Genomic DNA, 56,240 nt, shown 5'->3' with positions numbered 1-56,240 from the left:
GTAAGCAGGTTGGTGACCATGGCGATCCTCGCGACCTCGGACAGCTTGCACTGCTCGGGATCCCAGTCTTGGCCACCGAGGGCCTTGTAGTTCTTGCCCTCGGTCCACGGGATGTAGTCATGCGGGTTCCACTCTTTGAACACGCCGAGGTGGCGATGAGTGTTCTCCTCGACCACGGGTTCGAGCTCATGCAAGAGCTCAAGGTCGGTGAATTCCTTCTGGGGCATGGATGCGTTCCTCGGTTCCCGGAGTATCTGTGTCTAAAAGTGACACTTACATTTGACCGAGCGTGCCGTCCGCACCTCTAGTGACGAAAGTCCCTCAACGGGGGTGGAAAGTCCCGAACCTGACTCGATTCCGGTCGGCATCGATTAGCTATGGCCTGTACGTTCAACGGCTATGACTGCGCTGTTGGACCGGTTCTTCCGGATAACTGAACGACAGTCGACCGTCGCGCGCGAAGTGCGTGGCGGGATCGTCACGTTCTTCGCGATGGGTTATATCGTGGTGCTCAACCCGCTGATCATCGGCGGCGAGCCGGGACGTGCACACAACGCCGATGTGCTGGGCCATGTGCTGCCGGTGGGGCAGGTAGCGGCGGTCACGGCCCTGGCCGCCGGTGTCATGTCGATCCTGTTCGGATTCATTGCCAACTACCCGTTCGCGCTTGCCGCGGGGCTGGGCATCAACAGTCTGCTGGCGGTGTCGTTCGCGCCCCAGATGACCTGGCCCGAGGCCATGGGGTTGGTGATTGTCGACGGCCTTGTCATTGTGGCGCTGGGTATTTCGGGTTTTCGTACCGCCGTCTTCCATGCCATTCCTCATGAGCTGAAGGCGGCGCTCGCCGCGGGAATCGGATGCTTCATCGCGTTCATCGGATTCGTCGACGCGGGTTTTGTGCGGCGCATTCCTGATGCCGCGAACACCACCGTGCCTGTCGGCCTGGGCATCGACAACTCGGTGGCCACCATCCCGACGCTGATCTTCGCCGTGGGCGTGCTGCTGATGGCGATTCTGCTGGTGCGCAAGGTCCGTGGCGGACTGCTCATCGGGATCGTGGCGATGACCGTCGTCTCGATCATCGCGCAGGCGCTGGCCGGCCGGGGCGCGCAACCCGCCGACCCCAAGGGGTGGAATCTCACCGTGCCCGATTGGCCGTCCTCGGCGGGCGGGTTGCCGGATCTCGGTCTACTCGGCCAGGTGGACATGTTCGGTGCCTTCACACGGGTGGGGGTGCTGTCGGCGACGGTGCTGGTGTTCGCGTTGGTGCTCTCCAACTTCTTCGACGCGATGGGCACGATGACGGGCTTGGGTAAGGAGGCCGGTCTGGCCGACGGGCACGGCACCCTGCCGGGGATCGGGCGCGCGCTGAGCGTCGAAGGCGTCGGGGCGGTGATCGGCGGTGTCTCCTCGTCGTCCTCCAACACCGTGTTCGTCGAGTCCGCTTCCGGAATCGCCGAGGGGGCACGGACCGGACTGGCCAATGTGGTTACCGGACTGCTGTTCCTGGCTGCCATGTTCTTCACGCCGCTGTATTCGATCGTGCCGATGGAGGCTGCGGCACCGGCACTGGTGGTGGTCGGCGCGATGATGATCGGTCAGCTGCGCAGTATCGACTTCACCCGATTCGACTACGCGTTGCCGTGCTTTCTGACCGTGGTGACCATGCCGTTCACCTACTCGATCGCCAACGGGATCGGGGTCGGATTCATCAGCTGGGTGGTGCTCGCGGTAGCCGGCGGTAAGGCCCGTTCGGTACATCCGCTGCTGTACGTGGTGGCGGGTCTGTTCGTGGTCTACTTCGCCAAGGGACCCATCGAATCACTCATCACCTAACGTTCTGCATGTGAATTCCCGGATGAGCCGCGCGCGTGAAGACCGACAGCCCTGGGCGAAGGGGACGGGTATGGGCTCGTGGCCGGGCCAGCAGGTGCGCCCCGCCACCGAAATCGTGGTGGCCGAGCTGCCGCTGCCACATATCGTGGAGCTGCCCGCGCGGGGGGTGGGTGCCGATCTGATCGGTAGGGCCGGCGCGCTGCTGGTGGACATCGCCATCGACGTGTCACCCACCGGGTATCGGACCACCGCGCGCCCCGGTGCCGTGGTGCGGCGGGCGCGCGGCTTCCTGGACGAGGATGTGGACGCGTTCGAGGAAGAGTGGGAGCGTGGCGGACACCGCGGAAGTGGCCGCGCGGTCAAGGTGCAGGCGCCCGGGCCGGTAACGCTGGCAGCACAACTGGAGCTGCCCAACGGTCACCGCGCGATCACCGACCCGGGGGCGGTACGGGACCTGTCGGCGTCGCTTGCGGAGGGGCTGTCGCAGCACCGAGCCGCCCTATCCCGCAGGCTCGACGTGCCGGTGCTGGTGCAGATCGATGAGCCGTCCCTGCCCGCGGCGCTGGACGGCAGGCTGGCGGGAACCAGCATGTTCTCGCCCGTGCATCCGGTCGACGCGCAGACGGCGACCGCGCTGTTGGATCAGTGCGCCGATGCGGTGGGCGGCGAGCTGCTGGTGCACTGCTGTGCCGCCGATCCACCGTGGGAGCTGTTGCGTGGAGCCGATATTCGAGGGATCGCGGTAGATGCGGGGTATCTCACCGACGCGCAGGCCCTTGACGGGCTGGCCTCGGTGTTGGATACCGGCAAGGCCGTGGTGCTCGGCGTGATTCCCGCCGAAGCGCCCACTACGCCGATATCGTCCGACGTGCTGGCAACCCGCACGGCAGCGCTTGCCGACAAGCTGGGGTTTGGGCGGGCCGTGCTGCGCGACCGCGTCGGGATCAGTGCCGGCTGCGGGCTAGCCGGTGCCGGCCTTGAATGGGCCCGTAAGGCAACAGAATTGACGCGCAAGGTTAGTGACCTCGTCGACGCCGACCCGGACGCGCTGTGATGGACGTCTATCAGGCGATAGCGACGCGCCGGGATGTGCGAGCCGAGTTCACCGGAGAGGTCGTCGACGACGCGACCCTGATGAAGCTGTTGCAGGCCGCGCATCGCGCGCCGAGCGTCGGGAACAGCCAGCCGTGGGACTTCGTGGTGGTGCGCGAACCGCGTGTGCTGGATGACTTCGCCGCGCACGTCGCCCTGCAGCGCGGCAGATTCGCCGAGAGTCTTCCCGAGGAACGGCGAAACACCTTTGACCCCATCAAGATCGAAGGTATCCGCGAGAGCGGAACCGCAGTGGTGGTCACCTACGATCACGGACGCGGTGGTCCGCATATCCTCGGACGGCACACCATCTCGGACGCGGGACTGTTCTCCGCGGTGCTCGCCATCCAGAACCTGTGGCTCGCCGCGGTGACCGAGGGGATCGGTGTGGGCTGGGTGTCCTTCTACGAGGAGCAATTCCTCGCCGAATTGATCGGTGCCCCAGCCCATATCCGGCCGATCGCCTGGTTGTGTGTGGGCCCGGTGCATGAGTTCGCGGAGCGGCCCGATCTCGAGCGGTTCGGCTGGCGCAACGGGCGTCCGCTGGAGGACGCCGTGCACTGGGGCCGCTACCGAGAGGCCTAGCGGCCCTTGAAGTCCGGCTCCCGCTTCTCGAAGACCGCGCCGATGGCTTCCTGTAGGTCCTCCGACGGCAGGAAGGCGGCGTTCCAGGTCGAGACGTACTTGAGGCCGTCGGCGACGACGTTCTCGCGCTCGCGGCCCAAGACGTCCTTGACACCCTGCACCACCAGCGGGGGGTTCGCCGCGATCTCGGCGGCGGTGGCGTGCGCGGCGGCCAGTGTCGCCTCGGGGGTGTCGAAGACGTCGTTGACGAGTCCGATCTTCTCGGCCCGGGCGGCATCGATGTCCTTGCCGGTGAACGCCAGTTCACGCAGGTGACCGTCGCCGATGATCGGTGGAAGTCGGTGCAGTGAGCCGATATCGGCGACGATTGCCACCTTGGCCTCGCGCACGCTGAACTTGGCGTCTGAGCTGGCGTACCGGATGTCGGCGGCTGCGATGAGATCGACACCGCCGCCGATGCACCAGCCCTGGATCGCGGCGATCACCGGTTTGCGGCAGTCGGCGACGGCGGTCACCGAGGCCTGTAGGCGGCGAATCTCGTCGAGGAAGTCGGTGCGCGGCTTGGCCAGCGCCTTATCGGCCATCAGCGGCATGAAGGTGCCTGCCATGGCGGGCAAGTCCAATCCGTAGCTGAAGTGCGGGCCGGTGGCGGCCAGCACGACCGCACGCACCTGCGGGTCGGCGTCGAGCTCGGCGAAGATCAGCGGTAGCTCGCGCCAGAAGTCGGGGCCCATCGCGTTGCCCTTGCCGGGCCCGATGAGGGTGACCTGTGCGATGTGCCCGGTGGTCTCGACAGTAAAGGCCTTCCAGGCGGATGCCGATGAGCCGCTTGCGTGAAGAGAATCAGCCATGGGCTGAGCCTACGGGTTCATCCGGGCAGCAGACCCTTGCGGTCCTCGCGCAGCTGTTTGATCACGGACGGCCAGGACATCGCCCAGGATTGCACATCATCACCGGACTGACTCGTCATGAATCCACGGATGATGCCGACCAGTACGGTGCGGTCGCCCACGCGGGTGTACACCGGGCCACCGGAATCGCCCTTGGCGATCACCGGGCCGTTGAACCTGAACCAGCCGTTGCCAAGTCGCGTCACCGAGCCACAGGCGTCACCCGTGGTGTGTCCGGTACGGCAAACGGGCATACCAACCTCGGGGGCCACCGTGTCATCGCGTTCGAGTCGCTGACCATTGGCCAGCAGATCGTTCAGCGGCAATCCGTCGTCTATCGCGATGGCTTCGTAGTCGATCGTGTACTCGTTCTCGTACACCGGGCCCTCGGGGGGACGATTGTCATGCGCCAGCACCTTGTGCCCCACGGCAGCGCCGTCACCGTTGCGGATGATGCCGTCGCCGTTGAAGCAGTGTCCGGCGGTGATACCCACGCGAAGTCCGGGGTCGACGTAGCCGAGTGTGCAGCTCAGCGAGCCCTGGTAGATCAGCATGCCAGGGAACACGAGCGGCGGGTCCGCGTGCGTGCGCGCCGGATTCACGGCCGGAAGCACGCACAGCACCGCAACGATGGTGGTTATCCACAAGAACGGGCGCATGACGGTTAGGGGACGACCATTCTTGCGGGACCGGTGGGCCGGTCATCAGAAGGTGCCGGAGGCAGCACCATGGCTGGCGCCTGCGGGTTTATCGCCACCGGCGGCGGCGGTGCTTGTGGATTGCTCGCCACCGGGCCGGCGGCGCTGCTCTCGCCGGGTCGGCGCGCTGCCGCGATATCGTCTCGGATCTGCTGCTGCACCGTCGGCCAGGACAGCGCCACGGTGGATTCCCTGCGGGTCTGGTTGGCGGTGAAACGCGCACTCACGATTCCCACGATGGCCGCGTTGCCGGGTGAGGTGACGGTGTACACGGCGCTTCCGGAGTCGCCGTGATCGGCCGGCAGGCCATCGACGAGAAACCAGCCGTTGCCGAATCCCGCGATCGCCCCGCACGCCTCTCCGGTGGTGATTCCCACCCGGCACACCGGGAGGCCATCCCGGGGCACGACGGCGGGATCGACTCCGAGGCGTAGCCCGTTGGGCAGCACGTTGTTGATCGGCACGCCGTCGTCGAAGGCGATGCCCTCATAGTCGATCCGGTAGTCGTCCCGTGCCAGCGGACCCTCGGCCTTGATGTTGGACTGCGCGACGGCGAGCTGTCCGATACGGACACCGTCGTTGGTGAACACCGGGCCGTTGCCGCCGCAGTGGCCCGCGGTGACTCCAACGCGGGCAGCGGGATCCACGAAACCGAGCGTGCAGCTCAGCGATTCCTTGCCGGGCGGGCGCTGGATGATTTCCATACCCGGGTAGATCAGTGGGTCGGCATGTGCGGCAATCGGGTTGGCAAGGCCGAGAACGGCCAGTGCGGTGACGGCAGCGGCATGCGCCGTCAACCGTCCCCAGGGGCCGGTTCGTCGACCCTCTTCGCCGACACTGGTCAACGCCGTAGCTCTCTGTCTGCCACGTTCACCGTCAACAAAGCCCGACCAGCATGAGGAGAGCACGCGGCACGACTCTCCGTGTGGCTATGAGCCTATGCGAACCGGGTGTCCTCTGGTGCAGGAAGTGGTGTTGGAGCTGGTGAATCCCCAGGTGACGGGCCAATGTCGGGCGATTTTTCGAGGTCTTCCCGCAGTTGATTGAGGATGGTCGACCAGGAAACCGCGGTGGTTTGCACCACGCCGGTGTCCACGCTGCGGGTGGTTCCGCGGGCGATTCCGACGATGGCTCCGTGCCCGGGTGAGGTGATCGAGTACACGGCGCTGCCCGAGTCACCGTGGTCGGCGGGTAGGCCGTCGATCTCGAACCAGCCATTGTTCACATTGGTGACGGTGCCGCACGCCTCACCGGTGGTGACACCGTTGCGGCAGACGGGCAAGCCGGTATACGGCTCGATCCCGCTGCCGCGCTCAAGCCGAATCCCATTGGGCAGTATGTCGTTGATCGCCACGTCATTCCGGAACTTGATGGCCTCATAGTCGATCACATATTTACTGCCGTCGATCCGGTCCCCGTCGCGCAGGTTGGAGCCGGCGATGACCAGAGCCCCGATCAGTTCGCCGGCGGAGTCGTATACCGGGCCATCGGTATCCATGGCGCAATGGCCCGCGGTGAGGCCCACCCGTGCACCGGGATCGACGAAGCCGAGTGTGCACAGCTGTGTCCCCTGAACAATCTCCATACCGGGAAAGACGAGGGGACCGTCGGCATGGGCGGCAGACGCCCCGGCGACGGCAGTGAGGGCCGAGGCGGCCAGGGCAGCGCAGAATCGGCTAGTAACAGACAACATGTGCCCAACCCCTCTCTGGGGAGTGATTAGGGATCATCCGGGCTGGTCCAGCAGTGTGATCAGCCGTTTCGTGGCGATCGAGCGATAGGACGCGTCGAGAAGCTCGGCAACCTCGTTCCAGTCCACCTCGGCGGTGGCGAAGTCCAGTCCCAGCCAGCCGTACGGGCCCATGTAGGCCGGGTAGTAGAAACGTTCGTCCTGCAAGAGTGCGGGGCGTTCGGATTCGTCCACCTTGACCAGCACCGAGTACGGGTAGGCCACCATCGCGCCCTTGGCGTCACCTTTGGCGTTACCGCCGAACATCGCGAAGATCTTGCCCGCCTTGGTGGTGCCTGCCTTAAAAACAGGTCGTCCCCACGAGATCTGCTCGACGGCCTCTGGCAGGGCGAGCGCCAGCTCGCGTAGCTCGGCCAGGCCCGGATCGTCATCCGTGAACATGATGGGGTGTGTGCCCATGGGCACATCGTAGGGTTCGGGAGCTGTCGGGCGGGTGGGTTAGCCTGCCGATGTGGATCCTGACGTGCAGCGCCAGTGGCGCGAGCTTGCCGACGAGGTGCGTGGGCACCAGTTCCGCTACTACGTCAAGGACGCCCCGGTCGTTTCCGATGGCGAGTTCGATCGCCTCTTGAAGGAGCTTGAGGCGCTGGAAGCGCAGTATCCCGAGTTGCAGACCCCGGACTCACCCACGCAGCTGGTGGGTGGAGCGGGGTTTGTCACCGAATTCGGATCGGTTGACCACCTGGAGCGAATGCTGAGTCTGGACAACGCATTCAGCTCCGAGGAGTTGACAGCCTGGGATGCCCGGGTGCGTGGCGATATCGGTGAAGAGCCGGAGTACTTGTGTGAGCTGAAGATCGACGGTGTGGCGCTGTCGCTGGTCTACGAGAACGGTGTGCTGGTGCGGGGAGCCACCCGCGGAGACGGTCGCAGCGGTGAGGACGTCACCCTGAATGCCCGGACCATCGAGGATGTGCCGGAAAGGCTCACGGAATCAACAAAATACCCCGTACCCGCGCTCTTGGAGGTGCGTGGTGAGGTGTTCTTCCGGCTGGAGGATTTCGAGGCGCTGAACGCGTCGCTGGTTGAGGAGAGCAAGCCGCCGTTCGCCAACCCGCGCAACAGTGCCGCGGGCAGCCTGCGGCAGAAGAACCCGGCAATTACGGCCAGGCGACGGCTGCGGATGATCTGTCATGGACTGGGCCGCACCGAGGGTTTTTCGCCGGAGAGCCTTCATGACGCGTATTTGGCGTTGGGGGAGTGGGGGTTACCCGTCTCGACGCACACCACCAAGGTGCGCGGTATCGCGAAGGTGTGGGAACGCGTCAACTACTGGGCCGAGCATCGGCACGACGTGGAACACGAGATCGACGGCCTGGTGGTCAAGGTCGATACGGTCGCGCTGCAGCGCCGTCTCGGCACTACCTCGCGTGCGCCGCGCTGGGCCATCGCCTACAAGTATCCGCCCGAGGAGGCGACCACCGAGCTGCTCGATATCCGGGTGAGCGTGGGCCGCACCGGCCGGGTCACCCCGTTCGCGTACATGACCCCGGTCAAGGTGGCTGGGTCCACGGTCTCCTTGGCCACCCTGCACAACGCCTCCGAGGTCAAGCGCAAAGGCGTACTGATCGGTGACACCGTGGTGATCCGCAAGGCGGGCGACGTCATTCCTGAGGTGCTGGGGCCGGTCGCCGATCTGCGAAACGGTTCCGAGCGCGAATTCGTCATGCCCACAACATGTCCCGAATGCGGTACCGCGCTGGCTCACGAGAAGGAGGGCGACGCCGACATTCGTTGCCCCAATTCGCGTAGCTGCCCTGCTCAGTTGCGTGAACGGGTCTTCCATGTGGCGGGGCGCGGCGCCTTCGATATCGAGGCCCTCGGCTATGAGGCGGCGATCGCGTTGCTCTCGGCCGGCGTCATCGACGACGAAGGCGATCTGTTCAGTCTCACCGCCGATGACCTGCTACGCACCGATTTGTTCACCACCAAGAACGGATCGTTGTCCGCCAACGGAAGTCGGCTGCTGGACAACCTCGACAAGGCGAAACAACAGCCGCTGTGGCGAGTGCTGGTGGCGTTGTCGATCCGGCATGTCGGGCCCACTGCAGCCCGTGCCTTGGCCACCGAGTTCGGCGACCTGGAGGCCATCGAGGGCGCGTCCGTCGAACAGCTGGCCGCCGTCGAGGGCGTGGGAGCCACGATCGCTGCCGCGGTGGTGGATTGGTTCACCGTCGATTGGCACCGCGCCATCGTCGACAAGTGGCGCGCCGCGGGCGTGCGCACTGCCGACGAACGCGACGACTCCATACCGCGCAATCTCGAAGGCCTCTCCATCGTTGTAACCGGCTCGCTCCCCGGCTTTTCGCGTGATGAGGCCAAGGAGGCCATCATCGCCCGGGGCGGCAAGTCCGCGAGTTCGGTGTCCAAGAAGACGGCGTTCGTGGTCGTCGGAGATTCGCCGGGATCCAAGTACGACAAGGCGGTCGAACTTGGGCTGACCATCCTCGATGAGGACGGCTTCCGGGCCCTGCTGGCCGACGGGCCGCCCGCGTAGTACCGGCCGATGTGGGGGACATGGGAGCGCTGGGGCTCGGTATGGATCATCGCGCTGGGTGCGTTGCCTGTCGCGGTGTTACTGGCCGTCGTATGCGCGTTGTGGCGCAAGCACACCGGATGGCCGCCGCGCTGGGCGTGGGTTTCCAGTTTCGCGGAGATCGGCGCTGTCGCCGGGACAGTGCCGTGGCTGTGGATGATTCTGACTCCCACCGGTGGGACGCGCAGGATCCAGTGGATGCCGCTGGGTGACCTGATCTCGCTGCGCGCGGCGGACGTGGCCACTGTCATTGAGCAGGTGGGCGGCAATCTCCTGGTATTCGCGGCGGCCGGCTACCTACTGCCCATCCGATTCCGGATCGGTCCCTGGGGCATCATCGGGCTCGCGGCGGCGGGCTCGGCAACGGTCGAGTTCTTGCAGTACGTGTTGGCCATCGGCCGGGTGTCCTCGATTGACGACGTGATTCTCAACGCCGCCGGTGCGGGTCTGGCCGCGTTGCTTTCCCGGCCGTGTTGGCGCAGGCGACCAGACTCCGCTCCCGGTCCCTAGGTTTTCGGCGGGACCGACAGGTCGAACACCCGTAGGTCGCCGTAATCCTTTGACGAAAAGTGGTTCTCGACCCATTTCTGGATTTCGTCGGCCACCCGTTTGGGTTCATCGTCCTTCTGCGGTTGTTCTTTGTCTTTGTCTTTGTCCTTGACGGATTCGGCATAGAACTGAACGGTGCCGTCCTGCGTGTAGTCGATGAACTGTTGCAGGGTGATGGGGTTGTCGCGCCCGGAGAATCCACCGATCGCCATCACCGGCGCATTGGTCTCCAACTGAATGGGCGCGGCCGTGCGGGTGTTGGTAGTCGCTACTGGCCACCTGGCGCCGGAATCCTTGATGAGTGCGGCCAATGCCGGGTCCAGAGGCTCGGGCGGCTGTCCGCCGAACTTGTCATCCTTGGCGATCGCCGGCCCCGATGTGGACAGTCCGCCGACCTTCGGCGTGGTCACGTTCGCGACGGTGAACGCGATCGATCCGCCCAGCGAAACCACAAGGGCCAGAGTGGCAATGGCGTAACGCAGGCGGGCGCCGCGTTCCAATGCACCGAGTGCCAGCGCCACCGCCATCACCAGGCCGCCGAGCAGCAGTACCCATCGCAGCCAGGGCAGCCAGGTGGGTATGCGCCGCAGCAGGACAAACGCCATGATGGTGGCACTGAGTGTCAGTGCGCTCAGTCCGAGCTTGCCGATCAGCTCGGACCGATGCCGCCACAGCAGCACCGTGCCGATCGCCAGTGAACCGGCGATGGCCGGAGCCATGGCCGAGGTGTAGTAGGGATGGAACTGCTTGGCCATGTAGCTCAGGATCACGTAGTTCGACACCATCCAGGTGCCCCACAAAACCAGGCCTGCCCCTGCGGGATTGGTGGTGATCGCACGCAGACGGCCCAGCCAGCCCGCGGCCTGCGGCGCCTTGCCGATGATGACGAGACCCAGGACCAGCGCGATGAACGCGGTGGGAAGGAGCCACGCGATGTGATCGGCCTGGGTGTCCTGGAACAGCCGGAAGATGCCCGGAGTGCCGGAGAATCCGGGGCCGCTGCCCCGGCCGCCGCCCATTCCGTTGGAGTCACCGCCGAGTAGACGATCCAGGCCGTTGTAGCCGACCGCCAGTGTCCACTCGCTGTTGTCGGTGGAGTTGTCGACGTACGGGCGGCTGCCCGCGGGAGTCAGTGCGACGGCGGCCATCCACCATCCCGATGAGGCCAGTAGGGCCACGCCCGCGCCCAGGATGTGCAGAAGCGTTGTCTTCCAAGGCCATTTGGCAGAGACCAGGTAGGCGAGCAGCAGCGCGGGAGCCACCAGCAGCCCTTCGAGGGTTTTGCACAGGAATGCGAATCCGATACCGGCGCCGGCCAGTGCCAGCCACCCGGCGGCACCGCGCGAGCGCTCGGAGTCGATGGCGCGGGTGGTGAAGTACGCGGCCACCACCATCCCGAAGACCATCGGAGCGTCGGGGTTGGAGTGCCGGAACATCACCGAGACCACCGGGATGAGGGCGAACAGCGCCGCCGCGAGCAGTCCCGCGCCGGGGCCGGCCTGTCGGCGCACCGCCGCGCGGATCAGGGCGGCGCTGGCGATCGCGAGGAGGGCCTGCGGAATCAGCATGCTGGCACTGGAGAAGCCAAAGAGCCTGGCCGACAACCCCATCAGCCACAGTCCACCTGCGGGCTTGTCGACGGTCACGTAGTTCTGCGGATCGAAGCTGCCGAAGAACCATGCCTTCCAGCTCTCACTGCCGGATTGGACGGCGGCCGCGTAGAAGGCATTGGACCATCCGTTCTGGCTGATGTCCCAGAGGTACACCACGGTGATTGTCAGCAGAATGGCGGCGAAGATGAGTCGTTCCCGAGTCCGGCTCATGGACGCGTCGATGTCAGTCACGTCAGAGAGTGTGCCGCGCGACTCAGGGAATTGGCTGTGCCGTTCCTGTGAACCGACCGCTACCGCACCAAGGTAGCGACGATGCCGGCCAGGTAGCCCAGACGAGCCACCTCCGAGGGCCGGAACTCCGGGCCGCCGGGGCGGCCCAGTACCACGGCGGTATCACCCGAGCCCAGCGGCGCGGCGGCCAGCGTGGTGTCCATGTCTTTCCACAGTTGGGGCACCCATTCGGCAGAGGTTTCCAAAACCTGTGCGCGACTCAGCGGTAGCCAGGGGGCCGAGGTGGCCTGGGTTTCCGGGGCGCCCGCGCTGCCGGCCACCCGAATGAATCCGGTGCCGTCTTGGCGCACCACGGTGCACCAGTTCGCCCGCAGCACATGGGGCGCTTCCTGCGCCAGAACCTCCAGGCGGGCGGAGGCCGCGGCGGCAGCCACTCTGTCTATCAGCTCGAGCTCGCGGTGCGCCTCCAGCAGTCCAGTGTGCGGACGGATCGAATGCACGTGCACCCCGTTCAGCGCCTCGGCGGCGGTGATCAGTGAGTCGGGCATGGAGCCGGGCGGCAAGTCGATGACCAGGTCATCGATGGCGTAGCCCGGACCGCGCTCGACAACGTCGAGGGACAAAATGTCCGCCCCCACCGTGCCGAGCGCGACGGCGACCGACCCAAGACTGCCGGGGCGGTCGGCGAGCTGTAGGCGCAGCAGATATGACGGCACGTCCAACACTGTGGCACAGGTCAGGCACGGCCGCCCTCTAGGCTATCTAGCCGTGAGCGCCATTTCCCGTGACGAGGTCGCGCACCTGGCCAGACTGGCCCGGCTCGCGTTGACCGACGCTGAGCTGGACGGATACGCCGGGCAACTCGATGCGATCCTCGGCCACGTCAGCCAGATCAGTGCCGTTTCCACCGATGAGCTTGACGAGGTCGATGCGACGAGTTCGCCGCTCGATGCGGTCAATGTCACACGGCCCGATGTGATCGCCGAGTGCCTCACTCCGGATGAGGCGCTGGCCGCCGCTCCGCGGGTGGCCGAGGGACGTTTTGCGGTGCCGCAGATTCTGGGGGAAGAACAGTGACCGACCTGATCAGGCAGGATGCCGCGTCGCTGGCAGCGCTGATCCACTCGGGCGAGGTGTCGTCCGTTGAGGTGACCCGTGCCCATCTGGACCAGATCGCCGGCACCGACGAGACCTACCGGGCCTTCCTGCACGTGGCAGGGGAGCAGGCGCTGGCCGCCGCGAAGAACGTCGACGACGCCATCGCGGCGGGCTCGGTGCCGTCTGGGCTCGCCGGCGTGCCGCTGGCGCTCAAGGATGTGTTCACCACCCGGGACATGCCCACCACGTGTGGATCCAAGATTCTGGAGAACTGGGTACCGCCCTACGACGCGACCGTGACGGCGCGGCTGCGCGAGGCGGGGATTCCGATCCTGGGCAAGACGAACATGGATGAGTTCGCGATGGGCTCGTCCACCGAGAACTCCGCCTATGGACCGACTCGCAACCCCTGGGACATCGAGCGGGTGCCGGGCGGCTCCGGCGGCGGTAGCGCCGCCGCACTGGCTGCCTTCCAGGCTCCGTTGGCCATCGGCACCGACACTGGTGGATCCATCCGTCAGCCCGCGGCGCTCACCGCGACGGTGGGAGTCAAGCCCACCTACGGCACCGTTTCCCGTTACGGGCTGGTGGCCTGTGCGTCGTCTCTGGATCAGGGCGGACCTTGTGCGCGTACGGTTTTGGATACCGCGCTGTTGCATCAGGTGATCGCCGGCCACGATCCGCGTGACTCCACGTCGGTCGATGAACCGGTGCCCGATGTGGTGGCAGCGGCCCGTGCCGGGGCATCCGGGGACCTCAAGGGTGTGCGTGTGGGCGTGGTCTCGCAGCTGCGCGGTGAGGGTTATCAGCCGGGCGTGATGGCGTCGTTCGACGCGGCCGTCGAGCAGCTGACCGCGCTGGGCGCCGATGTGGTTGAGGTGTCCTGTCCCCACTTCGAGTACGCACTCCCGGCCTACTACTTGATCCTGCCGTCGGAGGTGTCCTCGAACCTGGCCCGCTTCGATGCCATGCGCTACGGCATGCGGGTCGGGGATGACGGAACCCATAGCGCCGAGGAAGTCATGGCGCTTACCCGGGCGGCAGGCTTTGGTCCAGAGGTCAAGCGGCGCATCATGATCGGCACCTATGCGCTGTCCGCCGGGTACTACGACGCCTACTACGGCCGGGCCCAGAAGGTACGTACCTTGATCAAGCGCGATCTGGAGCGGGCCTACGAGCAGGTCGATGTGCTGGTCACCCCTGCGACTCCGACCACCGCATTCCGGTTGGGCGAGAAGGTCGATGATCCGCTGGCCATGTATCAGTTCGACCTGTGCACGCTGCCACTGAACCTGGCCGGGCACTGCGGAATGTCGGTGCCGTCCGGTCTTTCGGCCGACGACGGTCTCCCGGTGGGTCTGCAGATCATGGCTCCCGCCCTCGCCGACGACCGGCTGTACCGGGTGGGCGCGGCCTACGAGACCGCCCGTGGGGCATTGCCGACCGCGCTGTAGGAATACACAGCCAACTGGCAGTTGAAAATAGCGGTTTCTCGGCCGTCGGCTGCGTACCGTGGAGAACATGCCTCGCTTGACTGGGTGCGTAGCCGCCGCGGCGCTGCTGGGTGTGCTCGCGGCCGCTCCGGCGGTCCTGGAGGCTCCGGGCGGCGACTCGGCGCAGCTGCTGACCTGCTCGGTGCAGACCGACAAGGCGTGTATCCACTCGAATGATCCCCATATGAGCTCGGCACCCGACCCCGACAACAAGGCGCCGCTGGCAACGGTGCCGGCCACCAAGACGCGGCCCACGGTCATTCAACCGGGCCGCTAGCCGTCCCCGCCTTCGGGGTGATCAGCCGCGCGGGGCAGGCACACGGTGAATGTGGTGCCGGATCCGTGTCCCGCGCTGTGCGCTTCGATGTGCCCGCCGTGCGCTTCCACCAGTGCCCTGGCGATGGACAACCCGATACCCGCTCCGCCGTGTTGTCGATCACGGGCCGCGTCCGCGCGATAGAAGCGATCGAAGAGCTTGTCCAGATGTTCGGCGGGCACACCGTCGCCGGTGTCGGAGACGGTGAGGGTGATACCGGGGGCGCCGGCCGCCGCCGTCACGGTGACCTCGCCCCCTGGGCCGGTGTGGCGCAAGGCGTTATCGAGCAGGTTGCTCAATACCTGACCGATCCGCTCGGGGTCGGCCCACACCTCGGGCAGTCCGTCGCCGCCCTGGGCACGCAGCGTGACGCCCTTGGTCTGATAGCGCGGTGCGAACGCGGCGGCCGCGGTGGTGATCAAGTCGGCCGGGGACACCGGCCGTGCGTCGATCGATGTGGTGCGGCTCTCGGCGACCGACAGTGCGTTGACATCGACACTGAACCGGGTCAGCCGGCGGGTCTGATCCCGCAGTGTGGCAACTGTCTGCTGATCCAGTTGCTGCACACCGTCTTCCACTGCCTCCATGTACGCCTCAAGCACCGCGACCGGGGTTCTGATCTCGTGGGCGAGGTCGGCCAGCATCTGCCTGCGTGCCTCGTCCACGGCGCCGAGCCGCTGCGCCATCTTGTTGAAAGCCGCAGCGACGGCATCGAATTCCTTGCCCAGCCGTGGGGGCGGTACGCGAATGTCGTAGTGCCCGTCGGCGACAGCGGATGCCGCCTGCGACAGTGAGGTCGCGGAGCGGTGCACGCGGTGGCTCAGATACCAACTCAGGGTGAGTGCGGCCAGTGCCGACACCGCGACCGCGAACCCGATCGACATCGCCGTCGCGTCGCGGAACGCGCGTTCGTAGGGGTGATCGTTTCCGGCGCCGGGCGCTACTTGTTGATCCATCAGGCGGCGGAACATCGGAGGCCCGACGATGGCGGCGACGACACTGGTGGTGGCGATTCCGGCCAGCACCACCAGTGAGTTCACCACCAGTAGGCGCAGCCCGATGCCGTACCGAGGGCGTGTCACGATCCGGATCCCATGCGATAGCCGACACCGCGCACGGTGGTCACATAGCGCGGCTGCGCCGGATTGTCGCCCAGTTTCTGGCGCAGGTGCCCGACGTGGACATCGACGATGTTGTCGTTTCCTACCCAGGTGTCGCCCCATACCGCGTCGAGCAGTTGCTTTCTGCTCAGCACGATGCCCGGGCGGGACGACAGGGCGGCAAGTACATCAAACTCTGTGCGGGTCAAAGTAATTGGTGTTTCACCCAGATGCACCTCACGGCCGTCCACGTTGATGCGCAACGCGCCGAAAACGCGGGGCGGGATCAGATCCGGAGCCAATTCGTCCGACAGTGCGGGCACGCGGCGGGGTCGCCGGAGCATGGCGCGCACCCGCGCGACCACCTCCCGTGGACTGAAGGGTTTGGTGACGTAATCGTCGGCTCCGACCGACAGGCCGACGATGGTGTCCACCTCGGTATCTCGCGCGGTCAACATCACCACATAGGCGTCCGAGAAGACACGGAGCTGCCGGCAGACTTCGATGCCGTCCACACCGGGCAGCCCGATATCGAGAATCACCACATCGGGATCGACCTCGCGCGCCAGCTCGAGTGCGCGGCGGCCGTCATGAGCGAGGTGAACCTCGAAGGATTCTCGCTTGAGATAGCTTGCGACGACCTCCGCCAGCGGGACTTCATCGTCGACCACCAGTGCCCGGTAATCCGCGGCGGGCACCGTCGCGGCATTGTGGGAAGAACCGTCCATGTGCCCATGGTGCACTGACCGCACCGTCCACGTCGAAGGTCGCCGCGTCCGGGCAGGACTTCTTCATCGAAACTTCAGAATTTCCTTGGCGCACCGATAGCGCCTGGCGGTGGTTCGGGTACAGAAACCGCTGATCGTGGGCCTGATTGGGCGCCTAGTGGGCTTCCGATTTCTCCATCGAATCTTCAGTGCGCGCTCACGGAACACATGCCTTTCGCGCCGAGCCTTGTGTTGTCGCCGGAACGGTCCCGCGGCACAACCACAAGGAGCGCCATCATGAAGAAATTCGCCTTCGCCGCCATCACCGCTTCGGCATTCGCCGCTGCCGCCGTGGGATTGGCCGGTACGGCCGCGGCGTCCACCAGCACCGGTGGCGGTAATGCCGGCGACACAGTGGCAAATCTGCAGAAGCAGGGGTACTCGGTACAACTCAACGGCAGCGTGTCCGCGCCGTTGTCCCAGTGCACGGTGACGGACGTGCATGGGGTGTCCGCCGGACAGTCCAGCGCGATGTCCTCCACCACGGTGTACGTCGACGTCTCGTGCCCCGACCTGAACAACTGAGGCAAACTCGTTGCTGAGTAGGGAACTTCGTGTGCTACTAGCGCGGGGCCCGTCGGCCCGGCTAGGTTCGCTCACATGGCATCGGCGCCCCCACGTGTAGTGACGAAAAACGGTGAGATCGAAGGTTTCGTGAGGCGCGGCGTGCGGCGCTTTCGTGGCATTCCGTACGCCGAACCGCCAGTCGGGCCGCTGCGGCTGCGGTCGCCACGCCCCGCGCAGCCGTGGGAGGGGGTGCAGCGCTGCAAGAGATTTGGTGCTGCGCCCTACCAGCCCAAGGTCTTCACTCCGCAGAAACAGCGCAGTGAGGACTGTCTGACACTCAATGTGGTTGCGCCGGAACAGCTTCCGGATGGGCCACTGCCGGTGATGTTCTACATCTATGGCGGCGGCTATTTCCTTGGCAGCACCAGTAGCCCACCGTACGAGGGCTCGATCCTGGCACGGCGCGGGTGTGTCTATGTATCGGCGAACTATCGCGTGGGCGCGTGGGGCGCCTTCGACCTGTCGTCATTGTCCGATGCCGAGCACACCATCGAGGGCAACCTCTACCTGCGTGATCTGGTCCTCGCGCTGCAGTGGGTCCGCGACAACATCGCGGCCTTCGGGGGTGATCCCGGCAACGTCACCATCTTTGGTGAGAGCGCGGGCGGTAGCGCGGTCGAGACCCTGATGGCCACGCCCGCCGCGGCGGGGCTGTTCCACCGCGCCATCATCCAGAGCACGGCCAGTGGCCTGGCGGCGGACGCCGGCCGGGTTGCCCATGATGCCCGACGGTTCGCCGAAATTCTTGGTGCTGCTCGCGATAACGCCGCGGCGACGGTCATGAATGCCTCGCCCAGGCAGCTGCTGCGCGCACAGCACAGGTTGATCGCCGAGGGCGGGTTCCCGTTCGGACCGTCGGTGGACGGCAGCTATCTACCGAAGAAACCCGTCGAGGCCATTGAATGCGGTGAAGCGCAACGAGTTCCGTTGATCATCGGCAGCAACGCCAACGAGGCGCTGCTCTTCACCAAGGCGATCAAGGTGATGCCGCTGTCCGAGGCCGAACAGCTGGAGATACTCGGGCGCGGGGGTCCCGGTTACCGGGAACGGATCACCGCGGCCTATGCGGGTTACCCGTCGACGCAGGCGCGTCTGCGACTGGCCGGGGATATGTTCTTCACATCCTCGGTATGGCGCATCGCGCGGGCGCACCAACAATTCGCACCGGTGCACGTCTACCAGTTCGACTACGCGCCGTGGACGGTGCGGGTCGCCGGGCTGGCGGGGTCGCACGCTACCGAACTGCCGGCGGTGTTCGGTAACTATCGCGGACCGGCGGGTCCGATCTTGGCGGGCAGCCTCACCCACCGTGCGGCGTCGCGGGTCGTCGATGAGGTGCAACAACGTTGGGTGGCGTTCGCGCGCAATGGGGTTCCCGGCCAGGACTGGCCGCTCTATCTGGGCCCCGACTGGCCGGTAATGATCTTCGACAGCGCACCGCGAGTCGAGCAGAACCTGGGCGCCGACCGCCGCGCGGTATGGGACGGATTCACGCTGAGCATCCCGAGTCGCGTGCCGAGAGCTTCGTAGCGCTGCCGCCGGACGCAGTCACGGGCATGATGGGGCTATGCGTATCGGAGTTCTCACCGGTGGCGGCGATTGCCCGGGCCTGAACGCGGTGATCCGCGCCGTGGTGCGAACCTGCGCCAACCGCTACAACTCGCAGGTTGTGGGCTTTCAGGACGGCTGGCGCGGACTGTTGGAGAACCGCAGAATCCATCTGCACAACGACGACCGCAACGATCGGCTGCTCACCAAGGGCGGAACGGTGCTCGGTACCGCGCGCACCAATCCGGAGAAGTTGCGCGCCGGATTGGATCAGATCAAACAGACCCTCGACGACAACGGGATCGACGTGTTGATCCCGATCGGCGGGGAGGGCACGCTCACCGCGGCCAGCTGGCTGGCCGACGAGAATGTTCCCGTCGTCGGGGTCCCCAAGACCATCGATAACGACATCGATTGCACCGATGTCACTTTCGGGTTCGATACCGCGTTGACCATCGCCACCGAGGCGATCGACCGGTTGCACAGCACGGCCGAGTCGCATCAGCGCGTGATGCTGGTGGAGGTGATGGGCCGGCATGCGGGCTGGATCGCGCTGCACGCGGGGCTGGCCTCGGGTGCGCACATGACGCTGATTCCCGAGGTGCCGTATGACGTGGACGAGGTCTGCCGGCTGATCAAAGGCCGGTTCCAGCGCGGGGATTCGCATTTCATCTGTGTGGTGGCAGAGGGTGCCAAACCTGCCGAAGGCTCAATGGAGTTGCGCGACGGCGGAATTGACGAATTTGGGCATCAGCGTTTTACCGGCGTCGCGCAGCAGCTGGGGGCGGAGATCGAGAAGCGCATCAACAAAGAAGTGCGCACCACGGTGCTGGGCCACGTGCAGCGCGGCGGCACTCCGACCCCCTTCGACAGGGTGCTCGCGACCCGGTTCGGCGTCAATGCCGCAGACGCCGCACACGCGGGGGAGTACGGGGTAATGGTGTCGCTGCGTGGGCAAGACATCGGGCGCGTGCCGCTGGCGGAAGCGACGCGGCAGCTCAAGCTTGTCCCCAAGAATCGCTACGAGGACGCCGCGGCGTTTTTCGGCTGAGATTCCACCGCTCACCACCGTGGATGGTGATCTAATGCGCGCATGGAATCGTCAATTACGCGGGTAATCGGGAGGGTGGCGATGGGGGCGGCGCTATGCGCCGGTCTGCAACTGTCGGCGCCGGGTACGGCCTTTGCTGCCACCTCGATCGAGTTCGAGCTGTCGGGGACCTTCGGGGAGGGTGTGATGGTCGGCTACAACGGACCCGATGGCGGATATGCCGTCGATACGGTCGGCTTGCCCTGGTCTACGAGCTTTGACTACGACGGTGACGGACAGTCTCTGGTGTTCTCGGGTTCACACCCAGGGGACGACCCGGGCTCGGTGACGTGCCGGGTGAAGGTGAATGGCCGCGTCGCGGTGTCGCGCACGGACAACGCGCCGCGGACGGCCGGGCACGGCGCGGTCTGCCATCTGATCAGGAGCGGCTCGGGCTACGTCGGCAACTAGGTGAACTGTGCGGTGACCTCGCCCAGCGTCAGGCCGATAAACGCACTGCGGCTCATGAGGCGACCGTACCCGCGAATAGGGACGTAGTTGCAGGTGCTACCTGCGATTTCTGTGCAATACGTGTCTGCTCGGCCCGCAAAGGCCACCTATTAGGATCGCAGCATGACAGAACTGCTGGACTACGACGATGTGTTGACCCGATACGAGCCGGTGCTCGGCATGGAGGTTCACGTCGAGCTGTCCACGGCCACCAAGATGTTCTGCGGTTGCCCCACTACTTTCGGTGCCGAGCCCAACACTCAGATTTGCCCCGTCTGTCTGGGTCTGCCGGGCTCGCTACCGGTTGTCAACGAGAAGGCCGTCGAATCGGCGATCCGTATCGGGCTGGCGCTGAACTGCGAGATCGCCCCGTGGGGCCGGTTTGCCCGCAAGAACTACTTCTACCCGGATCAGCCGAAGAACTATCAGATCTCGCAGTACGACGAGCCGATCGCCTTCAACGGCTACCTCGATGTTCCGCTGGAGGACGGCACCACTTGGCGGGTGCACATCGAGCGCGCGCATATGGAAGAAGACACCGGCAAGCTCACGCACATCGGCAGCGAGACCGGCCGTATCTCCGGCGCCACCGAGTCCTTGCTCGACTACAACCGGGCCGGAGTGCCACTGGTCGAGATCGTCACCAAGCCCATCGAGGGCACGGGGGAGCGGGCTCCGGAGATCGCCCGCGCCTATGTGACGGCGTTGCGTGACCTGTTGCGGGCCTTGGACGTTTCCGATGTGCGGATGGATCACGGGTCGATGCGCTGCGATGCCAATGTGTCGCTGATGCCGGCCGGCGCCGACGAGTTCGGAACGCGCACCGAGACCAAGAACGTCAACTCGCTCAAGAGCGTCGAGGTGGCGGTGCGCTACGAGATGCGGCGCCAGGGTGCGGTTCTGGACGCGGGCGAGGACGTCATTCAGGAGACTCGACATTTCCTGGAGCAGGACGGCAGCACCAGCGCCGGGCGCCGCAAGGAGACCGCCGAGGACTACCGGTACTTCCCGGAGCCGGATCTGGAGCCCGTGGCCCCCAGTGCCGAGCTCGTCGAGAAGCTGCGCGGCACTCTTCCGGAACTGCCCTGGCTGCGTCTGGGCCGCATTCAGCAGGAGTGGGGCATCTCCGATGAGGTGATGCGCGACCTGATCAACAACGGGGCCGTCGAGTTGGTGCAGGCCACCGTCGCCGAGGGCGCCAGCAGTGAGGACGCCCGCTCCTGGTGGGGTAACTATTTGGTGCAGCAAGCCAATTCGCGTGAGGTCGAGCTGGCGGAGCTGCCCATCACACCCACCCAGGTGGCTGCCGTTGTCGCGTTGATCAAGGACGGCAAGCTGTCCAACAAGCTGGCCCGGCAGGTGGTCGACGGTGTGTTGGCCGGCGAGGGTGAGCCTGAGCAGGTGATGAACGATCGCGGCCTGGTCGTGGTGCGTGACGACTCGGTGATCCAGGCCGCTGTGGATGAGGCGCTGGCCGCCAACCCCGATGTCGCCCAGAAGATCCGTGATGGCAAGGTGGCGGCCGCGGGCGCCATTGTCGGCGCGGTGATGAAGGCCACCAAGGGGCAGGCCGACGCCGCACTGGTCAAGGACCTGGTACTCAAGGCCTGCGGCCAGAGCTGATCACACGCTGACTGTGGCGAGGGGTTAGTCCAGGTCGTCGTTGGCGCGGGGGAATCCGCCGCCCTTCGGGAACAGTGGGAAAACCACGTCCTCGGTGTCGGTGGCGGTCCCGAAGTCTTTGTTGATGGAGCCGCCCCAGACGTTGCCGTCGGCCGAGAGCTTCAGCGCCCGCACGTGACCGTGCTGTTCCTTCTGTCGCAGCACCTCGGGATCGCCTGTGACCGCACCGGTTTCGGGGTTCTGGCGCACCACAACCGTGGTCTGATTGAACACCAGGTTCACCATCACCGAGCTGTCCAGTGCGGCGCAACCGGCCACACCGGGCTTGTCCGGCCACGTCCATACCGTCGAGACCTTGCCGTCCTTGGTCAGCTTCTGCAGCCGGTCGCCCGCGGGTGCGCGGTCGGTGACATACAGCGCTCCATTGGCGGAATCCACGCACATGGCGCCACCGTCGCCCATGCCGCTGATCGCGGTCGTCGGCGGCGTCTGACCCACGGTGGTGGGTTGTTCGATGCGGATCACCTTGCCGGCCAGCGAGTTCGGGTCGTTGGCCGCGCCAGGATTACCGCCCGTTCCGGTCTGGACCACCAATGTGGTGGGGCTGGTGAACGCCAGCGATCCGGCATTGCCGGTCGGGCCCTTGGGTATTCCGGTGAGGATGTCCTTGGGCACATCACCGTCGGCAACGCGAATCACGCGATTGTCGGTGGGGGTGCTGATGTACGCGTACATCAGCCGGTCCTGCTGATACGAGGGGGACAGCACGATATCGGAGAGGCCGCCATCACCGGATGGGTCGACGGGGATGGTCGTCTTGATCTTCGGCTCGGCGCTCGTCGCGATCTCCTTGACGACACCGGTCGCGCGTTCGGCGACCAATGCGGTCTTGCCATCGCTGCCCATGATGAGCCCGCTGGTGGCTTCCAGGCAGCCCTGCATCACGCCGTCGGCGGGGCACTGCTTGGGGAACGGCTTACCCGGCAACGGTGGCGGCGGGGTGGTCGTGGTCTGGGGGACCCCGCGCCGGGGAACCTCGGTGAAGGGCTGATCCTGGGTGGGATCAAACCGGACACAACCCGATAGCAGCGTCACCGCTGCGGCCGCCGCCGCCATCGAACCAACAAGCAGTTTTTTCCCCGATGGCTCATTGGTCGGTCCCGTCACGGGCCTGGAGCGAATGAGCATGCCCGCAAGATTACGGACCTTACGGCGTTGCTCGCCACATTCGGGCCTCCAATGGACTTACTCTGGGGCCCGTGACAGGTCATTCAGACGATCCGCAAGTGTGGCGCAAGCCGCCCGAACTGGTCGACCCTGAAGATGATGTGCCGTCGGCGACATATGGCGGCGACTTCGAGACCACGGCAATCCCGCACTACCAGGCGGAGAGGCTGACGAGCTCCCACAATGTGAAAGAGGTTGGACCGTTGTACGATCCAGCGCCGCTGCCCTATGCCGAACCTGCCACTACTCAAATTTCTTCCGAGGCGGTACACGCGCGCCACGCCGCGCCGTGGGGTACCCAGGACCCGACGGGTGATCGTCGCGGTACTCAGGATCTCGGACTGTTGCTGCTGCGTGTCGGGGTGGGCGCGGTGCTCATCGCCCATGGTCTGCGCAAGGTTTTCGGCTGGTGGGGCGGTACCGGGCTGAGCGGATTCGAAGCGACTCTCGGTGACCGTGGCTTCAAGTACGCCGACATCCTTACTTATGTCGGGGTGACGGCGGAGCTGGGCGCCGGGGTGCTGCTGGTCTTGGGCCTGCTGACCCCGCTGGCGGGTGCGGCCGCGCTGGCCTTCATGGTCAACGTGTTGCTGTCCGACATGGTGTCCGACAAGGCCAACAGGTATGCGATCTTCTGGCCCGACGGGCATGAATTCGAGCTGCTGATGATCGTCGCGATTGTCGCGGTGATCCTGGTCGGCCCTGGTCGGTACGGGTTTGACGCCGGCCGCGGCTGGGCCCGCAGGCCGTTCATCGGTTCCTTCGCCGCGGTGGTGCTCGGCTTCGGCGGCGCGGCCGCCATCTGGGTCTTCCTCAACGGGACGAACCCACTGGCCTAACCGCCGGTCCGCGCCGACACGCCGTGTTGTGCGCCGGCTACTCGGGAAACGCGTCATAAACCGTAGTTTCGGCGAGGTCGACCCGCTGATTGCGGAATTCGGTGTCTGAGCGCAATACCTAAACGAATTCCGCTCATGTTGGGCGAAAACTCAACGGAAACCGTATTCTGCTGCGCATGAGTTCAGACATTCCGGTAGAGAGCAAGGGACTCAAGGGCGGAGCGCTGGGCCTGCTGTCCAGTGTGGTGGTTGGGCTCGCCTCCACCGCGCCGGCCTACAGTCTGGCCGCGACGCTCGGGCTGATCGTCGCCAGCGGTGGTGCGCTGCTCGCCGGGGTCAAGGCTCCCGCCATCGTGCTGATCTCGTTCATTCCGATGTATCTGATCGCGGTGGCCTATCAGGAGCTGAACAAGGCCGAGCCGGATTGCGGCACCACCTTCACCTGGGCCTCGCGCACCTTCGGGCCGATCGTCGGATGGCTGGGCGGCTGGGGCATCATCGCCGCCGACGTGATCTGCCTGGCCAACCTCGCCCAGGTCGCCGGTGCCTACTCGTTCACCTTCGTGGGCGACTTGGGGTGGTCGGCGGCGGCGGGGCTGGCCGACAGCGTGCTGTGGTCCACGGTGGCGGGCGTCATCTGGATCGTGATCATGACCTACATCTGTTATCGGGGTATCGAAGTGTCGGCCCGGCTGCAGTACTGGCTGCTCACCGTCGAGGTGGTGGTGTTGATCGCGTTCGCGGTGGTGGCGCTGATCAAGGTCTATACCCATAACGCCGAGAGTTATTCACTGATGCCGTCGCTGTCCTGGTTCTGGCCCGGCGGCATGGACTTCGGCACGGTCATCGCACCGGCGGTGCTGACGACCATCTTCATCTATTGGGGCTGGGACACCGCGGTGGCCTGCAACGAGGAATCGGACGATCCCGGACGCACGCCGGGGCGTGCGGCGGTCATCTCGACCTTCCTACTACTGGCCACCTACGCGCTGGTGAGCGTGGCCGCGGTGGCGTTCGCCGGTGTCGGCACCGAGGGCGTCGGTCTGGGCAATCAGGAGAACGCCGCCGACGTATTCAAGGCCATCGGTCCGCAACTGTTCGGCGACAGCTTTGTCGGGCATCTCGGGATGCTGCTGCTGTCCGCATCCATCCTGACGTCGGCCTCGGCCTGTACGCAGACCACGATCCTGCCGACGGCCCGGACCACCTTGTCGATGGGTGTGTACAAGGCGTTGCCGGATTCCTTCGCGTCGATTCACCGCACGTATTTGACGCCGTCAACGTCCACGATTGCCATGGGCGCGGTGTCGATCGTCTTCTACGTGCTGTTCACCGTGATCAGCACCAACCTGTTGACCGCGCTCATCGGTTCGGTGGGCCTGATGATCGCGTTCTACTACGGGCTCACCGGATTTGCCTGTGCGTGGTTTTACCGCAAGAGGCTGAGCGGCAGCTTCCGCGACCTGATGATGCGCGGTGTCATGCCGTTGACCGGTGGGGTCACCCTGACCGTCGTCTTCATCTACGGACTCATCCAATACGCCAAGCCCAGCTGGCTCATCGATGACGACGGCAAGAATGTCACCGTGTTCGGAGTCGGGGCCGTCGCCGTTGTCGGCGTAGGTGCCCTGGTGCTCGGGGTGGTGCTGATGCTGCTGTGGCGGGTGGCCGCTCCGCCGTTCTTCCAGGGTGAGACGCTGCCGCGGCGCAGTGCCGATCTGGTGCTGGCGCCCGCCGCGGCGACAACCCATTTCGGGCTGCCCGACGCGGTCGAGGCGCAGCAGACCGTCATCGCGGGTGATCTGTCGAATCTGCCGGAGGGAGAGGTGGCGGTGAATCCGCAGACGGGCGAGGAATTCACCAAGGATTAGAACGCGGCGAGCGCGGCCCCTGCCGTGGCGGCGGCGTCGTAGTCGGGGATCCAATCGCCGGCCAGGATGCCAGTGAGTGCGGCGGCCTGCTGCAAAGCGCTGAGATCGGTGGCGCGGTAGATCGCGCCGGCACGGCGCGCGTTCTGCTGAACTCGGGTGGTGCGATCGCGCCGCAGGGATTCGTAGAGAGCCAGTCGCCGGGGAACATCTGTCGCCGAGGCGCCCGCGAGCACCGTGGCCAGCACGACCGCGTCCTCGATCGACATGTTTGCACCCTGCCCGAGGTGCGGCGTCATCGGATGGGCCGCGTCACCGAGTAGCGCGATGCGATCAGTGGTCCACCGGCTCAACCTCTTTCGGTCATACAATCCCCACCGGAAGGTTTCGGTGATCGCGTCGATGATCCCTGGAATCGGCGGTGCCCAGCCGTCGAACTCCGCCGCCAGTGCCCGGACATCGCCCGGCGCGGTCCAGGACTCTTCGGCATCGAGATCGCTGGCGGTGAATGCCACGATGTTCAGCAACGTGCCTTGCGAGACGGGGTAGATCAGGAAGCTGCGGCCGGGGCCCAGCCACATCTGCATGCGCCGCAGATTGACCGTGGTATCAAGGCGTTCCGCGGGAATCAGGCCGCGGTAGGCCATGATGCCCTCGCTCGAGAGCTCGACGGGCCCGGCGACGATCCCTTGCACCACCGAATGGATTCCGTCGGCCCCGACGGCGATATCGGCACGCTCCTCGGTGCCGTCGGCGAACAGGATGCGGACGCCATCCGCCGTCTCGACCACGTCTCGGCACGGACGCCCGAGCTGGACGGTTCCCGCGGGTAGTGCACTCAGCAGCGACTGCTGCAGTTCGCCTCGGTGCACGGGCAGGGATGTCACCGGCCGGTCTGCGTCGGTTGACGGCCAGGCCGGGGCGATCGGGACCGTGTCCCCGTGCCAGGTGTGCCATTCCGAGAGCTCGATGGGGGAGCCGACGGCACGTACACGCTCGCCCAGCCCCACTTCGTCGAGTGCGCGCAGACCGTTGCTCGCGATGACCACGCCCGCGCCGACTTCGCGTAGTTCGTGTGCCTTTTCGTAGACCGCAACGTCAATATCGTTGGCGCGCAATGCCGCTGCTGCGGTGAGTCCGCCAATTCCGGCGCCGATGATCGCTACCTGCATGATGTCCGTCCTTCCGCTGGCCTCGTTCATAATATTAGCATGCTAACTATTATCATGCTAACCATTACACTGGGAAGGTGCCGGGACAGTCGAGTGAGAACAGTGCGCATGAGATCGAGGAGCTGGTAGCGGCTACGGATGCGCTCTACTTCGCCATGCGCCGGGGCAGGACATCGCCCGCGGGGACCCAGGCGGGTATGAGCCGCTCTCAGCTTGAGCTGCTGGCGCCGCTCCTTGACCAGGAGTCGATGCCCGTGAGCAGGCTCGCCGGGACCGCGGGCGTGGCGGTGCCGACGGCCACGCGCGCACTCAAACAGCTGGAAGAGCGCGGAGTGGTCGCACGCACCCGCTCGTCATCGGACGACCGATTGGTCCTGGTGGGTCTGACGCCATCCGGGCGCGGCCGAGTGGCCAAGGCGCAGTCGGCCTTTCGTGCGCGCCAGCATGACGTCTTCGTCGAGTTGTCCGGCGCCGACCGTCGGGCCATCACGTCCAGCCTTACCCGGCTCGCGGCGATCATCAACGACAATCTGGACGCGCGCGCCTAACGTTTGGCGAAAATTATCCGGTGCCAATCCTTGTCGGCGGCCCGGGTGATGTCACTCATGACGTGCTTGATGGTGAGGTACTCCTCGAGCGAATACGCGGACATGTCCTTGCCGAATCCGGAAGCGCCGAATCCGCCGTGCGGCATCTCACTGATGATCGGGATGTGGTCGTTGATCCATACGCACCCGGCCTTGATTTCCCGTGAGGCGCGCTGTGCGCGATACACATCGCGGGTCCAGGCCGAGGCGGCAAGGCCGTACGCGGTGTCGTTGGCCTGTCGCAGCGCGTCGTCGTCATCGGTGAATGGGCGCACGGTCAGCACCGGGCCGAAGATCTCGTCGCGGTAGGCCTCGGCGGTCTCGGCGACGTCGGCGATGAGTGTGGGTCGATAGAAGTACCCCGGTAGATCGGGAGTGCTTGCACCGGTGACGATGCGGCCGCCCTGTGCGGGGGCGCGATTCACGATGCTTGAGACCCGGGCGCGGTGTGCGGCAGAGATCAGCGGTCCGATATCGGTCGTCGGATCCAGCGGGTCGCCGACGACGACACTGCGCATCACCTCACCGACGCCGGCGACGAAGTCGTCGTACAGATCGCGGGCGACGATGGCGCGTGTCGCGGCGGTGCAGTCCTGGCCCGAGTTGATGATCGCCGCGGCGACGGCACCCTGGATCGCGGCGTCCACATCGGCATCGTCGAAGACCACGAGCGGGGCCTTGCCGCCGAGTTCCAACTGTGTGCGATGGCCGTGAACCGCCGCGGCCGCCATCACCTTTCGGCCCACGGTGGTGGAGCCGGTGAAGGTCACCAGATCCACATCGGGGTGGCCGGCGAGCGCGGTGCCCACGTCGTCACCGCGGCCGGTGACGACATTGAGTACGCCATCGGGTAGACCGGCCTCGGCGGCGAGGCGGGCCAGGGTCAGTGTGGTCAGCGGTGTCAGCTCGCTCGGTTTGATCACCACGGTGCATCCGGCTGCCAACGCGGGCAGCACCTTCCACACCGCCATCTGTAGCGGGTAGTTCCACGGGGTGATGGTGGCCACCACCCCGGCGGCCTCACGCCGGATGCTTGAGGTGTGGTCGGCGGAGTATTCGGCCGTCGCCTTGCCTTCCAGATGCCTTGCGGCACCGGCGAAAAACTCGACATTGTCGATGCTGCCCGGCACATCGAACTCGGCGGCCAGCCGCACCGGCTTTCCCGTCTGTGCGACCTCCTCGGCCACCAATGCGTCGGAGTTGACCGTCATGACGGCGGCCAGCTTGGCCAAGACGGTCGCCCGTTCGACCGGTGTCGACGACGCCCAGCCGGGGCCGGCCGCGCGGGCCGCCGCCACCGCGGCATCCACATCGGCGGCGGTGGCCAGGTTCAGTTCCGTGATCGCCTCGCCTGTCGCCGGATTGATCACCCGATGGGTGTCTCCGTGCGTCACTGCGGGGCGGCCATTGATCCAGCTGCTGGGGGCACTCACCCCGCCCACGCTATCGAAGATCGTGACACCTGGCCACGGATTCCATTGCAAAAAGTGGACTTGTATCCCTAATTCGTCGTAAATCATTGCAAAGAACGATGGAATCCGTGCACAATCAAGCTCGTGGCCAACACGACACGACGACTGTTGCGGGTCGCCGACCCCGGAAACGGGTCCACGGCATTCCCGCTTGACGACGCCTCCAAGGCGATCGTCGAAGAGCTCCAGCAGGACGGGCGCCGTCCCTACGCGACGATCGGTAAGTCGGTGGGGCTCTCTGAGGCCGCGGTGCGGCAGCGGGTGCAACGCATGATCGATGCCGGCGTCATGCAAATTGTCGCTGTCACCGATCCGATGCAGCTCGGATTCAAACGGCAGGCGATGATCGGCATCAGATGCTCCGGCGACACCACCGAGGTGGCCGATCGTTTGGCCGAGTTGGACGCCGTCGATTACGTGGTGCTCACCGCGGGGACCTTCGACGCGATCGTCGAGGTGGTCTGCGAGGACGACGACGACCTGCTGGATTTGCTCAACAAGCAGATCCGTGCGGTACCTGGGGTTACCTCCACGGAAACCCTCGTCTATTTGAAACTAGTGAAGCAGCAATATAATTGGGGTACACGGTGACATCCGTTGATGTAGTACAGGACCTTTCCGGCGATCTGGAGACAAAGGCCGCACGGCATCTGTGGGGGCACTTCGCCCGTCACGGAGCCGGAATCGCGCCGCCGATCATCACTCGTGGTGAGGGGGTGAGAATTTGGGACGACCGCGGCAAGAGCTACCTCGACGGACTGTCGGGACTTTTCGTCGTGCAGGCCGGGCATGGCCGCGCCGAGCTGGCACAGGCCGCGGCGCGTCAAGCCGAGAAACTCGCCTTTTTTCCCCTCTGGTCCTATGCCACCGAGCCGGCGATCGAACTCGCCGACCGCCTCGCGGGATACGCGCCGGGCGACCTGAACCGCGTCTTCTTCACCACCGGTGGCGGAGAAGCGGTGGAAAGCGCGTGGAAGCTGGCCAAACAGTTCTTCAAGCTGACCGGAAAACCCGGTAAGCACAAGGTTATTTCGCGTGCCATCGCTTACCACGGCACCCCGCAGGGGGCGCTGGCCATCACCGGCTTGCCCGCGTTCAAGGCGCCGTTCGAGCCGCTGACTCCGGGCGGATTCCGCGCGCCGAACACCAACTTCTATCGCGCACCGGAGCCTTACGCGCACGACCCCAAGGCATTTGGGCAGTACTGCGCCGACCGGATCGCCGAGGCCATCGAATTCGAGGGGCCCGACACGGTCGCGGCCGTCTTCCTCGAACCCGTGCAGAATGCGGGTGGTTGCTTCCCGCCGCCGCCGGGCTACTTCGAGCGGGTGCGCGAAATCTGTGACGAGTACGACGTGTTGCTGGTGTCCGACGAGGTGATCTGCGCCTTCGGGCGTATCGGATCGATGTTCGCGTGCGAGGAGCTGGGGTACCAGCCCGACATCATCACCTGTGCCAAGGGCATGACGTCCGGTTACTCGCCCATTGGTGCGATGATCGCCACCGACCGGTTGTTCGAACCGTTCAATGACGGCACGACGACCTTTCCACACGGTTATACCTTTGGTGGCCATCCTGTTTCGGCGGCCGTGGCGTTGGCCAATCTCGATATCTTCGAGCGTGAGGGGCTGTGCGATCGGGTACGCGAGAACGCGCCCGTGTTCCGCTCGACCCTGGAGAAGCTCCATGACCTGCCGATCGTCGGGGATGTGCGCGGCGAGGGTTACTTCTACGGCATTGAACTGGTCAAGGATAAACAGAGCAAGGCGACCTTTAACGGTGAGGAAAGCGAAAGACTGCTGCGCGGCTTCCTGTCCGCGGCGCTCTGGGATGCGGGTCTGTACTGCCGCGCCGACGATCGTGGCGACCCGGTGATTCAGCTTGCGCCACCGTTGATCAGCGGGCCACGCGAGTTCGACGCGATCGAGCAGATTCTGCGCGGGGTGCTCACCGAGGCCTGGAATCGGTTGTAGGCATGCGAGTTCTCATCGTCGGTGCCGGGGGAGTGGGCAGCGCGGCCGCGTACATCGCGGCGCGGCGGGATTTCTTCGAAGCCTTGGTGATCGCTGATTACGACATCGCGCGGGCACGGGCGGTGGTCGATCGGCTCGACGATCCGCGATTCACCGCGGCCCGGATCGATGCCTCCAGCGCCGATGACGTCGCCAGTTTATGCCGAGAACATCGCATTACTCATGCGCTCAACGCGGTCGACCCGCGGTTCGTCATGGGTGTCTTCGACGGATGCTTCGCGGCGGGGGTGACCTACCTCGACATGGCGATGAGTCTGTCGCATCGGCACCCGGACAGGCCCTACGAGTTACCCGGCGTGATGCTCGGTGACGAACAGTTCGCGGTCGCCGAAAAATGGGAGACCGCAGGGCTGTTGGCGCTGGTGGGTATCGGTGTGGAGCCGGGCCTCAGCGACGTGTTCGCGCGTTACGCGGCCGATCACCTGTTCTCCGAGATCGACGAGCTGGGTACTCGCGACGGCTCCAATCTAGAGGTGCAGGGGTATCGGTTCGCTCCGTCATTTTCCATCTGGACCACCATCGAGGAATGCCTCAATCCGCCCCTGATCTGGGAGCGCGGCAAGGGATTTTTCACCACCGAACCCTTCAGTGAGCCTGAGGTTTTCGACTTTCCTGGCGGAATCGGACCCGTCGAATGCGTCAACGTGGAGCACGAGGAGGTGGTGCTCATGCCGCGCTGGGTCAATGCCCGGCGGGTCACCTTCAAGTATGGCCTCGGTGCCGAGTTCATAAATGTGCTGCGCACCCTGCATCTGGTGGGTTTGGACAGCACCGCGCCCGTGAACGTGCACGGCAACGGCGGTGCCGCGGCCGTCAGCCCGCGCGACGTGGTGGCAGCATGCCTGCCGGACCCAGCCGGGCTGGGGCACTTGATGCGCGGAGCCACCTGCGCGGGCCTTTGGGTCACCGGCACCGGTAAGGATGGCCGGCCCCGCGAGGTCTACCTGCACCATGTCGTCGACAACGAATGGACCATGGCCCGCGACGGTGCGCAGTGCGTGGTGTGGCAGACGGCGGTGAATCCGGTGGTGGCCCTGGAGCTGCTCGCCGAGGGTGCCTGGAGCGGGTCGGGGGTGCTGGGGCCGGAGGCGTTCGACAGCCTGCCATTCCTGGATCGGCTCAATACGTTCGGTGCGCCCTGGGGTATCCAGGAGCGCGCAGCCGCCTAGTCGCGCCTGACTCCCTCGTAGGGATTCGGGACGCGCCCGTTGCTGGCCGCCGACAGGATCGGCAGCGTCGAGAAGGTGACCCCGGGGAGGCGGATGGTGCTGCCGTCGGTGAGGGTGGCCTGCGCCCAGGCGTGCTTGTCGAAGGTGAGTCCGTCGATCTCGGACCACGGCACCGTCCTGGTGGACGTCAAGGTCCGAATCTGTGCGGACTCGGTGTTCACGGCGGTGCGGTAGCGGGCGATGGCGTACGACAGGCCGATCGGGATGAGGAGTACCGGCGCCAGAATCGGAAGTGCGACGACGAAGCTCAACATGCCCAGCGCCAGAAACCCGGTGACGAAATGCGCCATCGGGGACGTCCGGATCACTGTGCGTTTCGCTTCGGCCATTGCTCCATTGTCGCCGACGCCGGAGCCTGCTTCTGGCTCGGTGTGTCGATGCGAGGGTGGGATTTGACTCGGACCTCCAGAAACGACTACCGTGCGCGTTGTGAACAACCAAGCCTTGCTCGTAGTAATCGGTATGCGCGTCGACGCGTAGCCCGAGTCCAAGGCAACTCGCGCACACTCGACGCGCAACCCTCGTACAGCAGACCGCTGGCGGGGGTTTTTTGTTGCCATAGGTTTATCAGTACGGCCACAACAAGAGGACAGACCACCATGAGCGCTCCCGCAAAGCCCAAGCCGGCTTCTGCTTCTGGGCCCGCCCCAGCAGCAGCTCCGGAACCCAACACCGTCGCACCCCAGCGCGTCACCGGCGCGCAGTCGGTAGTGCGGTCGCTTGAGGAGCTCGGCGTCGAGGTGATCTTCGGCATTCCCGGTGGTGCGGTTCTGCCCGTCTATGACCCGCTGTACGACTCGACCAAGGTCCGTCACGTGCTGGTGCGCCACGAACAGGGCGCTGGGCACGCGGCCAGCGGCTACGCACATGCCAACGGCAAGGTCGGCGTCATGATGGCCACCTCAGGCCCGGGAGCCACCAACCTGGTGACCCCGCTGGCCGACGCCCAGATGGATTCCATCCCGGTGGTTGCCATCACCGGCCAGGTGGGCCGTGGCCTCATCGGCACCGACGCCTTCCAGGAAGCCGACATCTCCGGCATCACCATGCCGATCACCAAGCACAACTTCCTGGTGAGCAACGCCGAGGAGATCCCGAAGGTCATCGCCGAGGCCTTCTACATCGCCCAGAGCGGTCGTCCCGGCGCGGTGCTCGTGGACATCCCCAAGGACATCCTGCAGGCGCAGACCACGTTCAGCTGGCCGCCGCAGATCTACCTGCCCGGATACAAGCCCGTCACCAAGCCGCACGGCAAGCAGGTTCGTGAGGCGGTCCGGCTCATCGCCGCCGCCAAGCGCCCGGTGCTGTACGTCGGTGGCGGTGTCATCCGTGCGGACGCGTCCCCGGAACTCAAGGAATTGGCCGAACTGACCGGCATCCCCGTCGTCACCACCCTTATGGCGCGCGGAGCATTCCCCGACAGCCACGAGCTGCACATGGGCATGCCCGGGATGCACGGCACAGTCGGCGCGGTGGCCGCGCTGCAGCGCAGCGATCTGCTGATCACCCTGGGCGCGCGATTCGATGACCGGGTGACGGGCCAGCTCGACTCGTTCGCGCCGGAGGCCAAGGTGATTCACGCCGACATCGACCCCGCCGAGATCGGTAAGAACCGCCACGCCGATGTGCCGATTGTCGGTGACGTGAAGAACGTCATCAGCGAGCTGATCGAGGCCATCCGGGCCGATAGGGCCACCGGAACCACCAGCGATCTCTCCGAATGGTGGGAGTACCTGTCGGGTATCCGCAAGACGTACCCGCTGGGCTACGACGCGCAGCACGACGGCAGCCTGGGCCCGGAGTTCGTCATCGAGACGCTGGGCAAGATCGCCGGACCTGACGCGGTCTACGTGGCCGGGGTGGGTCAGCACCAGATGTGGGCCGCACAGTTCATCAAGTACGAGAACCCGCGGACCTGGCTCAACTCCGGTGGCCTGGGCACCATGGGCTTCGCGGTTCCCGCCGCCATGGGCGCAAAGATGGCGCGGCCCGAGGCCGAGGTGTGGGCCATCGATGGTGACGGCTGCTTCCAGATGACCAACCAGGAGCTGGCCACCTGCGCCATCGAGGGTGTGCCGATCAAGGTCGCGCTGATCAACAACGGCAACCTGGGCATGGTGCGCCAGTGGCAGACCTTGTTCTACGAGGAGCGCTACTCGCAGACAGACCTGGCCACGCACTCGCGCCGCATCCCCGATTTCGTGAAGCTGGCTGAGGCGCTCGGCTGCGTCGGATTGCGTTGCGAGCGTGAAGAAGACGTGGCCAAGGTGATCGAAGAGGCGCGTGCGATCAACGATCGTCCGGTGGTCATCGACTTCATCGTCGGTGCCGACGCCCAGGTGTGGCCGATGGTCGCCGCGGGCACCAGCAATGACGAGATCCAGGCGGCGCGGGGCATCCGGCCGCTGTTCGACGACGATGAAGGACTGGTGGACGAATGACAAGCACCCACACCTTGAGCGTGCTGGTGGAGGACAAACCCGGTGTGCTCGCCCGTGTCGCCGCACTGTTTTCCCGTCGTGGCTTCAACATCGCCTCGCTGGCGGTGGGCCCGACGGAACTCAAAGACGTTTCGCGCATGACAATCGTCGTCACCGTCGACGATTTTCCGCTCGAACAGGTCACCAAGCAGCTCAACAAGCTCATCAACGTGATCAAGATCGTCGAACAGGACGAGGACAATTCGGTGGCACGCGAGCTGATGCTCGTCAAGGTGCGCGCCGATGCGACGGTGCGCGCGCAGGTCATCGAAGTGGTGAACCTGTTCCGCGCCAAGGTGGTCGATGTGTCGCCGGAGTCGGTGACCATCGAGGCGACGGGCACCCAGTCCAAGCTGGATGCACTGCTGCGGATGCTCGACCCGTACGGTATTCGGGAGATCGTGCAATCCGGCGTGGTCGCGCTCTCGCGTGGCCCGCGGTCTATCGCCGCCGCCAAGTAACGCTTAGTAGAGATAGCAAGTAGAGAAAGCCGAAGGGAATCAAGCAAGTGGCAGTTGAGATGTTCTACGACGATGATGCGGACCTGACTCTCATTCAGGGACGCAAGGTCGGCGTTATCGGGTACGGCAGCCAGGGGCACGCGCACTCGCTGAGCCTGCGCGACTCCGGCGTTCAGGTGAAGGTCGGTCTGCGCGAGGGCTCCAAGTCGCGCGAGAAGGTCACCGAGCAGGGCCTTGAGGTCGACACCCCCGAAGAGGTCGCCAAGTGGGCTGACGTGATCATGGTCCTGGCGCCCGACACCGCACAGGCCGAGATCTTCACCAAGGAGATCGAGCCGCACCTGAAGGACGGCGACGCGCTGTTCTTCGGACACGGCCTGAACATCCACTTCGGTCTGATCAAGCCTCCGGCCAACGTCACCGTTGCCATGGTTGCCCCCAAGGGCCCGGGCCACCTTGTGCGTCGTCAGTTCGTCGATGGCAAGGGTGTGCCCGCGCTCATCGCCGTGCACCAGGACCCCAAGGGTGAGGGCCAGGCGCTCGCGCTGTCCTACGCCAAGGGCATCGGTGGTACCCGCGCCGGCGTCATCAAGACCGACTTCAAGGAAGAGACCGAGACCGACCTCTTCGGTGAGCAGGCCGTGCTCTGCGGTGGCACCGAGGAACTGGTCAAGACCGGATTCGACGTCATGGTCGAGGCCGGATACGCCCCCGAGATGGCGTACTTCGAGGTGCTGCACGAGCTCAAGCTGATCGTCGACCTGATGTACGAGGGTGGCATCGCCCGCATGAACTACTCGGTGTCCGACACCGCCGAGTTCGGTGGATACCTGTCGGGACCGCGCGTCATCGACGCCGGCACCAAGCAGCGCATGAAGGACATCCTCACGGACATCCAGGACGGCACCTTCGTCAAGCGCCTCGTCGCCAACGTCGAGGGTGGCAACAAGGAGCTCGAGGGTCTGCGCAAGGAGAACGCCGAGCACCCCATCGAGGTCACCGGCAAGAAGCTGCGCGACCTGATGAGCTGGGTCGATCGGCCGATCACCGAGACCGCTTAGTTCTCACTGTCTGAACGCAAAGCCCCCGCGCTCTCCGGAGTGTCGGGGGTTTTGCGTTTCTGGCGGAGTTCGGCAGGGATCATGTGACGGTGGAATATCCATCATTGGGGGAGTCGTCGTCGTACCCGGGACCGCGACCAAGCACCCATCTGGTGTGGGCAATCATCGCTACCCTCTTCTGCTGCTTGCCCTTCGGGATTGTTGCGATCGTCAAGGCGGCGCAGGTGGACTCGTTGTGGTTCCAGGGCCGCTATCGCGAGGCGCATGCCGCGTCGCGGTCCGCCAAGCTTTGGGTGATGTGGTCGATTCTCCCATTCGTCGTGCTGGGGGTGGCCCTGGTCATCGGGGCGATACTGACCTCGATATTCGGTGAGGTACCGGCCCAGCGGTAGTGCGGGATACTGGATACCGTGCATGCCACCGTCGTCTCCCGGCTCGCCGCCCCTGTCGCGGTGGCTGCCGTGGCGGCGGCAGGCTGCGCCGCGGTGTGGCTCGGAGACCCGACGACGCCCGGCGGAGTGCTCCCGGTGTGCCCCTTCAAGGCACTCACCGGCCTCGACTGCCCCGGCTGTGGCGGCCTGCGCATGGTCTATTCACTGATGCACGGTGACCTGCTTGGCGCACTGCGCTACAACGCGGTTGGCTTGGTGGCCGTGGGGTTCCTCGCAGTCTGCTTTGTGGCCTGGACGGCCAGCCGTTGGCGGGGTGAGTCAGGTTGGAATCCGCCCTGGCTGCATGGGTGGGTCCCGGTGATCACGCTGGTCGTCTTCGTGGCGTGGTTCATCGTCAGACTGATTCCGATCGCACCGTTCACCGCGTTGCGGGTGTGATCCCTAAGCGGTGCGTTCCATAAGCTCGCGAGCGTTCTCTCCCAACGTAATACCGTCATCGCCGATGAACAGGCGGGAGATCTCGCGGGCCAGCGGTTCAAGGGTGAACGGCACAAAGGCAGGCTGCGCCACCCGCAGCAGCATGGCCAACACGGGATCGGCGATCCGGGGAATCCCCAAATGGCGCCGCACCTTTGGCGGCACCACTGCCACGGACGGCACTGCCGTGACGAGAGTGATCGCGGCGACGGCGGCGGCCGTCAGTCCGCCGAATCCTCGTGCGTTTCTGATCACCGATAGGGCGAATCGCACCCCGCCCGGCACGAAGCCTTTCACCATCCGGTATTCCGATTCGATGGAGTCGTAGTAGGCCGCCACCTCGTCGGAGGTCACCGGCACCGTGTCCGGGTCGGCACCCATCAGTTCGGCGAATGTCTTCACCTCGGCGAAGAATTGGTCGCGCTCGGACTGCGGCAGGCGCCGGGGAATGAGGCGTCCCGGTGCGGGGGTGTTCTCGTAGATCCGCAGCGCCGCATGCATGATCGTCACGTGCGCGAAGAGCACTAGTGTGGGCCCCTGGGCGTCGTAGGGCCGGTCGGTGCCGGGGATGACTCCCTTCATATTGCGGTGATAGTGGCGTAGGTGCGCGGCCAGTGCATCGGCACTCTCGGTGTCGCCGAAGATGATCGGTATCGGCACACCGGCGGTGCGCTGAATGCGTTTGACGGTGTCATCGAAGTCGATCTGATTGCGCTTGCTCTTGGTGAACACCGGATCGTGATTGATCTCAACGGCTTGCAGTCCCTCGTGGCTGCCCTCCAGCAATGCGGTCACCAGCACGATCATGGGTGCCACGGAGGGATGCAGGAACACCTTCCAAGTCACCGAGCCGGGGCCGAAGTAGCCGTAGTCGGGCCGCCCATCGGGGCCGGTGCGTTGACCGGCAGGGGTGGCGCCGTCCCCGCGTCGCCAGATCCGGGCCTTTGCGTCACCGCGCGGCGGCATGCCCGCGGAGCGCGATGTTGTGGCGTGTGCAGCTGTGCTTGGCATCGTTGCCTCCCAGGGAGCGGTTTGCTACCTAATATTGGAGACGTTAACAACGGCAGTTGTCAATATCTAGAGGCGAAACCGCATGGGGATGCTGCGCGGACCACGGATGGCGGGGGTGTCGCGCCAGCTCACGGGGCCGGCGATGACGGGTTGGCGTTCCAGTACCTCGCGCAGCGCCACCGTTGTCTCCAGCTTGGCCAGTGCCGAGCCCAGGCAGTGGTGGGTGCCGTATCCGAAGGCCAGGGGCGGGCTCCTGCGATCGGTCCGAAAGGTACTGGGCTCCACGAACACCTGGGGATCACGGTTCGCAGCGGCAATCGCGATCAGGACCGTCTGTCCTTCCCGGACGATGTTCCCGGCGAGGCTGTGGTCCGCTGTCGCGACGCGCGCGGTGGCGAGCACCGGACCATCGAGTCGGAGCAGTTCGGTGATGACGGCGGGATCATCCGGGTCGATGTTGTCTGCCAGTTGGGTACCATCCGGGCGCGGCTCCAACAAGCGGATGATGCTGGTGCCCAATAGATTTGCCGTGGTCTCGTGACCCGCGATGGCGATCATGAAGGCCATCGTGACGACGTCTTCCAAGGGCAAGTCGGTGCTTGACGCGATCAGACTGAGTAGGTCATCGCCCGGGTGTACACGTCGATCGGCCGCCAATGGCAACAGTTCGGTGGCGAGGGAGGCGCCCGCAGCAGTTCCGGCCATGACGGTATCGACGTCGGCGAAAGCGCCGAGCATCCGGATGATGATTGGGGATTCCTCGCGCAGGACGGTCGACGACGAGTCGTCCAGGCCAAGCCATTCACCGATGATGGCGATCGGTAACGGCAGGGCGATGTCGGCCATGAAGTCGAAAGACTCTTCGGGCAAAGGGTATTCGATGACGTGAGAGGCGATCGATTGCACACCCTCCCGTAGGCCGGCGATGAATCCCGGGGTGAACACATCGCGGACGGCGCTGCGGAGCTCGGTGTGATCGGGTCCATCGGCGAAGAGCATGTTTCTGCCGAAGCTGTTCATATCGAGATACCCCGGAGCTGAGGCGCGCATCTGGGGGCTGGCGAGTGGGTCGCTTGACCAACCGGCGCCGCCCAGCACCTCGCGAGCGGACTGATAGCCCAGAACCACCCAGGTGCCGGCGTTCTCATCCCAGACCACATCGCCGCGGGTACGCAGGCTTTCGAAGTAATGGTATGGGTCTCGTGAATCCCAGGGGATCCGCGGCGCGGTGGAGTTAGCAGTGGTCATGATGATCCAATCCGAAGGGCAGGCCGCGGTCGCGAACCCACGCGACATGCTGTTTACCTAGTGGGGAAACGGGTTCGGAGACACCGTCGAGATCATCGAGCAGTGCGCGAGTGTGTCCGGTGGCGTTGAGCGTTGACGACAATGCACTGATGTTCAGGTTGATCCGGGCCAGGAACACCAGGTCGCTGGGTATCGACATCTGATGCAGCGTCTGGAAGTTCAGCAGCGACCGGGTGGCGCTGGTGGACACCTCGCGGGTAAACGTCACCGGTTGCGCAGCGCGAATGTCTTGCACGGTGGCACCGAGCCACTCGAAGACGTCCTGCGCCGAAAGCGGCGAATCGACGCTGAAGTAGCCGGCGTCCACCATCAACTGGCGCAGATCATCTTGGCGTTCATCGGCGGCGGCACGGATCATCTGCACGAGCCGATACCGCAGTGTCTCGGGGACTACCTTGATACAGCCGAAATCGACAAATCCGACTGAGCCGTCCGCCCCGAACCGATAATTTCCCGGATGCGGATCGGCATGAAAAAGGTTGGCATGCCGAAATGATCCGGTACTGAAGCGCCAGATGGCTTCCACCCAAGCATTTTTGAGGTCTTGATCGGCACGCTGCGCTGCCGCCCAATCCATTCCGTCCAGATATGTCATGGTGAGCACTCGGCTGCCGGATGCCTCGGGAATCACCTCAGGTATCCGGATAAAAGGATGTCCCTGGTAGAGAGCGGCGAAGGCCTGAATATTGGCGGCCTCATGCCGATAGTCCAATTCCTCGGATATGCGTGCGGCCACCTCATCGGCCATCTGGCGATGATCCAGCTGAGGCCGCGGACCGGCGATACCCGTCACGAAACGCAGGAACGTGGCCATGAGTTCGGCGTTGGACAGGTCGTGTCTGATGGCATGTGCCACACCCGGGTACTGGATCTTGACCGCGACTTTGCGGCCGTCGTGCAGGGTCGCTCGGTGTACCTGACCGATCGATGCCGCGGCCATCGGATCGTCATCGAACTCGCAGAACACTTCCTCCACGGGCCGCTTGAGATCCTCTTCCAGGGCTTGGCGCGCCAAGAGCGGATGCATCGGTGGTGCGTCGGCCTGCAAGCGCGTCAATGCGTGCTGATACGGCGAGAGTTGGTCATATCCATGCGAGGAGATCTCGGCGACGGAGAAGATCTGCCCGGCCTTCATCAGGACGCCTTTGGAGTGTCCGAGTAGTTCGGTGTAGCGCTCGGCCGTGCGTTCGTGGAAGCGGTCGACCGCTCCAGTGTCACCGGCCCTTTCGCGCAGGCCTGCCACGAGCCGCCCGCCGGCGGCGCGCGCGGTGAATCCTGCCAGCGGGATGGTACGGCGGATTCTTCCTCGGGGAATGGGGCTGTCGCTCATAGCCGCGCGCCCATCTCTGATGGCGCCCGCGGGTCCAATCCGAAGGGCAGGCCGCGTTCTCTCACCCACGCGACATGCCGAATGCCCAGGGGAGTCTCGGGTTCGGCGATTCCGATCATGTCGGCGGCAGCGGACCGGGAGCTGACGGTGGCACCGAGCTTCGACATCGCGGACCGGACGCCGAGGGGGAAACGCACCAGGTAGATGAGATCGGGGGGCAGGGAGATGCGACGCGATAGCGGGCTGTCCAGCGCGGTGAGGTTGCGGTCTATCAATTGCGGTGTGTAGGTGACCGGCTGCGGCAGCGTTGCGTCAGCGTTGATCTCATTCATCCAACGGAGCGCTTCCCCGGGTGACATGGTCGAGTCGGCGGACAGGAAACCGGCGTCCTTCATCGTGGAATAGAGATCGGCGACTCGCTGCTGGATGCTTGCGGCGACCATCCGGATCCAGGCGAGACGATGGCTCTCCCGAAGGTTCTTGACGGATCCGAAGTCGACAATCCCGAGGCTGCCGTCGAGGCCGAACCGGTAGTTGCCGGGATGTAGATCTGTGTAGAAGGCACAAGCATGTTGCAGCGGTGCGAGGCTGAATCTCCATAGTGCCTCCGCCCAGGTGTTTTTCAGTTCTTGGTCGGCTTGTTGTGCTTCAGCCCAATCGATCCCGTCGACGTAGGTCATCGTGAGGACTCGCTGTGTGGACAGCTCGGGCACTGCCTCGGGCACCCGGATGAACGGGTGACCCTCGAACAGTCGGTGGAACGTGGATATGTTCGCGGCTTCCTGCCTGTAGTTCAGTTCCTCTCTGATCTGAGCCGAGATATCTCGTGCCGTCGCAGGAAGATCGATCGCGTATCTGCGGTCCAGCAGGGCAAAGGTGACTCTCAGGAAGGTGGTGACCAGCTCGGTGTTGGCGAGATCATCTTGAATGGCTTGTGCCACACCGGGGTATTGAATCTTGACGACGACATCACGGCCGTCGTGAAGCGTCGCTCGGTGAACCTGGCCGATGGACGCCGAGGAGATCGGATCGTCGGTGAAACTGGCGTATGCCTGGCTTGTGGGTACGCCGAGCTCGGATTCGATGACACTGCGCGCCAGTGCGGGGGCCATGGGCGGGGATTGGGTTTGGAGTCGAGTCAATGCCTGCTCGTACGGGGAGATTCCGCCGTCGGCACCGTTCATATCGATGCTCGAAAAGATCTGCCCGGCTTTCATCAGGACGCCTTTGGAATGTCCGAGTAGTTCGGTGTAGCGCTCGGCCGTGCGTTCGTGGAAGCGGTTGACCGCTCCGGTGTCGCCTGCTTTTTCGCGTAGGCCGGCGACGAGTCGGCCGCCTGCGGCGCGGGCGGTGAAGCCCGCCAGTGGCATGGTGCGCCGGATTCGTCCTCGGGGGACTTGACCGTCTGTCATGACTACCTCCTACCGGTGACCCAGACCAGCTGTTAAAGTACTCACTGAGTGACACTAAGTGATTACTTGGGAGACGTCAATGGTAGAGATTTCCACCAAAGAACGCCTGGTCGCCGAGGCCATGAGGCTCTTCGGTGAGCAGGGATACAAGGCCACCAGCGTTGCGCAGATCGAGAAGGCGGCCGGGTTAACTCCCGGATCGGGCGGCCTTTATCACCACTTCAAATCCAAGGAAGCACTGCTGGAAGCGGGTATCGATCGGCAGCTGGATCGGCGGCGCGCGATGCGCGATATTCGCGCGCTGTTCGGTGGGCTGGGCGACCTGCGCAACGAGCTGACGATGATGGGCCGCTACATTCTGGCGGTTCTCGACGAGGAATCGGAGCTGTTGCAGATAGCCTCCAGCGTCCCCTCGGGGCGTCCGGCACGGCTGGATGACGCGTACGCGGCGCTGTTCGATGGCCTGTACGGGGAACTGGCCGATTGGGTGCAGGGTTGGGCGCCCGGTATGGGCAAGCGGGAAGCGGAATCTATTGGGGTGCTTGGTGTCAACGCGCTGCTGGGTAAGCGTGAGACCGGTGCGGTGTTCCGTAGACCCGGCAGGGACATCGCCGATGAGGATTACGTTGCGGAATGGACGGCATTGTTGGCGGCGAGGATTGAATCGCTGGGCCAATCGGCGGGAGATGGGTGAGTCTCGCTCTGTGTTGCGTTGATCATCGCGCCGGTCGTGGCACGTGCGGACCAGGAATTTCCCAACACCGACGACTTCGTCTCTGTTGGTCCCGAGGACTATCGGGCACTTGTCGGCGGCTACGCGAACACCGGAATCCGGTTCGGGACACCGGATGGTCTTCACTGCTCAATGTCGGTGAGCCTCAAGGGATCGGGTGGCGGTACTGCGAGTTGTTGGGGTGCGCTGCCCGGTGCCCCGCCAGATGGGGCCAACATGGTTTACGTCGACAGCGATCGCGGATCGTCTTTCATCCGTGCGGATCTCGCCGCCATGGAGAGAACTTGGGTCTTGGATCCCGCCCATCCGGGCGCGGGGCAGGACGGCTTTTACCAGGCCGATATCGACCCAGAGTCCTACCGGCTGTTGCCCGCCCGTAGCAGCTTTGTGGTGTCGCCTCGGGGGAGTTGGGTGTCGTGAAAAGGATTCGTGAAGCGATCAAATCACTTCTGCCTCAATAGTTTCATCCGCCACAACGAGGGTGGTTTGTCGGTGGGCGCGGTTAGTATTCGAACATGAGTTCGATTGGGGTGTTGGAGGTGGCGGTTGATGCCTTCTGCGCCGAGTCGATCGAGGACCTCACTGGCGCGGAGGCGTTGGCGGTGTTGGCGCGCCTGGAGGTGGTGGCGCGCCGGTTGTTTTCTCGCGGGCTGACGTTGGTTCCGAAAGTGACCGGGCAGGCCTCCCCGGTAGAACTTGGCGGCACGTCGTTTCCGGATGTGTTGTCGCGGCGGCTGCATGTTGGTAAGGGGGCGGCGCGGCGCCGGATCGCCGATGCCGAACAGCTGGCGCCGCGGCGCGCGATCACCGGCGAGCAGCTGGCACCGCAACTACCCTGCACCGCCGAAGCGTTGGGGCGCGGCGATATCGGTGAGGAACATGTCCGGATCATCCGCCAGTTCTTTGATCGGCTCCCCGCGGTGGTCGATGCCCCCACCCGCGAAGCAGCCGAAGCACAGCTGGCGGTGATGGCCACCCAGTTTGGGCCCGAGGCGCTGCGGGTCGGCGCCGACCGGCTGATGGCCCTACTGAACCCCGACGGGCAGTTCTCTGATGTGGATCGGGCGCGGCGACGCGGCCTCACGATCGGGCCGCAGGGTTTCGATGGCATGTCAGCGATCTCGGGTTTGTTGGATCCGGAGACCCGCGCCTACCTGGACGCGGTGTTCGCCAAACTCGCCGCCCCCGGCATGTGCAACCCGGCCGATCAAAGCCCCCTAGTCGACGGTGAACCAGCCCCCGAGGCCGCTGAACGCGACACCCGCAGCAGTGCGCAACGCCACCACGACGCCCTACGCGCAGCACTGCGCTCCACCCTGGCCAGCGCAGAGCTGGGTTCACACCACGGACTACCCGTCACCGTCCTCGTCACCACCACACTCAAAGAGTTGGAAGACGGCGCCGGGATCGCCACCACCGGCGCCGGTACCCGCCTGCCGATGCGCGACCTGATCCGGATGGCCACCCACGCCCACCACTACCTAGCGATCTTCAACGACAACGGCCGCGCCCTGTACCTCGGGCGTTCTAAACGCATCGCCTCTCCCGAACAGCGCCTCGTGCTACACGCCCGCGACCGCGGCTGCACCCACCCCGGCTGCACGGTCCCCGGATACCTCTGCGAAGTCCACCACATCACCGAATGGGCCCACGGCGGACCCACCAACATCGACAACCTCACCTTCGCCTGCGGACCCCACCACCGCCTCCTGGACCACGGCTGGAACACCCGAAAACGACCAGATGGGACCACCGAATGGATACCCCCACCACAGCTTGACATCGGTGAGGTGCTCACCGGCTTCCACGATCGCCCCGAATTATCGACACTCGGTGTGGACTGATTTGTGTTTGCCTGAGGGCATATAGGTTGCGCGCGTGGCCGTGATCGTCAGCCGTCGGGGGTTGCTCGGCATGAGTGCAGTTGTCTTGTCGGGTTTAGTTATCCCCGCGTGCTCGACACCGAAGGCTCTGCGCAAAGCCAGACGAGGAGGCAGTCTTGTAGAGTTCGCCGGGAAGCTTCCGGATCAGGCGGAGCTGCGCAGGCGATGCCGCGTGCTCGCGACGCTTGATGCCTTGGTCAAGGGAAGAGTTCTCGCCAAGGACGACATCGGTACTGTCTACCAACCGAATTGGCGTCCCGGCGACGATCTCGTCAAGTACGCCGATGGGGGAGGCAACGAGTGGTCGATCGTCTTCTCGGCCAAGGACGGCGTCTTTCTTCGCGGCTTTGACCACGAATCGGATTTGAGTACGTACAACGAGGACGACTACTGGCCGGGCCTGGTCGGTGATCTGCCAGAGCGTTTCAAATCAGATCTGAAGAACCCCGACCTGTACGGCTACTACGACGGCGCCCCACAAATGACCGTCTGTGTGTGGCGCGGTCCGGCGGACATCGCATGGCGCCACGGGAGCCCGAAGCCGACCCCATGGGGCTACCACGGGTACGGCGGTGAGGACCTGTTCGATCCGCTGGTCGCATGGCAAGCATCCAAGGAGCTGGACTGGCTGTACCCCGAGAAGGGCCACGTCATACCCGAGCCCGCCGTACAGCAGGTCATGGGCCAGGCGCCGCTCACCGACGCCCTCATACGCGCATTTCACCCCAATCCTGACGTCGCGGCGCTGCGCGCCGAAGCCATGCGGATCGGGTACTAGACCAGGTGTGACGTGAGCCTCGTCGCACCCCGCACTAAGCTGTGACGACGTGAGCGAACGTCCAGTCGTGTTGATTGCCGACAAACTTGCCCAGTCGACCGTCGAAGCACTCGGAGATGGTGTGGAGGTGCGCTGGGTCGATGGCCCCGACCGCCCCGCGCTACTGGCCGCGGTACCCGATGCTGACGCACTCTTGGTGCGCTCGGCCACCACGGTTGACGCCGAGGTGCTGGCCGCCGGAACCAAGCTCAAGATCGTCGCGCGCGCCGGCGTCGGACTCGACAATGTCGACGTCAAGGCCGCCACCGCCCGCGGTGTTCTGGTGGTCAACGCGCCCACCTCGAACATCCACAGCGCCGCCGAGCATGCCGTCACTCTGCTGCTGTCCACCGCGCGGCAGATCCCGGCCGCCGACGCCTCGCTCAAGGCGCACACCTGGAAGCGCTCGTCGTTCAACGGCACCGAGATCTTCGGCAAGACCGTCGGCGTCGTGGGCCTGGGCCGCATCGGCCAGCTGTTCGCGCAGCGGCTCGCCGCGTTCGGCACCCACATCGTCGCGTACGACCCCTACGTCTCGGCCGCTCGCGCCGCCCAGCTGGGTATCGAGCTGCTGACGCTCGACGAACTTTTGGGTCGGGCAGATTTCATCTCCGTGCACCTGCCCAAGACCCCGGAGACCGCCGGCCTCATCGGCAAGGACGCGCTGGCCAAGACCAAGCCGGGCGTCATCATCGTCAACGCCGCACGCGGTGGGCTTATCGACGAGGCCGCGCTGGCCGACGCCATCCGTAGCGGGCATGTCCGTGGCGCCGGGCTCGATGTGTTCGCCACCGAGCCCTGCACCGACAGCCCGCTCTTCGAGCTGGACCAGGTCGTGGTGACCCCGCACCTGGGCGCATCCACCAGCGAGGCGCAGGATCGTGCGGGCACCGATGTGGCCGCGAGCGTGAAGCTGGCCCTGGCCGGCGAGTTCGTGCCGGACGCCGTCAACGTCGGCGGGGGAGTTGTCAGCGAAGAGGTCGCGCCGTGGCTCGAGGTCGTGCGCAAGCTGGGTGTGCTCATCGGAGCCGTCTCCGAGCAGCTGCCCACCTCGTTGTCGGTCGATGTTCGCGGTGAGCTGGCTTCCGAAGATGTTGCGGTGCTGAAGCTTTCGGCGCTGCGCGGACTCTTCTCCTCGGTGATCGAAGACCAGGTGACCTTCGTCAATGCTCCGTCGATCGCTGAAGAGCGTGGCGTGAGCGCGGAGATCAGCACGGCCACCGAGAGCCCGAACCACCGCAGCGTGGTCGACGTGCGCGCCGTCTATGCCGACGGTTCGGTGATCAACGTCGCCGGGACCTTGTCCGGCCCGCAGCTGGTGCAGAAGATCGTCCAGATCAACGGCCGCAACTTCGATCTGCGTGCTGAGGGTGTCAACCTCGTCATCAACTACGCCGACGTGCCCGGTGCGCTCGGCAAGATCGGCACCGTGCTGGGCGGCGCGGAGGTCAACATCCAGGCCGCGCAGCTGAGCCAGGACGCAGCGGGTGGGGCAGCCACCATCATCCTGCGTATCGACCGCACCGCTCCGGATGCCGTGCTGGATGACATCCGCGCCGCTGTCGGCGCGACAACCCTTGAACTGGTGGATCTTTCATGACCAAACTCGCGATCATCGCCGGCGATGGCATCGGTCCCGAGGTCATCGGCGAGGCCGTGAAGGTGCTCGACGCCGTACTGCCCGGCGTCGAAAAGACCGAATACGACCTGGGCGCACGCCGTTACCTCGCCACCGGTGAGCTGATGCCCGATTCGGTGCTCGACGAGCTACGTGGACACGACGCCATTCTGCTTGGTGCCATTGGCGATCCGTCGGTGCAGAGCGGCGTGCTCGAGCGCGGCCTGTTGCTGCACACACGTTTCGCGCTGGACCACCACATCAACCTGCGTCCCGCCAAGCTGTATCCGGGTGTCACCGGTCCGCTGGCCGGCAACCCGGCCATCGACCTTGTCGTGGTCCGCGAGGGCACCGAGGGGCCGTACACCGGTAATGGCGGTGCGATCCGGGTCCAGACCCCGCACGAGGTGGCCACTGAGGTCAGCCTCAACACCCGGTTCGGGGTGGAGCGCGTGGTACGCAACGCCTTCCAGCGCGCTGAGGCCCGCAGCAAGAACCTGACGCTGGTGCACAAGAACAATGTGCTCAAGTACGCCGGATCGCTGTGGACACGGACGGTGAACGAGATCGCCGCCGAGCATCCCGATGTGCAGGTGTCCTACCAGCACATCGACGCCGCGACCATCCATATGGTGACCGATCCGGGACGCTTCGATGTCATCGTCACCGACAATCTGTTCGGTGACATCATCACCGACCTGACGGCTGCCGTCACCGGTGGAATCGGCTTGGCCGCAAGCGGAAACATCGATGGGTCGGGCAAGAACCCCTCGATGTTCGAGCCCGTGCACGGCAGCGCGCCCGATATCGCGGGCCAGGGGATCGCCGATCCCACCGCGGCGATCGTGTCGGTCTCGCTGCTGCTGGACCATCTGGGTGAGACGGCGGCCGCCGCCCGCGTCGACAAGGCCGTCGAGCAGCATTTGGCCACCCGTGGCGAGGAGAAGTTGTCCACCTCGGCAACCGGTGATCGGATCGCCAGCTTCCTGTAGTCCTCACCGAATGCGAGCCTCACGCGGAAATCCAGCCGGAAATCCGCGCGAGGCTCGCATTCGGCGTTAGCGGGCTGGCTGCTCCAGCTTTACCGGCACCAAACCGACTGCCGCCAAGGGGAACAGCGCACACACCGCGAAGGCCGCGGAGAATCCCGCCGCTGCGGCGACGGCTCCGAATACCGGTGGCGCCACGGCGGCGGCCAGCAGCTGCCCGGTGTTCTGTGTGCCCAGGGCGCGGCCACTCCAGAACGGCCCGGCGATCTCGGCGATCGAGGTGTAGGCAAGCCCGTTGTCCGACACGGTGATCACCGACGCGACCAGCATGATGACAACGCTGATGGACCAATCGAGTTGATTCGTGATGGCCAACAGCGCCATGGTGCCCGCGGCGGCCGCGGCAATGGCGCGGATCGGCCGCATGCGTGAACCCCAACGGTCCGACCATATTCCGGCCGCGACCCGGCCGAGCGCGCCGACCAGCTGCGCCACCGTCACCATCACGCTGGCCGCGCCGATGCTCCAGCCCCTGTCGGTCACCAGCCACACCAGGGTGAAGGTCCACACGACCACCTGTGGCACCACCAACAGCACCGACACTCCGTGAATGAGCCACAGCATGCGTGATCCGCGGTACGGATTGGCCAGATGCTCCTCGGGTGCCTCCGAGCGGGGTGGCCGAGGCGGGTCGATGATGCCCACCAGGCATACCACCGACGAGACCGCGCACACGATGGCGGGGAAGAGCAGCGCGCTCGCGACGCCTCGGCCTTCGGCGATGCGCGGGATGACGAGCGCACCGACGGCGACGCCTAGCGGCTGTGCCATCTGGCGGATGCCCATGACCGTCCCGCGCTGGTGGGGTGGGAACCACCCGACCACCACGCGTCCGCTGGCCGAGTTGCATGCCGCCGCGGCTGCCCCACCAAGCAGCAGAAAGGCGCCGGTCACGGTCAGCGATGGGGATTCGGCGGCCGCGAACGCAGCTACCGCGGTCAGTGCCAGGCCGCTCACCAACGCGATGCGTTCACCGAACTTGTCGATGAGCGCGCCCCACGCGATGAGCGTCAGCACCATGCCGAAGCTCGGCATGGCGGACAACAGCCCGGCGTTGGCCAGATCGAGCCCGCGCTCGGTGTGCAGGGCGGGAATGAGAAATGCCACACCGTTGATGAAGACATTTGCACCGGCAGTGGACCCCAGGGCGATGGCCAGCATCGCCCAACGGCGTGCTGTGCCAACCTCATCGACGTGAACCATGGTCACTATGGTTTCACACCTATCTCAAATTATTGAATAGATATCTCAATATATGAGATGCCTAGCTCGCCGTCGCCAGACTGTCGTGTCGGCGATACGTGCGGTCTCCGCCGGATTGCGACATGCCCTGCGCGACGATTTGGCGCCGCGCGAATTGGCCGATCTGCTCGCTGATGCGGGTCATGCCGGGCAGAACGTTGCGGCGCTCGAAGAACCAATTCACCACCGAGGTGCCCACCACGGCGGCCTGCATCGGTTTGTTGTCGGGCAGTCCCAGTCGATCGGCGTTCGTCTTGCCGAGAATCAGCCGACTGTAGGAGGACAGGTAGGTGCGGGAGAGTCGCATGAAGATCGGCTCGCCGGGCATGGAGGCGTGCAAAGCCTGCGTGAGGGCATAGGAGTCGTCGTCGGGCAGGAATTCGGTATCGGCCTCCAGCCAGAACAGACGCCAGGTGTCTTCCTCGCTGGTCGGTACGAGCTCGGGGTGAATTCCCATGAGCAGACCCACATATCGCCAAAAATGGAAGACTGATTCGCGTTCGGCGTCCGAGAAGCTCATGCCCATGGCTTGGCAGCCGGCCAGGTTGGCCAGTGAGAAGAGCATCAGCGTCCCGGCGAGCTGAATCTGATTGACAGGGCTGTCCCAGGCGTCGTAATCCCAATCGTCGCGCCGATGCATGGCAGCGCGCACCAACGCGTGCATGAGCCGTACGCGTGGAATTCCCTTGAAGCCGGGCGAGAATCGGTCCAATCCGCCCGGAGAGGTGACATCGATGAGCCATTGAGCGGTTTCGTTGAGCCGGCGCGGGGCCATCGCCTGCAGATTGCCGGTGCCGACCAGCGGCTTGTCGGCGCGAGAGGACAGATACCCCCCGGTCAGCGCCAGGCCGGGCAGCGCGAGGCCCAGGCCGACCACGCCGGTGCGCATGCTGACCCGCGCGGCCAGTTCGAGTTTTTTGTCATCCAGCCAATACGGCCGATCGTCGATCTGCCGGAAGAAGGCAACCAGTTCCTCGGGTGGGTTCGCGACGGCGTCGATGCCCTCCTCGATGGCGGTTTCGAACATGCGACGGCCCTGTCCGGCGGGGAAGCGGGCGAACATCGCGACCACCGCGTCGGCGAGCGGGTCGCCGGAATGCGCAAAACGCCGGAACGACTCGCGCTGCTCGGTGGTGGCCCGGATATCCCGGCCGGGCAGAAAGCGTGCGAACACGTTGAACGGGAACTCGCGAAGCTGCGGCGGGTTGGGCAATTTCTGCCGGTCCGAATCCGTTTTCGACCCCATCGCGGGCGTCCTTTCCTCGTTGAAAGTGACCATCTGGTGACGGTAATCACCATCTGGTGAGAATCATCACCAGAAAAACCCGTGAGGTCAAGGTCCGCAATGCGACAATCGCCTGATGCCATCCCGGACCTATGGCGGTGCCACCTCCGGAGAACGCCGCGCACGACGCCGAGCGGCGCTGCTGGATGCCGCGTTGGACCTGGTTGCCGGTAGTGGCGTCAAGGGCATCACGGTGCGCGGGGTGTGCGCCGAGGCCCGGCTCAACGATCGGTATTTCTACGAAAGCTTCCGCAGCACCGACGAGCTGGTGCTGGCGATGCTCGATGCGCAGATGCTTGCCGGTTCGGCCGCCATCATCGAGGCGATCGCCAAGAGTTCGACGTCCAAAGATCCGGTGGTGCGTACCCGTGCGGCGGTGGGCAGCGGTCTGAGGTTCCTTACCGCCGATCCGCGCCGGGGGCGGTTGTTGGTCGAATCGCAGGCCACCGAGGGGCTGGCCGCGCGCCGGCGTGACCTGGTCAAGACGCTGGCCCAGGTGATGGCCGATCAGGGCCGGGTACTGCTACCGGCAGATGACGCGTTGGATCCGGATCTGGACCTGGCCACCTTCACGCTGGTTTCCGGAGGTCTGGACCTGGTCACCACCTGGTTTCGCGGCGAACTCGACATCACCCGCGACCGGCTGGAGGATTTTCTGGTGGCGTTGGTCACCCGCGCCAACATCCGGGCCGACACACCTTCGGAGGACGCCAAGAAGGACACGGCGGAAGTCGCAAAGCCCGGCAACTAGGCTTGTTTAAATGCGCCTAGGACGTATTGCCAGCCCAGACGGTGTCGCCTTTGTGAGTATCGAGGGCGAGGACGGCACCGAGATTGCCCGAGAGATCGCCGAGCACCCCTTCGGCACCCCCACGTTCACCGGACGGCAATGGCCGCTGGCGGATGTCAGGCTGCTGGCGCCGATTTTGGCGAGCAAGGTGGTGGCCATGGGCAAGAACTACGCTGCCCACGCCGCCGAAATGGGTGGAGCCCCACCGGAGTCGCCGGTGATCTTCATCAAGCCCAACACCTCGATCATTGGGCCGGGGCTGCCAATCCAGTTGCCGCCCAGCGCATCCGAGGTGCACCACGAGGGTGAGCTAGCCATCGTGATCGGCCGGCCCTGCAAGGACGTGCCTGCCGCCCGGGCCGCCGAGAACATCTTGGGATACACGATCGGCAACGACGTATCGGCCCGTGATCACCAGCGCACCGACGGTCAGTGGACCCGGGCCAAGGGGCACGACACGTTCTGCCCGCTGGGGCCGTGGATCGTCACCGACCTGGATCCCTCGGATCTCGAGATCCGCACCGAGGTCAACGGCGAGGTCGGGCAGCGCAGCCGAACCTCCTTGCTGCTGCATGATGTCGGCGCGATCGTGGAGTGGGTCTCCGCCGTGATGACACTGCTGCCCGGTGACGTAATTCTCACCGGAACCCCCGAGGGGGTCGGGCCCATCGTTGACGGCGACACCGTGAGCGTCACCATCGAGGGCATCGGAACCTTGTCCAATCCCGTTGTGCGGAAGGCGAAGTAAGAGTGAGTGATACCGAAGGATCGAACAAGGTCCGGGTACGTTTCTGCCCGTCGCCGACGGGTACCCCGCATGTCGGCCTGATTCGCACGGCGCTGTTCAACTGGGCGTACGCGCGACACTGCGGCGGCGACTTCGTATTCCGCATCGAGGACACCGATGCCGGGCGCGACAGCGAAGAGAGCTATCTGGCCATCCTGGATGCCCTGCGGTGGCTGGGACTGGACTGGGATGAGGGGCCGGAAGTCGGTGGCCCGTATGAGCCCTACCGACAGTCGCAGCGCAAGGAGCTGCACCTCGATGTGGTGCGCAAGCTGCTCGAGGCCGGGGAGGCATATGAGGCGTTCTCCACCGCGGAAGAGGTGGAAGCCCGCCACCTGGCCGCGGGGCGCAATCCCAAGCTGGGGTACGACAACTACGACCGCGATCTGACCGACGAGCAGCGTGCGGCGTTCCGGGCGCAGGGCCGCGACCCCGTCGTCCGCCTGCGCATGCCCGATCACGACATCACCTGGCACGACCTGGTGCGTGGCGAGACCACCTTCGCGGCGGGTGTGGTGCCCGATTTCGCGTTGACCCGTGGCAACGGTGATCCGTTGTACACCTTGGTGAACCCCGTCGACGATGCGTTGATGAAGATCACGCACGTGCTGCGCGGTGAAGATCTGCTGCCGTCGACACCGCGTCAGATCGCGCTGTACGAGGCCATGATCCGGGTCGGGGTGGCCGAGTCGATACCCGCATTCGCGCACCTGCCGTCGGTACTGGGGGAGGGCACCAAGAAGCTGTCCAAGCGCGATCCCCAGTCCAACCTGTTCCTGCACCGCGATCGTGGGTTCATTCCCGAGGGCCTGCTGAATTACCTTGCCCTGCTGGGATGGTCGATCGCCGACGATCACGACATTTTCAGCCTGCAGGAAATGGTGGCGGCCTTCGACGTTACCGACGTGAACTCCAATCCGGCGCGGTTCGACCAGAAGAAGGCCGATGCCCTCAACGCCGAACACATCCGGCTGTTGGCTCCGGAGGAGTTCGTGGCGCGGCTGCGGACGTTCTTCGCCGCCCATGGCTATGAGCTCGGACTGGATGACAGCGCCTTCGCCGTGGCCGCGGACTTGGTGCAGACCCGGGTAGTGGTGCTGGGTGACGCCTGGGGCCTGCTGAAGTTCCTCAACGACGACGTGTACGCGATTGACCCGGGTTCGGCGCGCAAGGAGCTGGGCGAGTCCGCGCTGCCCGTTCTGGACGCGGCAATCGGCGCGCTGGAGTCACTGGAGGCATGGACCACCCCTGCCATCGAGGAGGCGCTCAAAGGCGCGCTCATCGAGGGGCTCGAACTCAAACCCCGGAAGGCTTTCGGGCCGCTGCGCGTGGCGGTCACCGGTGCGACGGTGAGCCCGCCGCTGTTCGAATCGATGGAACTGTTGGGTTCTGAGCGCACTTTGACACGGCTGAGAAACGCTCGGACCTGGGAAAATGAGGTGGAGGGCCAAACCGATTCGGGTTAATGGCCCTTGGTTTGGTAGTCTGCTCGTCGGCTCCAAAGTCCGCTGTCAGCTCGCTGACCTGCGGTTCTGCGAAGCCATTGGGGTATGGTGTAATTGGCAACACAGCGGTTTCTGGTACCGCCATTCTAGGTTCGAGTCCTGGTACCCCAGCGCAAATCATTTGCACGACAAGTGATTTGGTGGATGTGCGCCGGTGAGCTAGACTTTCAAGTCTGCGCTCCGGCGCATGGCACGACAATGTTCTAGCCCCCGTCGTCTAGCGGCCTAGGACGCCGCCCTCTCACGGCGGTAGCGTGGGTTCGAATCCCATCGGGGGTACCAGTTCGTTTACGAATTCCCGCGCCAGTTCTCGGCGCGGTGATCACCCAAGGCGCGCAGCGCTTCCTCGGTCAGTTCGGGATGACGTCCGCGCAGGGTCCAGATCACAAACTTACGTGCTTGCACCGCGCCCGCCTTGGCGACATCCACCTCGATGTCGAGGGTCTCGGCGCACAACTCGCGAGCCCGGTCGTCGTATTGCCCGGCTGTCTCTCCGGTGCTCAGATGGTGGACCAGCGCGTCACTGAGCGGTCGCTTGATCTTCTTATGCCGCAGACCCTCGCGGAAGGAGTCGAGCGCATCACGTGCGAGCTGGCCCACCTCAGCCGGCCCCTACTGCTGCGGGGCGGTCGACCCGCCCAGTGGCATGGCGGGCAGTCCGAGCTTGCGGTGATCCCAGGACCGCACGCGGGTGGGCCGAACCCGGACCGCGATGCGCTTGTTGAGCATCTGTTCCACGAAAGGCTTCATTTCTTCGGTGTACGGCGCGGTGTAGCGCTCAAAGACGCTGATACCGACCTGGAACAGTAGGTCCGGATCCTCGACGATCTCGGCCTGCCCCTCGATGGCGACCCCGCGCAGGGTGTCGTAGGTGAGACCGTCCTCGATCAGACAGGTGATGGTGGGATTGCGCTTGAGGTTGACCACCTTCTGCGATTTGGCCTTGGTCTCGAACCAGACCTCGCCGTCCAGCACCGCGTACCACATGGCGACCAGATGCGGCTGTCCGTCGGGGCCGACGGTGGCCATGGTCGTCGTGCGCGAGTTGTTGATGAACGCGGTGATCTCTTCGTCGGACATGACGATCTGCGAACGTTGATTGCTTCCCATGTTCGGAGCTTAAAGCCGGGCCGTGATCGCCTCGGAGGCGGCAACGAGATCGGCGGCCCAGCGCGCGCCGGGCCGCCGGCCCATCCGGTCGATCGGGCCGGAAACCGATATCGCCGCAATGACATTGCCGTGCCTGTCGCGAACGGGCGCCGAAACACTGGCGACTCCCGCCTCGCGTTCGGCCGCGCTCTGCGCCCAACCGCGCTTGCGCACATCGGCCAGCGCGCGTTCGGTGAACGTGGCGCCGGGCAGCACCGCTCCCTGGGTGGCCGGATCGCTGTGGGCTAGTAACACTTTGGCGCCAGATCCGGCCGACATCGGTAGGCGCGAACCCACCGGCACGGTATCGCGAAGCCCCGCTGGTGGTTCCAGTGCCGCCACGCAGATGCGCACCGTGCCTTCCCGCCGGTACAGCTGCACGCTCTCGCCGGTGATCTCACGCAGTTTGGGCAGCACCTGGGTACTCGCGCTCAGCAGGGGATCGTTGACGTGCGCGGCGAGTTCGGTGAGCCCGGCCCCGAGCTGCCACTGCCCGTCGCCGTCTCGGGATAGGAGTCGGTGCACTTCCAGTCCCGCGGCCAGCCGGTGTGCGGTGGCGCGGGGGAGCCCCGTGCGTTCGCACAATTCCGCGAGCCCGCAGGGCGAGTCGCCTATGGCAGTCAGGACCTGCACCGCTTTGTCGAGGACGCCGATGCCGCTATGCTGTCTCACAGAACGATACTAACTTTCCAAATATTGAGATGCAATGAGCACGGAGCCAAAGATGACTAGTGTCCAACAGCCCAGGACCCTGGCAGAGAAGGTCTGGGACTCCCACGTAGTGGTACGCGGAACCGGTGAGGGTGAGGCGCGCGAGCCCGACCTCATCTATATCGATCTGCACTTGGTACATGAGGTGACCAGTCCGCAGGCATTCGACGGCTTGCGGATCGCCGGGCGCCAGGTGCGCAGGCCGGACCTGACGATCGCCACCGAGGACCACAATGTCCCGACGATCGATATCGACAAGCCGATCGCCGATCCGGTGTCTCGCACCCAGGTTGAGACCCTCCGGAAGAACTGCAAGGAGTTCGGTATCCGTCTGCACCCGATGGGGGACGCGGAGCAGGGCATCGTGCATGTGGTCGGTCCGCAGCTGGGATTGACCCAGCCGGGCACCACGGTGGTCTGTGGTGACAGCCACACTTCCACGCACGGCGCCTTCGGAGCGCTGGCGATGGGCATTGGGAC

General features: G+C 65.1%; 57 protein-coding genes and 2 tRNA genes (2 of these 59 only partly in view). 36 read left to right on the top strand and 23 right to left on the bottom strand.

What is annotated here, in order from left to right; all coding sequences use genetic code 11:
- On the bottom strand, positions 1–227 hold the start of the coding sequence (locus tag ABG82_RS17705) for an acyl-ACP desaturase (protein WP_043078655.1). The gene continues 760 nt to the left of window position 1, outside the view; the window shows 227 of its 987 coding nt (coding positions 1–227); the start codon lies at positions 225–227; its stop codon lies beyond the left edge, outside the window.
- Positions 228–399: 172 nt separating this feature from the next.
- Between ABG82_RS17705 and ABG82_RS17700 the strand changes: the two genes are divergently transcribed.
- From ABG82_RS17700 to bluB, 3 genes are read left to right on the top strand one after another with little or no spacing between them, the layout of a single operon-like run.
- Positions 400–1,836 (top strand): NCS2 family permease, encoded by a 1,437-nt coding sequence (locus ABG82_RS17700; RefSeq protein WP_043078654.1) that lies wholly within the window; start codon positions 400–402, stop codon positions 1,834–1,836.
- Between the two features lie 22 nt (positions 1,837–1,858).
- A complete protein-coding gene (locus tag ABG82_RS17695) occupies positions 1,859–2,890 on the top strand; it encodes a methionine synthase (RefSeq protein WP_043078722.1) in 1,032 nt (343 codons plus the stop codon).
- The gene (gene bluB / locus ABG82_RS17690; protein WP_043078653.1) at positions 2,890–3,513 is read left to right on the top strand and encodes a 5,6-dimethylbenzimidazole synthase; all 624 of its coding nucleotides are present in this window, start codon (positions 2,890–2,892) and stop codon (positions 3,511–3,513) included. Before ABG82_RS17695 ends, bluB begins: the two co-directional genes overlap by 1 nt.
- Here the strand turns inward: bluB and ABG82_RS17685 are convergent.
- The 5 genes from ABG82_RS17685 to ABG82_RS17665 all read right to left on the bottom strand — a co-directional run bounded on the left by ABG82_RS17685 (position 3,510) and on the right by ABG82_RS17665 (position 7,250).
- Positions 3,510–4,364 (bottom strand): crotonase/enoyl-CoA hydratase family protein, encoded by an 855-nt coding sequence (locus ABG82_RS17685; protein ID WP_043078652.1) that lies wholly within the window; start codon positions 4,362–4,364, stop codon positions 3,510–3,512. The genes bluB and ABG82_RS17685 overlap by 4 nt on opposite strands.
- 17 nt (positions 4,365–4,381) lie before the next feature.
- On the bottom strand, positions 4,382–5,062 hold the full coding sequence (locus tag ABG82_RS17680; RefSeq protein ID WP_043078651.1) for an Rv1815 family serine proteinase: 681 nt from the start codon (positions 5,060–5,062) through the stop codon (positions 4,382–4,384).
- Between the two features lie 5 nt (positions 5,063–5,067).
- On the bottom strand, positions 5,068–5,946 hold the full coding sequence (locus ABG82_RS17675) for an Rv1815 family serine proteinase (protein ID WP_043078650.1): 879 nt from the start codon (positions 5,944–5,946) through the stop codon (positions 5,068–5,070).
- Positions 5,947–6,038: 92 nt separating this feature from the next.
- Positions 6,039–6,791, bottom strand: coding sequence for an Rv1815 family serine proteinase (locus ABG82_RS17670; RefSeq protein ID WP_052511053.1), 753 nt, complete (start codon positions 6,789–6,791; stop codon positions 6,039–6,041).
- A 36-nt stretch (positions 6,792–6,827) separates the two neighbouring features.
- A complete protein-coding gene (locus tag ABG82_RS17665; RefSeq protein ID WP_043078648.1) occupies positions 6,828–7,250 on the bottom strand; it encodes an MmcQ/YjbR family DNA-binding protein in 423 nt (140 codons plus the stop codon).
- A gap of 52 nt (positions 7,251–7,302) precedes the next feature.
- On the opposite strand from ABG82_RS17665, the gene ligA reads away from it, so the two are divergent.
- Positions 7,303–9,348 (top strand): NAD-dependent DNA ligase LigA, encoded by a 2,046-nt coding sequence (gene ligA / locus ABG82_RS17660; protein WP_043078647.1) that lies wholly within the window; start codon positions 7,303–7,305, stop codon positions 9,346–9,348.
- 9 nt (positions 9,349–9,357) lie between these two features.
- Positions 9,358–9,897: a VanZ family protein gene (locus tag ABG82_RS17655; protein WP_043078646.1), complete on the top strand. Its 540-nt coding sequence runs from the start codon at positions 9,358–9,360 to the stop codon at positions 9,895–9,897.
- Here the strand turns inward: ABG82_RS17655 and ABG82_RS17650 are convergent.
- On the bottom strand, positions 9,894–11,759 hold the full coding sequence (locus tag ABG82_RS17650; protein ID WP_043078721.1) for a glycosyltransferase family 39 protein: 1,866 nt from the start codon (positions 11,757–11,759) through the stop codon (positions 9,894–9,896). The two genes, ABG82_RS17655 and ABG82_RS17650, sit on opposite strands and share 4 nt — an antisense overlap.
- A gap of 80 nt (positions 11,760–11,839) precedes the next feature.
- On the bottom strand, positions 11,840–12,496 hold the full coding sequence (locus ABG82_RS17645; protein ID WP_078343286.1) for an ACT domain-containing protein: 657 nt from the start codon (positions 12,494–12,496) through the stop codon (positions 11,840–11,842).
- A gap of 52 nt (positions 12,497–12,548) precedes the next feature.
- Here ABG82_RS17645 and gatC point away from each other — a divergent pair, with 52 nt between their 5' ends.
- The 3 genes from gatC (at position 12,549) to ABG82_RS17630 (ending at position 14,648) form a co-directional block, all read left to right on the top strand.
- Positions 12,549–12,857 carry an Asp-tRNA(Asn)/Glu-tRNA(Gln) amidotransferase subunit GatC gene (gene gatC, locus ABG82_RS17640; protein WP_043078644.1) on the top strand — a complete coding sequence of 103 codons (309 nt, stop codon included), beginning with the start codon at positions 12,549–12,551 and terminating at the stop codon, positions 12,855–12,857.
- Positions 12,854–14,332 (top strand): Asp-tRNA(Asn)/Glu-tRNA(Gln) amidotransferase subunit GatA, encoded by a 1,479-nt coding sequence (gene gatA, locus ABG82_RS17635; RefSeq protein ID WP_043078643.1) that lies wholly within the window; start codon positions 12,854–12,856, stop codon positions 14,330–14,332. The genes gatC and gatA overlap by 4 nt, the downstream gene beginning before the upstream one ends.
- Positions 14,333–14,444: 112 nt before the next feature.
- Positions 14,445–14,648, top strand: coding sequence for a hypothetical protein (locus ABG82_RS17630; protein WP_043078720.1), 204 nt, complete (start codon positions 14,445–14,447; stop codon positions 14,646–14,648).
- Here the strand turns inward: ABG82_RS17630 and ABG82_RS17625 are convergent.
- Entirely contained in the window at positions 14,645–15,769 is a 1,125-nt protein-coding gene (locus ABG82_RS17625) for a HAMP domain-containing sensor histidine kinase (protein ID WP_043078642.1), read from the bottom strand. The two genes, ABG82_RS17630 and ABG82_RS17625, sit on opposite strands and share 4 nt — an antisense overlap.
- Positions 15,766–16,515: a response regulator transcription factor gene (locus ABG82_RS17620; protein WP_043078641.1), complete on the bottom strand. Its 750-nt coding sequence runs from the start codon at positions 16,513–16,515 to the stop codon at positions 15,766–15,768. The genes ABG82_RS17625 and ABG82_RS17620 overlap by 4 nt, the downstream gene beginning before the upstream one ends.
- Positions 16,516–16,791: 276 nt before the next feature.
- Between ABG82_RS17620 and ABG82_RS17615 the strand changes: the two genes are divergently transcribed.
- The 5 genes from ABG82_RS17615 to gatB all read left to right on the top strand — a co-directional run bounded on the left by ABG82_RS17615 (position 16,792) and on the right by gatB (position 21,832).
- Positions 16,792–17,079, top strand: a complete 288-nt coding sequence (locus tag ABG82_RS17615) for a hypothetical protein (RefSeq protein WP_043078719.1) — start codon at positions 16,792–16,794, stop codon at positions 17,077–17,079.
- Between the two features lie 75 nt (positions 17,080–17,154).
- Positions 17,155–18,651: a carboxylesterase/lipase family protein gene (locus tag ABG82_RS17610; protein WP_043078640.1), complete on the top strand. Its 1,497-nt coding sequence runs from the start codon at positions 17,155–17,157 to the stop codon at positions 18,649–18,651.
- 37 nt (positions 18,652–18,688) lie between these two features.
- Entirely contained in the window at positions 18,689–19,720 is a 1,032-nt protein-coding gene (locus ABG82_RS17605; RefSeq protein WP_043078639.1) for an ATP-dependent 6-phosphofructokinase, read from the top strand.
- Between the two features lie 42 nt (positions 19,721–19,762).
- Positions 19,763–20,170, top strand: coding sequence for an MmpS family transport accessory protein (locus tag ABG82_RS17600; RefSeq protein WP_109475867.1), 408 nt, complete (start codon positions 19,763–19,765; stop codon positions 20,168–20,170).
- Between the two features lie 162 nt (positions 20,171–20,332).
- Complete coding sequence (gatB, locus tag ABG82_RS17595) at positions 20,333–21,832, top strand: Asp-tRNA(Asn)/Glu-tRNA(Gln) amidotransferase subunit GatB (RefSeq protein WP_043078637.1); 1,500 nt, start codon at positions 20,333–20,335, stop codon at positions 21,830–21,832.
- 24 nt (positions 21,833–21,856) lie between these two features.
- On the opposite strand, the gene ABG82_RS17590 is transcribed toward gatB, so the two are convergent.
- Positions 21,857–23,020 (bottom strand): PQQ-dependent sugar dehydrogenase, encoded by a 1,164-nt coding sequence (locus ABG82_RS17590; protein ID WP_043078636.1) that lies wholly within the window; start codon positions 23,018–23,020, stop codon positions 21,857–21,859.
- Positions 23,021–23,091: 71 nt separating this feature from the next.
- Here ABG82_RS17590 and ABG82_RS17585 point away from each other — a divergent pair, with 71 nt between their 5' ends.
- Together ABG82_RS17585 and ABG82_RS17580 are read left to right on the top strand one after the other, a co-directional pair.
- A complete protein-coding gene (locus tag ABG82_RS17585; protein WP_043078635.1) occupies positions 23,092–23,898 on the top strand; it encodes a DoxX family protein in 807 nt (268 codons plus the stop codon).
- A gap of 176 nt (positions 23,899–24,074) precedes the next feature.
- Positions 24,075–25,769, top strand: a complete 1,695-nt coding sequence (locus ABG82_RS17580) for an APC family permease (RefSeq protein WP_043078634.1) — start codon at positions 24,075–24,077, stop codon at positions 25,767–25,769.
- Here ABG82_RS17580 and ABG82_RS17575 read toward each other — a convergent pair.
- Positions 25,766–26,938 carry an FAD-dependent monooxygenase gene (locus tag ABG82_RS17575; RefSeq protein WP_043078718.1) on the bottom strand — a complete coding sequence of 391 codons (1,173 nt, stop codon included), beginning with the start codon at positions 26,936–26,938 and terminating at the stop codon, positions 25,766–25,768. The genes ABG82_RS17580 and ABG82_RS17575 overlap by 4 nt on opposite strands.
- Positions 26,939–27,015: 77 nt before the next feature.
- Between ABG82_RS17575 and ABG82_RS17570 the strand changes: the two genes are divergently transcribed.
- Positions 27,016–27,486, top strand: coding sequence for a MarR family winged helix-turn-helix transcriptional regulator (locus ABG82_RS17570; protein ID WP_043078633.1), 471 nt, complete (start codon positions 27,016–27,018; stop codon positions 27,484–27,486).
- On the opposite strand, the gene ABG82_RS17565 is transcribed toward ABG82_RS17570, so the two are convergent.
- Positions 27,483–28,958 (bottom strand): gamma-aminobutyraldehyde dehydrogenase, encoded by a 1,476-nt coding sequence (locus ABG82_RS17565; RefSeq protein ID WP_078343285.1) that lies wholly within the window; start codon positions 28,956–28,958, stop codon positions 27,483–27,485. The genes ABG82_RS17570 and ABG82_RS17565 overlap by 4 nt on opposite strands.
- A gap of 123 nt (positions 28,959–29,081) precedes the next feature.
- Between ABG82_RS17565 and ABG82_RS17560 the strand changes: the two genes are divergently transcribed.
- Genes ABG82_RS17560 through ABG82_RS17550 form a run of 3 tightly spaced genes read left to right on the top strand, consistent with a single transcriptional unit; the run spans position 29,082 to position 32,199 of the window.
- Positions 29,082–29,588 (top strand): Lrp/AsnC family transcriptional regulator, encoded by a 507-nt coding sequence (locus tag ABG82_RS17560; protein ID WP_043078632.1) that lies wholly within the window; start codon positions 29,082–29,084, stop codon positions 29,586–29,588.
- Complete coding sequence (locus tag ABG82_RS17555; protein WP_043078631.1) at positions 29,585–30,970, top strand: aspartate aminotransferase family protein; 1,386 nt, start codon at positions 29,585–29,587, stop codon at positions 30,968–30,970. Before ABG82_RS17560 ends, ABG82_RS17555 begins: the two co-directional genes overlap by 4 nt.
- Before the next feature lie 2 nt (positions 30,971–30,972).
- Positions 30,973–32,199 carry a saccharopine dehydrogenase family protein gene (locus tag ABG82_RS17550; RefSeq protein WP_043078630.1) on the top strand — a complete coding sequence of 409 codons (1,227 nt, stop codon included), beginning with the start codon at positions 30,973–30,975 and terminating at the stop codon, positions 32,197–32,199.
- Here ABG82_RS17550 and ABG82_RS17545 read toward each other — a convergent pair.
- On the bottom strand, positions 32,196–32,588 hold the full coding sequence (locus ABG82_RS17545; RefSeq protein WP_043078629.1) for a PH domain-containing protein: 393 nt from the start codon (positions 32,586–32,588) through the stop codon (positions 32,196–32,198). The genes ABG82_RS17550 and ABG82_RS17545 overlap by 4 nt on opposite strands.
- Positions 32,589–32,858: 270 nt before the next feature.
- Here ABG82_RS17545 and ABG82_RS17540 point away from each other — a divergent pair, with 270 nt between their 5' ends.
- The 5 genes from ABG82_RS17540 (at position 32,859) to ABG82_RS17520 (ending at position 37,091) form a co-directional block, all read left to right on the top strand.
- Positions 32,859–34,700, top strand: a complete 1,842-nt coding sequence (locus tag ABG82_RS17540) for an acetolactate synthase large subunit (protein ID WP_064629724.1) — start codon at positions 32,859–32,861, stop codon at positions 34,698–34,700.
- The gene (gene ilvN / locus ABG82_RS17535) at positions 34,697–35,200 is read left to right on the top strand and encodes an acetolactate synthase small subunit (RefSeq protein WP_043078628.1); all 504 of its coding nucleotides are present in this window, start codon (positions 34,697–34,699) and stop codon (positions 35,198–35,200) included. Before ABG82_RS17540 ends, ilvN begins: the two co-directional genes overlap by 4 nt.
- Before the next feature lie 59 nt (positions 35,201–35,259).
- Positions 35,260–36,261 (top strand): ketol-acid reductoisomerase, encoded by a 1,002-nt coding sequence (gene ilvC / locus ABG82_RS17530; RefSeq protein WP_174544373.1) that lies wholly within the window; start codon positions 35,260–35,262, stop codon positions 36,259–36,261.
- Between the two features lie 89 nt (positions 36,262–36,350).
- On the top strand, positions 36,351–36,653 hold the full coding sequence (locus tag ABG82_RS17525; RefSeq protein ID WP_234708046.1) for a CD225/dispanin family protein: 303 nt from the start codon (positions 36,351–36,353) through the stop codon (positions 36,651–36,653).
- 18 nt (positions 36,654–36,671) lie between these two features.
- The gene (locus ABG82_RS17520) at positions 36,672–37,091 is read left to right on the top strand and encodes a DUF2752 domain-containing protein (protein ID WP_043078626.1); all 420 of its coding nucleotides are present in this window, start codon (positions 36,672–36,674) and stop codon (positions 37,089–37,091) included.
- 3 nt (positions 37,092–37,094) lie between these two features.
- On the opposite strand, the gene ABG82_RS17515 is transcribed toward ABG82_RS17520, so the two are convergent.
- The 4 genes from ABG82_RS17515 to ABG82_RS17500 form a co-directional block, all read right to left on the bottom strand.
- Positions 37,095–38,141 (bottom strand): oxygenase MpaB family protein, encoded by a 1,047-nt coding sequence (locus ABG82_RS17515; RefSeq protein ID WP_043078625.1) that lies wholly within the window; start codon positions 38,139–38,141, stop codon positions 37,095–37,097.
- A 66-nt stretch (positions 38,142–38,207) separates the two neighbouring features.
- Positions 38,208–39,389 carry a cytochrome P450 gene (locus ABG82_RS17510; RefSeq protein WP_043078624.1) on the bottom strand — a complete coding sequence of 394 codons (1,182 nt, stop codon included), beginning with the start codon at positions 39,387–39,389 and terminating at the stop codon, positions 38,208–38,210.
- Positions 39,376–40,779, bottom strand: coding sequence for an ABC1 kinase family protein (locus tag ABG82_RS17505; RefSeq protein WP_043078623.1), 1,404 nt, complete (start codon positions 40,777–40,779; stop codon positions 39,376–39,378). The genes ABG82_RS17510 and ABG82_RS17505 overlap by 14 nt, the downstream gene beginning before the upstream one ends.
- Entirely contained in the window at positions 40,776–42,191 is a 1,416-nt protein-coding gene (locus ABG82_RS17500) for an ABC1 kinase family protein (RefSeq protein ID WP_043078622.1), read from the bottom strand. Before ABG82_RS17500 ends, ABG82_RS17505 begins: the two co-directional genes overlap by 4 nt.
- Before the next feature lie 79 nt (positions 42,192–42,270).
- On the opposite strand from ABG82_RS17500, the gene ABG82_RS17495 reads away from it, so the two are divergent.
- From ABG82_RS17495 to ABG82_RS17470, 6 genes are all read left to right on the top strand, one after another.
- The gene (locus ABG82_RS17495; protein WP_043078621.1) at positions 42,271–42,885 is read left to right on the top strand and encodes a TetR/AcrR family transcriptional regulator; all 615 of its coding nucleotides are present in this window, start codon (positions 42,271–42,273) and stop codon (positions 42,883–42,885) included.
- Positions 42,886–42,921: 36 nt separating this feature from the next.
- Complete coding sequence (locus tag ABG82_RS17490; RefSeq protein WP_131676276.1) at positions 42,922–43,344, top strand: hypothetical protein; 423 nt, start codon at positions 42,922–42,924, stop codon at positions 43,342–43,344.
- Positions 43,345–43,439: 95 nt separating this feature from the next.
- Positions 43,440–44,768, top strand: a complete 1,329-nt coding sequence (locus tag ABG82_RS17485) for an HNH endonuclease signature motif containing protein (RefSeq protein ID WP_054173172.1) — start codon at positions 43,440–43,442, stop codon at positions 44,766–44,768.
- A 34-nt stretch (positions 44,769–44,802) separates the two neighbouring features.
- A complete protein-coding gene (locus ABG82_RS17480) occupies positions 44,803–45,585 on the top strand; it encodes a hypothetical protein (RefSeq protein ID WP_078343283.1) in 783 nt (260 codons plus the stop codon).
- 67 nt (positions 45,586–45,652) lie between these two features.
- The gene (gene serA, locus ABG82_RS17475) at positions 45,653–47,224 is read left to right on the top strand and encodes a phosphoglycerate dehydrogenase (RefSeq protein ID WP_078343354.1); all 1,572 of its coding nucleotides are present in this window, start codon (positions 45,653–45,655) and stop codon (positions 47,222–47,224) included.
- Entirely contained in the window at positions 47,221–48,234 is a 1,014-nt protein-coding gene (locus ABG82_RS17470; RefSeq protein WP_043079095.1) for a 3-isopropylmalate dehydrogenase, read from the top strand. Before serA ends, ABG82_RS17470 begins: the two co-directional genes overlap by 4 nt.
- A gap of 66 nt (positions 48,235–48,300) precedes the next feature.
- Here ABG82_RS17470 and ABG82_RS17465 read toward each other — a convergent pair whose 3' ends face one another.
- On the bottom strand, positions 48,301–49,503 hold the full coding sequence (locus tag ABG82_RS17465; RefSeq protein WP_043079094.1) for an MFS transporter: 1,203 nt from the start codon (positions 49,501–49,503) through the stop codon (positions 48,301–48,303).
- Between the two features lie 52 nt (positions 49,504–49,555).
- On the bottom strand, positions 49,556–50,779 hold the full coding sequence (locus tag ABG82_RS17460; RefSeq protein WP_043079108.1) for an oxygenase MpaB family protein: 1,224 nt from the start codon (positions 50,777–50,779) through the stop codon (positions 49,556–49,558).
- A gap of 115 nt (positions 50,780–50,894) precedes the next feature.
- Between ABG82_RS17460 and ABG82_RS17455 the strand changes: the two genes are divergently transcribed.
- From ABG82_RS17455 to ABG82_RS17435, 5 genes are all read left to right on the top strand, one after another.
- Positions 50,895–51,569, top strand: a complete 675-nt coding sequence (locus ABG82_RS17455; RefSeq protein ID WP_043079093.1) for a TetR/AcrR family transcriptional regulator — start codon at positions 50,895–50,897, stop codon at positions 51,567–51,569.
- Between the two features lie 10 nt (positions 51,570–51,579).
- Entirely contained in the window at positions 51,580–52,356 is a 777-nt protein-coding gene (locus ABG82_RS17450; RefSeq protein WP_043079092.1) for a fumarylacetoacetate hydrolase family protein, read from the top strand.
- Positions 52,357–52,358: 2 nt separating this feature from the next.
- On the top strand, positions 52,359–53,861 hold the full coding sequence (gltX, locus tag ABG82_RS17445; RefSeq protein WP_043079091.1) for a glutamate--tRNA ligase: 1,503 nt from the start codon (positions 52,359–52,361) through the stop codon (positions 53,859–53,861).
- Between the two features lie 78 nt (positions 53,862–53,939).
- A tRNA-Gln gene (locus tag ABG82_RS17440) sits at positions 53,940–54,011 on the top strand.
- A 95-nt stretch (positions 54,012–54,106) separates the two neighbouring features.
- Positions 54,107–54,182 (top strand) — tRNA-Glu (locus ABG82_RS17435).
- A gap of 6 nt (positions 54,183–54,188) precedes the next feature.
- Here the strand turns inward: ABG82_RS17435 and ABG82_RS17430 are convergent.
- From ABG82_RS17430 to ABG82_RS17420, 3 genes are read right to left on the bottom strand one after another with little or no spacing between them, the layout of a single operon-like run.
- Entirely contained in the window at positions 54,189–54,500 is a 312-nt protein-coding gene (locus tag ABG82_RS17430; protein ID WP_043079090.1) for a hypothetical protein, read from the bottom strand.
- Between the two features lie 12 nt (positions 54,501–54,512).
- Positions 54,513–55,010 (bottom strand): pyridoxamine 5'-phosphate oxidase family protein, encoded by a 498-nt coding sequence (locus tag ABG82_RS17425; protein ID WP_043079089.1) that lies wholly within the window; start codon positions 55,008–55,010, stop codon positions 54,513–54,515.
- A gap of 9 nt (positions 55,011–55,019) precedes the next feature.
- On the bottom strand, positions 55,020–55,721 hold the full coding sequence (locus tag ABG82_RS17420; protein ID WP_043079088.1) for an IclR family transcriptional regulator: 702 nt from the start codon (positions 55,719–55,721) through the stop codon (positions 55,020–55,022).
- Positions 55,722–55,773: 52 nt separating this feature from the next.
- On the opposite strand from ABG82_RS17420, the gene leuC reads away from it, so the two are divergent.
- Positions 55,774–56,240: the start of a 3-isopropylmalate dehydratase large subunit gene (gene leuC, locus ABG82_RS17415; protein WP_043079087.1), read on the top strand. The gene runs 976 nt beyond the window's last position; only the first 467 of its 1,443 coding nucleotides appear in the window; its start codon is at positions 55,774–55,776; its stop codon lies beyond the right edge, outside the window.

Origin of the sequence: Mycobacteroides immunogenum (assembly GCF_001605725.1) — a bacterium.
Lineage (GTDB): Bacteria > Actinomycetota > Actinomycetes > Mycobacteriales > Mycobacteriaceae > Mycobacterium > Mycobacterium immunogenum.
Note: the sequence above shows the minus strand (reverse complement) of the source record. Positions and strands in the feature narration are given on the sequence as shown.

Bases quoted from the DNA above. Each gene is read 5' to 3' on its own strand.
- ABG82_RS17700 (WP_043078654.1), top strand. From the start codon at position 400: ATGACTGCGCTGTTGGACCGGTTCTTCCGGATAACTGAACGACAGTCG.
- ABG82_RS17695 (WP_043078722.1), top strand. From the start codon at position 1,859: ATGAGCCGCGCGCGTGAAGACCGACAGCCCTGGGCGAAGGGGACGGGT.
- bluB (WP_043078653.1), top strand. From the start codon at position 2,890: ATGGACGTCTATCAGGCGATAGCGACGCGCCGGGATGTGCGAGCCGAG.
- ABG82_RS17685 (WP_043078652.1), bottom strand. From the start codon at position 4,364: ATGGCTGATTCTCTTCACGCAAGCGGCTCATCGGCATCCGCCTGGAAG.
- ABG82_RS17680 (WP_043078651.1), bottom strand. From the start codon at position 5,062: ATGCGCCCGTTCTTGTGGATAACCACCATCGTTGCGGTGCTGTGCGTG.
- ABG82_RS17665 (WP_043078648.1), bottom strand. From the start codon at position 7,250: ATGGGCACACACCCCATCATGTTCACGGATGACGATCCGGGCCTGGCC.
- ABG82_RS17655 (WP_043078646.1), top strand. From the start codon at position 9,358: ATGTGGGGGACATGGGAGCGCTGGGGCTCGGTATGGATCATCGCGCTG.
- ABG82_RS17650 (WP_043078721.1), bottom strand. From the start codon at position 11,759: ATGAGCCGGACTCGGGAACGACTCATCTTCGCCGCCATTCTGCTGACA.
- ABG82_RS17620 (WP_043078641.1), bottom strand. From the start codon at position 16,515: ATGGACGGTTCTTCCCACAATGCCGCGACGGTGCCCGCCGCGGATTAC.
- ABG82_RS17615 (WP_043078719.1), top strand. From the start codon at position 16,792: ATGAAGAAATTCGCCTTCGCCGCCATCACCGCTTCGGCATTCGCCGCT.
- ABG82_RS17610 (WP_043078640.1), top strand. From the start codon at position 17,155: ATGGCATCGGCGCCCCCACGTGTAGTGACGAAAAACGGTGAGATCGAA.
- ABG82_RS17605 (WP_043078639.1), top strand. From the start codon at position 18,689: ATGCGTATCGGAGTTCTCACCGGTGGCGGCGATTGCCCGGGCCTGAAC.
- ABG82_RS17600 (WP_109475867.1), top strand. From the start codon at position 19,763: ATGGAATCGTCAATTACGCGGGTAATCGGGAGGGTGGCGATGGGGGCG.
- gatB (WP_043078637.1), top strand. From the start codon at position 20,333: ATGACAGAACTGCTGGACTACGACGATGTGTTGACCCGATACGAGCCG.
- ABG82_RS17590 (WP_043078636.1), bottom strand. From the start codon at position 23,020: ATGCTCATTCGCTCCAGGCCCGTGACGGGACCGACCAATGAGCCATCG.
- ABG82_RS17580 (WP_043078634.1), top strand. From the start codon at position 24,075: ATGAGTTCAGACATTCCGGTAGAGAGCAAGGGACTCAAGGGCGGAGCG.
- ABG82_RS17575 (WP_043078718.1), bottom strand. From the start codon at position 26,938: ATGCAGGTAGCGATCATCGGCGCCGGAATTGGCGGACTCACCGCAGCA.
- ABG82_RS17550 (WP_043078630.1), top strand. From the start codon at position 30,973: ATGCGAGTTCTCATCGTCGGTGCCGGGGGAGTGGGCAGCGCGGCCGCG.
- ABG82_RS17545 (WP_043078629.1), bottom strand. From the start codon at position 32,588: ATGGCCGAAGCGAAACGCACAGTGATCCGGACGTCCCCGATGGCGCAT.
- ABG82_RS17540 (WP_064629724.1), top strand. From the start codon at position 32,859: ATGAGCGCTCCCGCAAAGCCCAAGCCGGCTTCTGCTTCTGGGCCCGCC.
- ilvN (WP_043078628.1), top strand. From the start codon at position 34,697: ATGACAAGCACCCACACCTTGAGCGTGCTGGTGGAGGACAAACCCGGT.
- ilvC (WP_174544373.1), top strand. From the start codon at position 35,260: ATGTTCTACGACGATGATGCGGACCTGACTCTCATTCAGGGACGCAAG.
- ABG82_RS17515 (WP_043078625.1), bottom strand. From the start codon at position 38,141: ATGCCAAGCACAGCTGCACACGCCACAACATCGCGCTCCGCGGGCATG.
- ABG82_RS17510 (WP_043078624.1), bottom strand. From the start codon at position 39,389: ATGACCACTGCTAACTCCACCGCGCCGCGGATCCCCTGGGATTCACGA.
- ABG82_RS17505 (WP_043078623.1), bottom strand. From the start codon at position 40,779: ATGAGCGACAGCCCCATTCCCCGAGGAAGAATCCGCCGTACCATCCCG.
- ABG82_RS17500 (WP_043078622.1), bottom strand. From the start codon at position 42,191: ATGACAGACGGTCAAGTCCCCCGAGGACGAATCCGGCGCACCATGCCA.
- ABG82_RS17495 (WP_043078621.1), top strand. From the start codon at position 42,271: ATGGTAGAGATTTCCACCAAAGAACGCCTGGTCGCCGAGGCCATGAGG.
- ABG82_RS17485 (WP_054173172.1), top strand. From the start codon at position 43,440: ATGAGTTCGATTGGGGTGTTGGAGGTGGCGGTTGATGCCTTCTGCGCC.
- ABG82_RS17470 (WP_043079095.1), top strand. From the start codon at position 47,221: ATGACCAAACTCGCGATCATCGCCGGCGATGGCATCGGTCCCGAGGTC.
- ABG82_RS17460 (WP_043079108.1), bottom strand. From the start codon at position 50,779: ATGGGGTCGAAAACGGATTCGGACCGGCAGAAATTGCCCAACCCGCCG.
- ABG82_RS17455 (WP_043079093.1), top strand. From the start codon at position 50,895: ATGCCATCCCGGACCTATGGCGGTGCCACCTCCGGAGAACGCCGCGCA.
- ABG82_RS17450 (WP_043079092.1), top strand. From the start codon at position 51,580: ATGCGCCTAGGACGTATTGCCAGCCCAGACGGTGTCGCCTTTGTGAGT.
- ABG82_RS17425 (WP_043079089.1), bottom strand. From the start codon at position 55,010: ATGGGAAGCAATCAACGTTCGCAGATCGTCATGTCCGACGAAGAGATC.